Annotated in this window: 53 protein-coding genes and 1 tRNA gene (2 of these 54 cut by a window edge); 30 read left to right on the top strand and 24 right to left on the bottom strand. The window is 70.9% G+C overall.

What is annotated here, in order from left to right:
• Positions 1-590, bottom strand: partial view of a hypothetical protein gene (locus ACH5AC_RS17920; RefSeq protein ID WP_398862815.1) — the 5' portion only. The gene continues 13 nt to the left of window position 1, outside the view; only the first 590 of its 603 coding nucleotides appear in the window; it begins with the start codon at positions 588-590; its stop codon lies off the left edge, out of view.
• A gap of 253 nt (positions 591-843) precedes the next feature.
• Between ACH5AC_RS17920 and ACH5AC_RS17925 the strand changes: the two genes are divergently transcribed.
• On the top strand, positions 844-3627 hold the full coding sequence (locus ACH5AC_RS17925; protein ID WP_398862816.1) for a penicillin acylase family protein: 2784 nt from the start codon (positions 844-846) through the stop codon (positions 3625-3627).
• A gap of 49 nt (positions 3628-3676) precedes the next feature.
• Here ACH5AC_RS17925 and ACH5AC_RS17930 read toward each other — a convergent pair whose 3' ends face one another.
• Entirely contained in the window at positions 3677-4966 is a 1290-nt protein-coding gene (locus tag ACH5AC_RS17930; protein WP_398862817.1) for a serine-threonine protein kinase, read from the bottom strand.
• 155 nt (positions 4967-5121) lie between these two features.
• Here ACH5AC_RS17930 and ACH5AC_RS17935 point away from each other — a divergent pair, with 155 nt between their 5' ends.
• Together ACH5AC_RS17935 and ACH5AC_RS17940 are read left to right on the top strand one after the other, a co-directional pair.
• On the top strand, positions 5122-5886 hold the full coding sequence (locus ACH5AC_RS17935) for an SDR family oxidoreductase (protein WP_398862818.1): 765 nt from the start codon (positions 5122-5124) through the stop codon (positions 5884-5886).
• A 142-nt stretch (positions 5887-6028) separates the two neighbouring features.
• The gene (locus tag ACH5AC_RS17940) at positions 6029-6622 is read left to right on the top strand and encodes a TetR/AcrR family transcriptional regulator (protein WP_398862819.1); all 594 of its coding nucleotides are present in this window, start codon (positions 6029-6031) and stop codon (positions 6620-6622) included.
• Positions 6623-6666: 44 nt separating this feature from the next.
• Here ACH5AC_RS17940 and ACH5AC_RS17945 read toward each other — a convergent pair whose 3' ends face one another.
• From ACH5AC_RS17945 to ACH5AC_RS17975, 7 genes are all read right to left on the bottom strand, one after another.
• Positions 6667-7881, bottom strand: coding sequence for an acyl-CoA dehydrogenase family protein (locus tag ACH5AC_RS17945; RefSeq protein ID WP_398862820.1), 1215 nt, complete (start codon positions 7879-7881; stop codon positions 6667-6669).
• Positions 7882-7886: 5 nt separating this feature from the next.
• A complete protein-coding gene (locus tag ACH5AC_RS17950) occupies positions 7887-8924 on the bottom strand; it encodes a phosphotransferase family protein (RefSeq protein ID WP_398862821.1) in 1038 nt (345 codons plus the stop codon).
• A 223-nt stretch (positions 8925-9147) separates the two neighbouring features.
• Positions 9148-9459 carry a hypothetical protein gene (locus ACH5AC_RS17955; RefSeq protein ID WP_398862822.1) on the bottom strand — a complete coding sequence of 104 codons (312 nt, stop codon included), beginning with the start codon at positions 9457-9459 and terminating at the stop codon, positions 9148-9150.
• 99 nt (positions 9460-9558) lie between these two features.
• Positions 9559-9879 (bottom strand): DUF202 domain-containing protein, encoded by a 321-nt coding sequence (locus ACH5AC_RS17960; protein ID WP_398862823.1) that lies wholly within the window; start codon positions 9877-9879, stop codon positions 9559-9561.
• The gene (locus ACH5AC_RS17965; RefSeq protein ID WP_398862824.1) at positions 9867-10259 is read right to left on the bottom strand and encodes a YidH family protein; all 393 of its coding nucleotides are present in this window, start codon (positions 10257-10259) and stop codon (positions 9867-9869) included. The genes ACH5AC_RS17960 and ACH5AC_RS17965 overlap by 13 nt, the downstream gene beginning before the upstream one ends.
• 10 nt (positions 10260-10269) lie before the next feature.
• A complete protein-coding gene (locus ACH5AC_RS17970) occupies positions 10270-10785 on the bottom strand; it encodes an NUDIX hydrolase (protein ID WP_398862825.1) in 516 nt (171 codons plus the stop codon).
• Between the two features lie 33 nt (positions 10786-10818).
• The gene (locus ACH5AC_RS17975; protein ID WP_398862826.1) at positions 10819-11712 is read right to left on the bottom strand and encodes a DMT family transporter; all 894 of its coding nucleotides are present in this window, start codon (positions 11710-11712) and stop codon (positions 10819-10821) included.
• Between the two features lie 310 nt (positions 11713-12022).
• On the opposite strand from ACH5AC_RS17975, the gene ACH5AC_RS17980 reads away from it, so the two are divergent.
• The 3 genes from ACH5AC_RS17980 to ACH5AC_RS17990 all read left to right on the top strand — a co-directional run bounded on the left by ACH5AC_RS17980 (position 12023) and on the right by ACH5AC_RS17990 (position 14470).
• Entirely contained in the window at positions 12023-12973 is a 951-nt protein-coding gene (locus ACH5AC_RS17980; RefSeq protein ID WP_398862828.1) for a tetratricopeptide repeat protein, read from the top strand.
• Positions 12974-13134: 161 nt separating this feature from the next.
• Positions 13135-13860 carry a molybdopterin-dependent oxidoreductase gene (locus ACH5AC_RS17985; RefSeq protein WP_398862829.1) on the top strand — a complete coding sequence of 242 codons (726 nt, stop codon included), beginning with the start codon at positions 13135-13137 and terminating at the stop codon, positions 13858-13860.
• A complete protein-coding gene (locus tag ACH5AC_RS17990; RefSeq protein ID WP_398862830.1) occupies positions 13844-14470 on the top strand; it encodes a cytochrome b/b6 domain-containing protein in 627 nt (208 codons plus the stop codon). The genes ACH5AC_RS17985 and ACH5AC_RS17990 overlap by 17 nt, the downstream gene beginning before the upstream one ends.
• 81 nt (positions 14471-14551) lie before the next feature.
• Here the strand turns inward: ACH5AC_RS17990 and ACH5AC_RS17995 are convergent, their stop codons facing one another.
• Positions 14552-15064, bottom strand: a complete 513-nt coding sequence (locus tag ACH5AC_RS17995; RefSeq protein WP_398862831.1) for a gluconokinase — start codon at positions 15062-15064, stop codon at positions 14552-14554.
• Between the two features lie 126 nt (positions 15065-15190).
• On the opposite strand from ACH5AC_RS17995, the gene ACH5AC_RS18000 reads away from it, so the two are divergent.
• Entirely contained in the window at positions 15191-15892 is a 702-nt protein-coding gene (locus tag ACH5AC_RS18000; protein WP_398862832.1) for a FadR/GntR family transcriptional regulator, read from the top strand.
• Positions 15893-15910: 18 nt separating this feature from the next.
• Here the strand turns inward: ACH5AC_RS18000 and ACH5AC_RS18005 are convergent, their stop codons facing one another.
• Both ACH5AC_RS18005 and ACH5AC_RS18010 read right to left on the bottom strand, forming a co-directional pair.
• Positions 15911-16339, bottom strand: a complete 429-nt coding sequence (locus ACH5AC_RS18005) for a YchJ family protein (protein ID WP_398862834.1) — start codon at positions 16337-16339, stop codon at positions 15911-15913.
• Between the two features lie 222 nt (positions 16340-16561).
• Positions 16562-16646, bottom strand: a tRNA-Leu gene (locus ACH5AC_RS18010).
• Between the two features lie 161 nt (positions 16647-16807).
• Between ACH5AC_RS18010 and ACH5AC_RS18015 the strand changes: the two genes are divergently transcribed.
• The 3 genes from ACH5AC_RS18015 to ACH5AC_RS18025 all read left to right on the top strand — a co-directional run bounded on the left by ACH5AC_RS18015 (position 16808) and on the right by ACH5AC_RS18025 (position 19578).
• The gene (locus ACH5AC_RS18015) at positions 16808-18133 is read left to right on the top strand and encodes a M20/M25/M40 family metallo-hydrolase (protein WP_398862835.1); all 1326 of its coding nucleotides are present in this window, start codon (positions 16808-16810) and stop codon (positions 18131-18133) included.
• A 229-nt stretch (positions 18134-18362) separates the two neighbouring features.
• Positions 18363-18596, top strand: coding sequence for a chaplin ChpH (gene chpH, locus ACH5AC_RS18020; protein ID WP_398862836.1), 234 nt, complete (start codon positions 18363-18365; stop codon positions 18594-18596).
• 136 nt (positions 18597-18732) lie between these two features.
• On the top strand, positions 18733-19578 hold the full coding sequence (locus ACH5AC_RS18025) for a chaplin family protein (RefSeq protein WP_398862837.1): 846 nt from the start codon (positions 18733-18735) through the stop codon (positions 19576-19578).
• A 61-nt stretch (positions 19579-19639) separates the two neighbouring features.
• On the opposite strand, the gene ACH5AC_RS18030 is transcribed toward ACH5AC_RS18025, so the two are convergent.
• A complete protein-coding gene (locus ACH5AC_RS18030; protein ID WP_398862838.1) occupies positions 19640-19828 on the bottom strand; it encodes a DUF5703 family protein in 189 nt (62 codons plus the stop codon).
• Between the two features lie 47 nt (positions 19829-19875).
• On the opposite strand from ACH5AC_RS18030, the gene ACH5AC_RS18035 reads away from it, so the two are divergent.
• Positions 19876-20511, top strand: coding sequence for a hypothetical protein (locus tag ACH5AC_RS18035; RefSeq protein WP_398862839.1), 636 nt, complete (start codon positions 19876-19878; stop codon positions 20509-20511).
• 42 nt (positions 20512-20553) lie between these two features.
• On the opposite strand, the gene ACH5AC_RS18040 is transcribed toward ACH5AC_RS18035, so the two are convergent.
• A complete protein-coding gene (locus ACH5AC_RS18040) occupies positions 20554-23070 on the bottom strand; it encodes a helix-hairpin-helix domain-containing protein (protein WP_398862841.1) in 2517 nt (838 codons plus the stop codon).
• Positions 23067-24053 carry an aldo/keto reductase gene (locus ACH5AC_RS18045; RefSeq protein WP_398862842.1) on the bottom strand — a complete coding sequence of 329 codons (987 nt, stop codon included), beginning with the start codon at positions 24051-24053 and terminating at the stop codon, positions 23067-23069. Before ACH5AC_RS18045 ends, ACH5AC_RS18040 begins: the two co-directional genes overlap by 4 nt.
• Before the next feature lie 173 nt (positions 24054-24226).
• Here ACH5AC_RS18045 and ACH5AC_RS18050 point away from each other — a divergent pair, with 173 nt between their 5' ends.
• The 7 genes from ACH5AC_RS18050 (at position 24227) to ACH5AC_RS18080 (ending at position 31041) form a co-directional block, all read left to right on the top strand.
• On the top strand, positions 24227-25282 hold the full coding sequence (locus ACH5AC_RS18050) for an LLM class F420-dependent oxidoreductase (RefSeq protein ID WP_398862843.1): 1056 nt from the start codon (positions 24227-24229) through the stop codon (positions 25280-25282).
• 255 nt (positions 25283-25537) lie between these two features.
• Positions 25538-26326, top strand: coding sequence for a ferritin-like domain-containing protein (locus ACH5AC_RS18055; RefSeq protein WP_398862844.1), 789 nt, complete (start codon positions 25538-25540; stop codon positions 26324-26326).
• A gap of 53 nt (positions 26327-26379) precedes the next feature.
• Entirely contained in the window at positions 26380-27066 is a 687-nt protein-coding gene (locus tag ACH5AC_RS18060) for a histidine phosphatase family protein (protein ID WP_398862845.1), read from the top strand.
• Between the two features lie 98 nt (positions 27067-27164).
• Complete coding sequence (locus ACH5AC_RS18065; protein WP_398862846.1) at positions 27165-27755, top strand: DUF3090 domain-containing protein; 591 nt, start codon at positions 27165-27167, stop codon at positions 27753-27755.
• Positions 27752-28537, top strand: a complete 786-nt coding sequence (locus ACH5AC_RS18070) for an SCO1664 family protein (RefSeq protein ID WP_398862848.1) — start codon at positions 27752-27754, stop codon at positions 28535-28537. The genes ACH5AC_RS18065 and ACH5AC_RS18070 overlap by 4 nt, the downstream gene beginning before the upstream one ends.
• A gap of 135 nt (positions 28538-28672) precedes the next feature.
• Positions 28673-29902 carry a cysteine--1-D-myo-inosityl 2-amino-2-deoxy-alpha-D-glucopyranoside ligase gene (mshC, locus tag ACH5AC_RS18075; protein WP_398862849.1) on the top strand — a complete coding sequence of 410 codons (1230 nt, stop codon included), beginning with the start codon at positions 28673-28675 and terminating at the stop codon, positions 29900-29902.
• A 176-nt stretch (positions 29903-30078) separates the two neighbouring features.
• The gene (locus ACH5AC_RS18080) at positions 30079-31041 is read left to right on the top strand and encodes an SMP-30/gluconolactonase/LRE family protein (protein ID WP_398862850.1); all 963 of its coding nucleotides are present in this window, start codon (positions 30079-30081) and stop codon (positions 31039-31041) included.
• Between the two features lie 57 nt (positions 31042-31098).
• Here ACH5AC_RS18080 and ACH5AC_RS18085 read toward each other — a convergent pair whose 3' ends face one another.
• The 6 genes from ACH5AC_RS18085 to ACH5AC_RS18110 all read right to left on the bottom strand — a co-directional run bounded on the left by ACH5AC_RS18085 (position 31099) and on the right by ACH5AC_RS18110 (position 38255).
• Positions 31099-32076 (bottom strand): PAC2 family protein, encoded by a 978-nt coding sequence (locus tag ACH5AC_RS18085; RefSeq protein ID WP_398862851.1) that lies wholly within the window; start codon positions 32074-32076, stop codon positions 31099-31101.
• A gap of 156 nt (positions 32077-32232) precedes the next feature.
• Positions 32233-32904: a FadR/GntR family transcriptional regulator gene (locus ACH5AC_RS18090; RefSeq protein WP_398862853.1), complete on the bottom strand. Its 672-nt coding sequence runs from the start codon at positions 32902-32904 to the stop codon at positions 32233-32235.
• Between the two features lie 161 nt (positions 32905-33065).
• Positions 33066-34682, bottom strand: coding sequence for an FAD-dependent oxidoreductase (locus ACH5AC_RS18095; protein ID WP_398862854.1), 1617 nt, complete (start codon positions 34680-34682; stop codon positions 33066-33068).
• Positions 34683-34737: 55 nt separating this feature from the next.
• Entirely contained in the window at positions 34738-36273 is a 1536-nt protein-coding gene (gene glpK / locus ACH5AC_RS18100) for a glycerol kinase GlpK (protein WP_398863133.1), read from the bottom strand.
• 68 nt (positions 36274-36341) lie between these two features.
• Entirely contained in the window at positions 36342-37136 is a 795-nt protein-coding gene (locus ACH5AC_RS18105) for an MIP/aquaporin family protein (RefSeq protein WP_398862855.1), read from the bottom strand.
• 354 nt (positions 37137-37490) lie between these two features.
• Positions 37491-38255, bottom strand: coding sequence for an IclR family transcriptional regulator (locus tag ACH5AC_RS18110; protein WP_398862856.1), 765 nt, complete (start codon positions 38253-38255; stop codon positions 37491-37493).
• A gap of 310 nt (positions 38256-38565) precedes the next feature.
• Here ACH5AC_RS18110 and metH point away from each other — a divergent pair, with 310 nt between their 5' ends.
• The 4 genes from metH (at position 38566) to ACH5AC_RS18130 (ending at position 46664) form a co-directional block, all read left to right on the top strand.
• Positions 38566-42081, top strand: a complete 3516-nt coding sequence (gene metH / locus ACH5AC_RS18115) for a methionine synthase (RefSeq protein ID WP_398862857.1) — start codon at positions 38566-38568, stop codon at positions 42079-42081.
• Positions 42082-42239: 158 nt separating this feature from the next.
• Entirely contained in the window at positions 42240-42941 is a 702-nt protein-coding gene (locus ACH5AC_RS18120; RefSeq protein WP_398862859.1) for an HAD family hydrolase, read from the top strand.
• A 442-nt stretch (positions 42942-43383) separates the two neighbouring features.
• Positions 43384-44994, top strand: coding sequence for an ABC transporter substrate-binding protein (locus ACH5AC_RS18125; protein WP_398862861.1), 1611 nt, complete (start codon positions 43384-43386; stop codon positions 44992-44994).
• 89 nt (positions 44995-45083) lie between these two features.
• The gene (locus ACH5AC_RS18130) at positions 45084-46664 is read left to right on the top strand and encodes an ABC transporter substrate-binding protein (protein WP_398862862.1); all 1581 of its coding nucleotides are present in this window, start codon (positions 45084-45086) and stop codon (positions 46662-46664) included.
• A gap of 87 nt (positions 46665-46751) precedes the next feature.
• On the opposite strand, the gene ACH5AC_RS18135 is transcribed toward ACH5AC_RS18130, so the two are convergent.
• Positions 46752-47426 (bottom strand): response regulator, encoded by a 675-nt coding sequence (locus tag ACH5AC_RS18135; protein ID WP_398862863.1) that lies wholly within the window; start codon positions 47424-47426, stop codon positions 46752-46754.
• Positions 47427-47440: 14 nt separating this feature from the next.
• On the bottom strand, positions 47441-48415 hold the full coding sequence (locus tag ACH5AC_RS18140) for a RecB family exonuclease (protein WP_398862864.1): 975 nt from the start codon (positions 48413-48415) through the stop codon (positions 47441-47443).
• Between the two features lie 174 nt (positions 48416-48589).
• Here ACH5AC_RS18140 and ACH5AC_RS18145 point away from each other — a divergent pair, with 174 nt between their 5' ends.
• The 3 genes from ACH5AC_RS18145 (at position 48590) to ACH5AC_RS18155 (ending at position 51882) form a co-directional block, all read left to right on the top strand.
• Positions 48590-50134, top strand: a complete 1545-nt coding sequence (locus ACH5AC_RS18145; protein WP_398862865.1) for a site-2 protease family protein — start codon at positions 48590-48592, stop codon at positions 50132-50134.
• A gap of 56 nt (positions 50135-50190) precedes the next feature.
• On the top strand, positions 50191-51093 hold the full coding sequence (locus tag ACH5AC_RS18150; protein ID WP_398862867.1) for a tRNA (adenine-N1)-methyltransferase: 903 nt from the start codon (positions 50191-50193) through the stop codon (positions 51091-51093).
• Between the two features lie 213 nt (positions 51094-51306).
• Positions 51307-51882 carry a hypothetical protein gene (locus ACH5AC_RS18155; RefSeq protein WP_398862869.1) on the top strand — a complete coding sequence of 192 codons (576 nt, stop codon included), beginning with the start codon at positions 51307-51309 and terminating at the stop codon, positions 51880-51882.
• Between the two features lie 53 nt (positions 51883-51935).
• Here the strand turns inward: ACH5AC_RS18155 and ACH5AC_RS18160 are convergent, their stop codons facing one another.
• Positions 51936-52241, bottom strand: coding sequence for a ferredoxin (locus ACH5AC_RS18160; RefSeq protein ID WP_398862870.1), 306 nt, complete (start codon positions 52239-52241; stop codon positions 51936-51938).
• A 243-nt stretch (positions 52242-52484) separates the two neighbouring features.
• Between ACH5AC_RS18160 and arc the strand changes: the two genes are divergently transcribed.
• The 5 genes from arc to prcB all read left to right on the top strand — a co-directional run.
• Positions 52485-54251 carry a proteasome ATPase gene (gene arc, locus ACH5AC_RS18165; RefSeq protein ID WP_398862872.1) on the top strand — a complete coding sequence of 589 codons (1767 nt, stop codon included), beginning with the start codon at positions 52485-52487 and terminating at the stop codon, positions 54249-54251.
• A gap of 243 nt (positions 54252-54494) precedes the next feature.
• Entirely contained in the window at positions 54495-56006 is a 1512-nt protein-coding gene (dop, locus tag ACH5AC_RS18170; protein ID WP_398862873.1) for a depupylase/deamidase Dop, read from the top strand.
• Between the two features lie 187 nt (positions 56007-56193).
• Positions 56194-56412, top strand: a complete 219-nt coding sequence (locus ACH5AC_RS18175) for a ubiquitin-like protein Pup (protein WP_031486664.1) — start codon at positions 56194-56196, stop codon at positions 56410-56412.
• A complete protein-coding gene (locus tag ACH5AC_RS18180; protein WP_398862874.1) occupies positions 56409-57047 on the top strand; it encodes an endonuclease VII domain-containing protein in 639 nt (212 codons plus the stop codon). The genes ACH5AC_RS18175 and ACH5AC_RS18180 overlap by 4 nt, the downstream gene beginning before the upstream one ends.
• Positions 56999-57671, top strand: partial view of a proteasome subunit beta gene (gene prcB / locus ACH5AC_RS18185; RefSeq protein WP_398862876.1) — the 5' portion only. Its footprint extends 173 nt past the window's final position; only the first 673 of its 846 coding nucleotides appear in the window; the start codon lies at positions 56999-57001; the stop codon falls past the right edge of the window. The genes ACH5AC_RS18180 and prcB overlap by 49 nt, the downstream gene beginning before the upstream one ends.

Raw genomic sequence — 57671 nt, forward strand, 5'->3', positions numbered from 1 at the left:
AGCAGGTGTCCGCGCCGGGCCGACGCCAGCGCCTCGGGCGTGAGCACGGGGCGCGGGACCAGGATCCCGCAGTCCGCGCAGACGGGCCCCGCCGACGGCTCGTGGTCCAGGTCGTACGTCCACCGCAGCCGTTCCCCGCCGCACACCGGGCATGTCGAGCCCGGCTCACGCTCCAGCGCGGCGATCAGCCGGCGCAGTACCTCGGCCAGCGGCTCACGGGGGTGGAGCCGCGGGTCGTCGCACCACGCCACGCCGAAGCCGCCCCAGGTCAGCCGGTGCCAGTCGTCGACACTGCCCGGCCTGCGCAGCCCGTCGTGCTTCTCCTTCCTGCGCCGCTCGGCGAACTCCCCCTCGTACGCGAGCCACACCGCGCGTGCCTCCTCCAGCTCCTCCAACGCGGCCACGAGCCGCGCCGGGTCGGGGGAGCGGTCCTCCGGGCCGAAGCCGGCCCGGGAGCACAGATGGTCCCAGGTCGCCCTGTGCCCGTAAGGCGCGAACCGCTCAAGGCACTTGCGCAGTGAGTACCGCCGTAGTGCGAGATCGCACCGCGGGTCGCGCACCTGTCTCGCCAGACTCCGGAAACCGGCCATCGCCTTGCACCTCCGTCACATCTGCACCTGCACTTCGGTCACTTCGGCGTCACCGCACGGGACTTCGCACGGCGTCGTCGAATAGACGTATCGACAGACGATTCGGCTCCATCCGATCTCCGTCCGGTCTTCGTCCGCTCTCCGCCCGACCTCTGTGTGCCGATGCCGACTTGGAAAAGTGACGCATGTTCATCTTCAATCCCGGGGATACCGGCGGTAACCTTCCCGCCACCCCCGTCGCTAGGAGCTGCCCATGTCTCGGCGAACTCCCCGCACCACTCTCGACAGACTGAGAACTCCCGGCGCGTTCCCCGGGTTCCTGAAGACCGCGTCCGTATGCGCGCTCATGGCGGGGCTCCTGTCCCCGCTCACCCAGCCGGCGCAGGCCGCCGAGGTCACCGCCGTGAACGACTACTGCGGCAACCAGTGCTCAGACATCCTGCCGCCCGGTCAGAACGGCAACGCCACCCTGGCCCAGATCATCCTCAACCAGGCGTTCGGCACCCAGCCCGAGAACGCCCAGAACCAGCTCGGCCCCTACGCCAACCTGGCCAAGGGCTACCCCACGCTGACCAACGCCACCATCAACACGTTCTTCAACGACGCCTCGTTCGGCGTCCCCGCCGACCAGGTCGCCTCCACCCTGAAGCCGGCCGGGCGCAGCGATGTGACGATCGTCCGTGACAAGAAGACGGGCGTGCCGCACATCACCGGAACCACCCGCTACGGCACCGAGTTCGGCGCCGGCTATGCCGCCGCCCAGGACCGGCTGTGGCTGATGGACGTCTTCCGGCACGTGGGACGCGGCCAGCTCACCGGCTTCGCCGGCGGCGACCCCGCCAACCAGGGCCTGGAACAGCAGTTCTGGCGCCACGCGCCCTACACCGAGGCCGACCTGCAGGCCCAGATCGACAACGCCGTCGCCGCCAACGGCCCCCGCGGACAGCAGGCCATCGCCGACGCCCGCGCCTACCTCGACGGCATCAACGCCTACATCGACGCCTCCGACAGCGGCCGTTACTTCCCCGGCGAGTACGTCCTCACCGGCCACAAGGACTCGATCACCAACGCCGGCACCATCGAGCACTTCAAGATCACCGACCTGGTGGCGCTGGGCTCGGTCATCGGCGCGCTCTTCGGCTCCGGAGGCGGCGGCGAGGTCAACAACGCGATATCGCTGCTCGCCGCGCAGGAGAAGTACGGCGTCCAGGAGGGCACCCGGCTCTGGGAGTCCTTCCGCGAGCGCAACGACCCCGAGGCCGTCCTGACCCTCCGGGAGGGCAGCTTCCCGTACGCCACCCGGCCCGACAACCCGCAGGGCCTCGCCCTCCCCGACGCCGGTTCGGTCGTCGAGGAACCGCTGGTGTACGACCGTACCGGCAGCGCGGCCACCGCCACCGCGGCCACCACCTCCGCCACGGCCGCCGCGACCGCCCTCACCTCCGCCAAGCGCGGTATGTCCAACGCCCTCGTCGTCAGCGGCGAACACACCGCCAGCGGCCACCCCATCGCCGTCTTCGGCCCGCAGACCGGCTACTTCGCCCCGCAGTTGCTGCTGCTCCAGGAGCTCCAGGGCCCGGGCATCAGCGCCCGCGGCGCCTCCTTCGCCGGGCTGAGCATGTACGTCGAACTGGGCCGCGGCCAGGACTACGCCTGGAGCGCCACCACCTCCGGCCAGGACATCATCGACACCTACGCCGTCGAGCTGTGCCAGGACGACCACCACTACCTGTATCGCGGCACCTGCACGGCCATGGAGAAGGTCGAGCAGAAGAACGCCTGGAAGCCGACCACCGCCGACGGCACCGCGGCCGGCTCGTACACGATGCGCGTGTGGCGCACCAAGTACGGCCCCGTCACCCACCGCGCGACCGTGGGCGGCAAGAAGGTCGCCTACACCACCCTGCGCTCCTCCTACCTGCACGAGGCCGACTCCATCATCGGCTTCCAGATGCTGAACGACCCCGACTACGTCACCGGCCCGGAGAGCTTCCAGCGCGCGGTGCAGCACATCAACTACACCTTCAACTGGTTCTACGCCGACTCCGAGCACACCGCGTACTACAACAGCGGCGACAACCCGGTACGGGCGAGCGGCGTCGACGCCGAGTTCCCGGTGTGGGCGACGCCCGCCTACGAGTGGCGCGACTGGAACCCGACCACCAACACCGCCTCGTACACCCCGCCTTCGCAGCACCCCCACTCGATCGACCAGGACTACTACATCTCCTGGAACAACAAGCAGGCCAAGGACTACACGGCCGCGCCCTGGGGCAACGGCTCGGTGCACCGCGGCAATCTGCTGGACGACCGGGTGAAGAAGATGGTCCAGGCCGGCGGGGTGACCCGGGCGTCGCTCACCAAGGCGATGGCGGAGGCGGGCCTGGCCGATCTGCGGGCCACGGACGTCCTGCCGGACCTGCTGAAGGTGATCAACAGTTCGCCGGTCACCGACTCGGCCGCAGCGGCGGCGGTGAGCAGGCTCCAGACCTGGCTCACGGCCGGCGGCCTGCGCACCGAGACCTCCAACGGCTCCAAGAGGTACGCCGACGCCGACGCGATCCGCATCCTCGACGCCTGGTGGCCGCTGCTGGTGAAGGCCCAGTTCGAGCCGGGCCTGGGGAGCGACCTCTACACCGCCATCACCCGCAACCTGCCGATCGACGAGGCGCCGTCGGCCGGCCACGGCCCGACCGGGTCGCACGCCGGAAGCTCCTTCCAGTACGGCTGGTGGTCCTACGTCGACAAGGACGTCCGGGCCGTGCTCGGCGAGAACGTACAGGGACCGCTGGCGCGGACGTACTGCGGCGGCGGCAGCCTCAGCGCCTGCCGGAACATCCTGATCAGCACCCTGAAGGAGGCCGCCGGCAAGACCGCCGCCCAGGTCTACCCGGGCGACGCCCAGTGCTCGGCCGGCGACCAGTGGTGCGCCGACTCGATCGTCCAGCGCACGCTGGGCGGCATCAAGCACCACAAGATCAGCTGGCAGAACCGGCCCACCTACCAGCAGGTGGTGGAGTTCACCTCACACCGGTGAACACCACTGAACGCCGGTGACACACCGGTGAACGCAGGGGCGGGTCACGTCAGTTGACGCGGCCCGCCGCCAGGATCAGCCTCGCCAGTTCGGGGTGCACGATGTCGCTGTGCGCCCCGGACGGCGGGCCGCCGCGCCGGACCACCTGGGCCGCGTCGACGTTCACACAACCCGACGCGGGCAGGGGTCCGCGCAGTGCCTCGGCGAGCGACAGGGCAGGGGTGCCCGGCACGGCCCGCACTCCGCCGTATCCGAGCGCACCCCACTTCTCCCGCAGGGCGTCGCCGATCCCGAACCCGGCGGTCGCACCACGGGCGTCGCCCGCCATCCGCGAGGCCAGCGGGTAGAACGTCCCGAGGGCCGAGTCGTGCCGGGAGTGGCAGCACACCAGGGGGCCGTCGACGCGGTTCTGCCGTCCCCGCAACACGCCTCCCGCGCGCGGGTCGTGGGGCAGCCGGGCGGCGAACGCGTAGTGCGAGAAGGCCCCTTGGAGCAGGGTCACGGACTTCACCGTGCGAACACCCTGGGGCAGACCCGCCAGCGCGAACGACACCAGCCGTGCCCCGAAGCTGTGCCCGGCCAGGTGCACGCGCAGGTGCGGTGCCTCCCGTGCCAACCGGCCGAGCACCGGGCCGAGTCCGCGCTCGCCGACCGTGCCGGCACGGCGCTTCATCGCGTAGTACGTCGCCTGCCGCAGGAGTTCCTGGGCGCCGTTCCAGGGGTTGGGGACCGTGAAGCCCTCGGTGCCGGCCCGGTTCTCCAGGGCGGCCAGCGCCCGCGCGAACTCCTCGCAGGCCGCGGCCGTCGAGCCGCCCAGCATCTCCGGCTCGTCCTGCGGGACGCCGTCCGCCAGGGTGTCCGCCGCGAACGGCGTCTGCGGGGCCGGCGGTACGACCTCCACGAGCAGGCGGACCAGACGGCCGTACTCCTCCAGCGCCGCCTCACCCGGCGGCTGTTGCTCCAGCATGCGGGTGATCTGCTCCACCAGCGTGGCCCGGGCCGGGAACGTCTCCAGCAGGGCCTGCCTGGTGTCCTTGTCCGTCACGGATCTCGGGAAGTCCGGGATCGGCTCGTCGGAGAAGCGCATGGACGGCCAGAGCACACCGACGTAGCCGATCCTCGCGGTCGGTGCGAGTGGGGGGATCAGGGCGAAGAAGCGGTGGTAGAGGCGGGTGGCGAGGGAGCGGTCGTTGTTCCAGCCGTGCGAGAGGACGACGAGGTCCCTCAGCCTGCGTTGGGGTGCCTCGGTCAGGAGGCGGTCGCGTTGGCGGCGGTTCACGTCGCCGTCCGCGTCGAAGGTCAGCTCCCAGTAGGGGGTCGCGGTCGCTGGGTCAGCCATGTCGCGCATAGTCCTGCCAACGGCGTGGGATGGCCATAGGTCACGTCACGGTCGAGCCCTTCCCTCTCAACATACCGACTGGTTAGTCTGGCGGCCGAGCCGAGCGTGTCGCGTCGTTTCTGTCGTGTCGTGTCGAGTCGTGTCGAAGGAGGCCGGTGGTGGGAGCCGTGCAGGGTGCGGGAGTCGTTGTCACAGGGGCCGGGGGCGGGATCGGGGCCGCGCTGGCCCGCCGGTTCGCCGCCGAGGGGGCCCGGGTCGTGGTCAATGACCTCGATGCGGGCCGGGCCGAGGCCGTGGCCGGTGAGATCGGCGGTATCGCGCTGCCCGGCGACGCCTCGGCCGTCGTCGACGCCGCCCGCGACGCCCTCGGCGGCCAGGTCGACGTCTACTGCGCCAACGCCGGAGTCGCCTCGGCCGGCACGGAGGCCGCCGACCCGGCGGTGTGGGCGCTGGCCTGGGACGTCAACGTCATGGCGCACGTCCGGGCGGCGCACGCGCTGCTGCCCGACTGGCTGGAGCGCGGCAGCGGGCGGTTCGTGTCCACCGTGTCCGCCGCCGGGCTGCTGACGATGATCGGCGCCGCCCCGTACAGCGTCACCAAGCACGGCGCCTACGCCTTCGCCGAGTGGCTGTCGCTGACGTACCGCCACCGCGGGATCAAGGTGCACGCCATCTGCCCCCAGGGCGTGCGCACCGACATGCTGGACGCCACCGGCAGCGCCGGTGACCTGGTGCTCAAGCCGACCGCGATCGAGCCGCGGGACGTCGCCGACGCGCTGTTCGAGGGCATGGCGGAGGACCGCTTCCTGATCCTGCCGCACCCCGAGGTGGCCGGGTTCTACCAGGCGCGGGCCGCCGACCCCGACCGCTGGCTGACCAACATGAACCACATCCAGCAGAAGTGGGAAGCCGAGCGATGACCCACCCGGTGGTATGCATGGGCCACGGCGGGTGAAGATCCTGCCCGACGCGCCCGGCACGTCGAGTGGCAAGATCCTCCGTCGGGGACCGCGTTCCCCCGTGTACGACAGTCAGTGAAACTCGGAAGGGCAGGTGGCGGCAGTGCCAAGGACGACGGACGGCGGCGGGACCCCCGTGCCGCAGCGGCTGCTGGCCGCCGCCACCCGGCTCTTCGCCGAGCAGGGCTACGACCGCACCTCGGTGCAGGAGATCGTCGAGGCGGCCGGCGTCACCAAGGGGGCGCTGTACCACTACTTCGGCTCCAAGGACGACCTGCTGCACGAGGTGTACGCGCGCGTGCTGCGCGTCCAGCAGGAGCGCCTCGACCACTTCGCCGGCATGGACGCCCCGATCGAGCAGCGGCTGCGGGACGCGGCGGCGGACGTCGTGGTGACGACCATCGAGAACCTCGACGACGCGTCGATCTTCTTCCGCTCGATGCACCACCTGTCCCCGGAGAAGAACAAGCAGGTGCGCGCCGAGCGTCGGCGCTACCACGAACGCTTCCGCGCGCTGATCGAGGAGGGCCAGGAGGCCGGCGTCTTCTCGACGGCGACCCCGGCCGACCTGGTGGTCGACTACCACTTCGGCTCGGTCCACCACCTGTCCACCTGGTACCGCCCCGACGGACCGCTCAGCCCGCAGCAGGTCGCCGACCACCTGGCCGACCTGCTGCTGCGGGCGCTCCGGCCGTAGCGGAGGGCCGGCCGGGGTGCGTGCCCCGGCCGGCCCTCGCCTCGTCACAGGTACTTCTTCAGCTCCCGCCGCGCCAGCGACCGCTGGTGCACCTCGTCCGGGCCGTCGGCGATCATCAGCGTGCGGGCCGCCGCGTACAGCTCGGCCAGCGGGAAGTCCTGGCTGACGCCGCCCGCGCCGTGCAGCTGGATCGCCCGGTCGATGATGTCGACGACCGCGCGGGGTGTGGCGATCTTGATGGCCTGGATCTCGGTGTGGGCGCCCCGGTTGCCGACGGTGTCCATCATCCAGGCCGTTTTCAGCACGAGCAGGCGCAGCTGCTCGACGGTGACCCGGGCGTCCGCGATCCAGTTGTGGACCACACCCTGCTGGGCCAGCGCCTTGCCGAAGGCCGTACGGGACACCGCGCGCCTGCACATCAGCTCGATCGCCCGCTCGGCCATGCCGATCAGCCGCATGCAGTGGTGGATCCGCCCGGGACCGAGCCGGGCCTGGGCGATGGCGAAGCCACCGCCCTCCTCGCCGATGAGGTTCGTGACCGGCACGCGCGCGTGGTCGAAGATCACCTCGGCGTGGCCGCCGTGGTAGTGGTCCTCGTAGCCGAAGACCTGCATGGCGCGCCTGATGGTGACGCCCGGGGTGTCGCTCGGGACCAGGACCATGGACTGCTGACGGCGGATGTCCTCGCCGTCCGGGTCCGTCTTGCCCATGACGATGAGGATCCTGCAGTCCGGGTTCATCGCCCCGGAGATGTACCACTTGCGGCCGGTGATGACGTACTCGTCGCCGTCCCGCTCGATGAGGGTGGTGATGTTGGTGGCGTCGGACGAGGCCACCTCGGGCTCGGTCATCGCGAACGCCGAGCGGATCTCACCGGCGAGCAGCGGCTCCAGCCACTGCTTCTTCTGCCGCTCGTCGCCGAACTGCGCCAGCACCTCCATGTTGCCGGTGTCCGGCGCCGAGCAGTTCAGCGCGGTCGGCGCCAGCTGCGGGGAGCGGCCGGTGATCTCGGCGAGCGGCGCGTACTGGAGGTTGGTCAGCCCGGCGCCGTACTCCTCGTCGGGCAGGAAGAGGTTCCACAGGCCCTGGCGGCGGGCCTCGGCCTTCAGCTCCTCCACCACGGCCGGGGTGTCCCAGGGGGAGGCCAGCGCGGCCCGCTGCTCCTCCGCCACCGCTTCGGCGGGGTGGACGTACTCGTCCATGAAGGCGAGCAGCTTGCCGCGCAGTTCCTCGGTGCGCGCGTCGAACGCGAAATCCATGCCGTTCAGCCTTCCTGGAGTCCTTCTCGAAGAGTGGTCAGTCCGTGCTCGATGAAGACCGGGACGAGCTCGCCGATGCGGTCGAACCCGCCGCCGACCGTCTGCCCCAGCGTGTACCGGTAGTGGATGCCCTCCAGGATCACGGCGAGCTTGAACCAGGCGAACGCCGTGTACCAGGAGACGGCGGACACGTCGCGCCCCGAGCGCGCGGCGTACCGCTCGATCAGCTCGGCCGGTTCCGGGTGCCCCGGAGCCTCGGCCGTCGTGGAGACGGGGGAGTCGGCCGTGCCCAGCGGGATGCTGTACATCACCAGCAGGCCCAGGTCGGTCAGCGGGTCGCCGAGCGTGGACATCTCCCAGTCGAGGATCGCCCTGATCCGGTCGTCCTCACCGATCAGGACGTTGTCGAGCCGGTAGTCGCCGTGTACGACGGCCGGGGCGGGGGAGACGGGCAGCCGACGCCCGAGCGTCGCGTGCAGCTCGTCGATGCCGGCCAGTTCACGGTTGCGGGAGGCGTCCAGCTGCTTGCCCCAGCGGCGCAGCTGGCGGTCCAGGAAGCCCTCGGGGCGGCCGAAGTCCGCGAGACCGATCTGCGCGGGGTCCACCGCGTGCAGATCCACGAGCGTGTCCACCAGGGACAGCACCGCGCCCCGGGTGCGCTCGGGGCCGAGCGGGACGAGCTGGTCGGCGGTGCGGTACGGGGTGCCCTCGACGAACTCCATGACGTAGAAGGGCGCCCCGAGCACCTCCTCGTCCTCGCACAGCAGGACGGGCGCCGGCACCGGTACGTCCGTCGGGTGCAGGGCGCTGATCACCCGGTGTTCGCGCCGCATGTCGTGCGCGGTGGCCAGGACGTGGCCGAGCGGGGGCCGCCGTACCACCCAGCGGGAGGTGCCGTCGGTGGCCGCGTAGGTGAGGTTCGAGCGCCCGCCCTCGATCAGCCGGCCGGTCAGGGGACCGCGCACCAGGCCGGGCCGCTCGCGGTCGAGCAGTGCGCGCAGCCGGTCCAGGTCGAGTCCGGGCGGGTGGTCGGCGGGGCTCATGCGTCGCTCCTCCTACGGGCGGCTGAACGTGACGCGACTCATGATGCCGACCGGTCGGTATGTAGTCCAGTGGGGAGGGCGAACGTGATGGGGGCCACGATAGGCCGACGGCTCCCCGCGCGGAATCGCGGGGAGCCGTCGGGAGGGCTTTTCGGTCGCCGGAGGGGCTTTTCGGCCGCTGGAAGGGCTTCGCGGTCGCCGGAGGGACGTCGCGGCCGTCGCCTCAGTGGTCGTCCCAGTGTCCGTCGTGCTCGGCGTGGCGGTGTCCGTCGTGCAGGTAGTCCATGTGGTCGCCGTGCCGCACCCCCGGGTGCCCGCAGTCCTCGCCGTGCCGGTGCGCGTGCTCCGCGTGGGCCGTGTGACCGCCGGGCTCGCACTCGTCCCAGTGGCCCGCGTGCTCGCGGTGCAGATGGCCGTCGTGCGCGTAGTCGACATGGTCGCCGTGCGGCACCGCGGTGTGCCCGCAGTCCGGGCCGTGGGTATGGGTGTGCGCGGAGGGGACGATGAGAGGCAGGCTGCCACGCAGACAGAGCATGCAAACGGATCATATCGGGACATTCGACCTTGCGTGTCGTCCGAGTACCCCAGAGGGGCGACGCACGAGACGGCCGGAAAACGCAGGAAGAAGGGGGCCCTAGAAGACCAGCGCGGCCGCGCAGAGCGCCATCGCCACCGTGCACAGGACCGCCGCGGTCGCGTGCCGCGCGGGCAGGACGGCCGGGCGCGAGGTGGCGGACAGCTCCCGGATGCGCCGATGGGCCACCCCGAGGAACCCCAGCCAGAGCGCGCCGCACAACACGCACACCACGACACCGGCCGGCCTCGGCCCGCCGTGCAGCGCGCTCCGCACCGCGAGGACCGTGGCGACGGTGCCCGCGAGCGTCGTGCGCCGCCACGCCAGCCGCGTCCGCTCCGGCTGGAGCCCCGGATCCCGCTCGTCGCTCACCCCTCCCACCCGACGAGCACCACGACCACCATCGCCACGGCCACCACCGCCACCACCGCGCCGAGCAGCGCCGGGAACCGGGACACGGGCAGATCCTGGCCCCGGCGCATCGCCAGCTCGCAGCGCACCCAGTGGTTCACCGCGCGCAGCGAGCACAGCACACCGGCAGCGAGCAGCGCGAGCGCCAGCCCGACCCGCCAGCCCCAGCGCAGGTCCGGCAGGAACTGGTCCACCGCGAAACCGCCGCCGATCAGCGCCAGCGCGGTGCGCAGCCAGGCCAGGAAGGTCCGCTCGTTCGCCAGGGAGAACCGGTAGTCGGGCGTGCTGCCCTCCTGCCGCACCCGCTCCGGCGCGAACCACAGCCGGACGTTCCGTACGAACTCGATCACGCCCAGGACACTACCGGGCGGCCCGGAACTCCTTGAGCCGCTCGTACGCAGCCAGCCCGTCCGGCGTCCACGTCCACTGCGGCAGCCGTCGCTCGACCTCGTCGTCCGTCAGGAAGTCGTGCCAGGCCACCTCCTCCGCCTGGGGGCGGACCGGCAGCGCGCAGCGCACCTCGTAGACGGCCGACCACCAGCCGCGGCCGGCTCCGTCCTCGTACAGGAACTTGAAGAGGAAGGCGGGCCGGGGCAGTCCGGTGACGCCGAGTTCCTCCTCGGCCTCCCGCAGCGCCGCGTCGTCGTAGGACTCACCGGCGCCGACCACTCCGCCGACGAACATGTCGTACAGGGACGGGAAGACCAGCTTGGTCGGTGTGCGGCGGTGGACGAAGATCCGGCCGACGGCGTCCCTGGCCTCGATGAACACACAGCGGTGGCGCAGGCCCTCGGCGTACACCTGACCGCGGGGGAGCCGGTCGACGACCCGGTCGTGCTCGTCGACGACGTCGAGGATCTCGTCAGCAGCGCTCATGCGGCCCATCCAAGCAGGACCGGACGGCCGCCGTCAGGCCGCCTGGAGGACGGGCACCCGCCGGGGCGCCACCGCGCCCTGCGGCATCGCCGGGTGCAGCCCGAGCAGAACGATGCCCACGACGATGCCGGCGAGCCCCGCCGCCTCCCAGGCCAGCGCGCCCGGGTCGGTGTGCAGCCGGTCGCCGAGGAAGCCGACCCCGCAGATGATCCCGGCCAGCGGCTGGGCCGCGGTCAGCGCGGGCAGCGACTTGCGCAGCGGCGCGGTCTCGAACGCGCTCTGGACCAGGATGAGGCCGGTCAGCCCGAGCGCCAGTACGGCGTACGGCTGCCAGCTCGTCAGCAGCTCTGCCAGGCCACCGTGCGCGAAGCGCTCGCCGCTGAGCCGGGTCAGCGCGTCCTGGACGCCGTACAGCACGCCCGCCGCCAGCGCCAGCAGCACCGGCCCGTAGCCCAGCCGGGAGCGCCTGGCGTACGTCGTGAGCAGCAGCGCCGCGCCCAGCATGGCGCCGATGATCACCCACTGCCGCAGCGGATCCCCGCTGGCGCTGCCGCCGTGCGGCTCGCCCGCCACGATGAACGCGGTCACCCCGCCCGCCAGCAGCGCCAGGCCCGCCCAGCCCTGGCGGCCCAGCGACTGTCCGGTCTGGCGGCGGGAGAGCGCGAGCGCGAAGAGCAGGTTCGTCGCCAGCAGCGGCTCCACCAGGGACAGCTCGCCCTGGCCCAGCGCCATCGCGCCCAGCGCCATGCCGGCCGCCATCAGGCCCATGCCGCCCAGCCAGCGCGGCACCCGCACCAGGTCGAGCAGCAGGCGCGGCGAGAGGAAGTCCCCGAGGGGTGCCCGCTGCGCGGCGTTCTGCTGGAGGACGAAACCGAAGCCGAGGCAGCACGCGGCGCCCACGGCGAGAATCAGGACCAGAAACGACACGCTGCGTACCTCGATCGTCCGGGCCGGGCGGCGGTGCCTACGGGCCGACTGTGGCGGCCTCACACCCTCGACGCCCTGGGGTCCGGAAAGGGGGGCGGTCTTCGATGGTCGCGGCCCCGACCCGTACGCGCTATGGCGTACGTCACACCCGGGCCGCCCCTGACCAGGTCCGGCGCCCCGCATGCGGCTCAAGTGGGCTCCAGCGCAAGGTACTTGGCATGCGTCACATGCTCTTGGTACTTGACGGTAAGTATGGGCTGGGGTTGGCTGTGCGTGATCGGCTGATCGCTCGCCGACACCAAATCCCCTGATGAGGAACCTCGCGGTGCCCCCACCCCCTCTCTTACTCGACGACGCCCTGGACGACGCCGAACTGCGCGCCGCCCGGACCGCGCAGGCCCAGGGCCGCCGGCGGGCCGCCCGCTCCCTGCTCGCCCGCACCGGTGACGACTGGGACCGCAGGGGCCACCGGATCACCGTCCTCGCCGCCGACCCCTACGCGGTCCCCTGGGCCCGGGACTGGCTGCGCGCCGACCCCGGCAGCGCCGACGCCTCCGTCCTGCTCGGGCTCGCCCTGGTCCACCGGGTGCTGCGGGGCCGGGACGATCCCGAGCAGGCCCGCGCGGCCTGCCGGGAGGCGGTGGAGCGCGCGCCCGCCGATCCCACGCCCTGGCTGGGCCTGCTCATGCTGGAGGGTGACGGCGGCCCGGCGGCGATCCGGCTGTTCGAGGAGGTCCGGGCCCGCTGCCCCGACCACCACCAGGCCCACCACCTGCTGGTCGCCCGGCTCGCCGAACGGCGCGGCGACACCGGCCCGGACCCGCTGCACGAGGTGTACGAGTTCGCCGCCTGGGCCGCCGAACGGGCCCCCGCCGACTCGCCGCTCGCCATCCTGCCGGTCGTCGCGCACGCCGAGCGCTACCGCGTCCTGGCCACCCACGGCTTCGCACCCGCCGACCCGGCCACCTCCGGCCACTGGTCGGACGGCAGGGCCCGGGAGGTGCTGAAGGCCGCCTTCGACTGGTGGCTGGAGTGGGAGCACGACGGCCACCCGCGCCGACTGCTCGACCTGAACTTCCTCGCCCACGCCAAGGTCTGCGAGGGCCGGAGTGCCGAGGCCGCCGCCCTCTTCCAGCGCATCGGCGACCACGCCACCGCCGTACCGTGGGCGTACCCGGACCGGGACCCGCGCGCGGCGTTCCGGGCGGCGCGCGCGGGGGCGCTGGGCAGCGACGCCGTGACTCTGTCGCGGACGCCGTGATTCCGCCAGGAGCGCCACGGGAAGTGGTGACGGATCGCCCGTGAAGTGATGGCGGACTGCCCGTGAAGTGATGACGGATCGCCCCGTGAAGTGATGACGGAAGTCTGACGGCTGTCCCGGACCCCTGGTCCCGCCCGCCCGCCGGGTGCTCGAATGGACGGGTGAATCCCGAACCACCGGAGGAGCGCGGCACCCCGGTCGGCCGCCGCGTCTTCCTCGGCACCCTCGGCCTGGGCGCCCTCGGCCTCGTCGCCGCGCCCCCGCTGCAGCGCGGCCTGGAGACGTTCCTCGGCAACGTAGGGCAGCAGGACCCCACCGGCCTGACCGGCCTGCTGCCCAACGGCGGCGGCTTCCGCTACTACTCGGTGACCTCCTCGGTCCCGCGCCGGAACGCCACCACCTACCGCCTCACCGTCGACGGCCTGGTCGACCGCCCCCGCACCTACACCCTGGCCGACCTCAGGGCGCTGCCGCAGACCCGTCTGGTCAAGGACGTCCAGTGCGTCACCGGCTGGCGGGTCCCGCAGACGCCCTTCGAGGGCGTGCGGCTGTCGGCGCTGCTGGACGCGGCCGGTGTCCAGGGCAAGGCCGGCGCGGTCCGCTTCACCTGCTTCGACGGCGCCTACAGCGAGAGCCTCACCCTCGACCAGGCCCGCCGCGACGACGTCCTCGTCGCCCTGCGCATGCAGGACAAGGACCTCGGCCACGACCACGGCGGCCCGGTCCGCCTCTATGTGGCCCCCATGTACTTCTACAAGTCCGCCAAGTGGCTCTCCGGCATCACCGTCACCGAGGACGTAAAGCCCGGCTACTGGGAGAAACGCGGCTACGACGTCGACGCCTGGGTCGGCAGGTCGAACGGGCGGGACGATGAGCCTACGAACTGAGCCCGCCCCGGCGGTCACCGCGCGTGTCCGGCGCTTCAGCCGGGCCGAGCGCTGGATCCACCGCACCACCGCCCTGCTCATGATCGTGTGCGTGGCGACCGCCGCCTGCCTCTACGTCCCGCAGCTCGCCGAACTCGTCGGCCGGCGCGCGCTGGTGGTCCTGCTCCACGAGTGGTCCGGGCTGCTGCTGCCGGTGCCCGTCCTGGCCGGCCTCGCCTCCCGCGCCTTCCGCGCCGACCTGCGCCGGCTCAACCGCTTCGGCCCGCACGACCGGCACTGGCTGCGGGCCGTCCTGCGCCGGGACAAGCGGCGGGAGTCCCGCCCGGCGGGCAAGTTCAACGCCGGGCAGAAGATCTACGCGTCCTGGATCGCCGGGGCGACGCTGGTGATGCTCGGCACCGGGCTGCTGATGTGGTTCACCGACCTCACGCCGGTCCGCTGGCGCACCAGCGCGACCTTCGTCCACGACTGGCTGGCGCTGACCATGGGCGTCGTCCTCGCGGGGCACATCGGCATGGCCCTGGGGGACCCGGAGGCACGGCGGGGGATGCGGACGGGTTCGGTGAGCCCGGAGTGGGCCGACCGGGAGCATTCGCTCTGGCGCCGGTGAGCGGCAGGACGCGAGAGGGCCCACCCGCGCCTCGTAGCGCGGGTGGGCCCTCGTCGTCGTACCGCTGGATGATCAGCGGGTTCAGCGGGCCGAGAGTTCGTCCAGTGCCTTCAGGGCCCGCGAGGTGATCTCCTCGGGGCTGCCGGCGACGTCCACGGCGACACCCGTCTCGTCCGGCTCCAGCGGCTGGAGCGTGGCGAACTGGGAGTCCAGCAGAGCCGTCGGCATGAAGTGGCCCTCGCGGTGGGACATCCGGCCCTCGATGAGCGCGCGGTCGCCCGTGAGGTGCACGAAGACGATGCCGGGAGCGGCGGCCCGCAGCCGGTCCCGGTACGACCGCTTCAGCGCCGAGCTGCTCACCACTCCGCCGGACCCCGCCCGCCCGGACGCCCAGGCGCCGATGGCGTCCAGCCAGGGCCACCGGTCCTCGTCCGTGAGGGGGACGCCGGCCGACATCTTGGCGACACTGGCCCGGGAGTGGAAGTCGTCGCCGTCGGCGTACGGAACGCCGAGCCGGGCCGCAAGCAGGGGACCGATGGTGGTCTTGCCGGTGCCTGCGACCCCCATGACCACGACGACGTGGGGGGTGCTCATGCTGCCTCGCTGTCTTCCTCGACTGATGTCGACGGCCACTCAAGCCATTAGGTAGGACGAATTCAAGTCTCCATGATGAATAAGTCAGACTTTTTAGTCCCGTGACGCACCCCGTACGCTGAGTGCATGACCACTCCGGGCCGGGGGCTGCACGGCCGTGTACTGGACACCCTCGGCCCCGCGATCACCGCCGGTGAGTACCCGCCGGGCAGCGTGCTGCGCACCGACGAACTCGCCCAGCGCTTCGATGTGTCGCGCTCCGTGATGCGTGAGGCGGTCCGCGTGCTGGAGTCCATGCACCTCGTCGAGTCACGCCGTCGCGTGGGCGTGACCGTGCTCCCGGAGTGCGAGTGGAACGTCTACGACCCGCAGGTCATCCGCTGGCGGCTGGCCGGCGCCGACCGCCCCCGGCAGCTGCGCTCGCTCACCGTGCTGCGCTCGGCCGTCGAACCGGTCGCGGCGGGCCTGGCCGCGAAGAAGGCCACGCCGGAGCAGTGCGCCGAGCTGACCCACGCCGCGCTCGGCATGGTGGCCAACTCACGCGGCCATCGGCTGGACGGCTATCTCCTCCACGACGTGGCGTTCCACCGGACGATCCTCACCGCGTCCGGCAACGAGATGTTCGCCCGGCTGGGCGATGTCGTCGCCGAGGTCCTGACCGGCCGCACCGAGCACGAGGTGATGTTCGAGGACCCCGACCCGTCGGCCGTCACCCTGCACGTCCAGGTCGCCGAGGCCGTCCGCGAGGGCGACGCGGCCCGCGCGGAGCGGCTGACCCGGGAGATCACGATGGGGGCACTCCAGGAGCTGGACATCCTGGCGCCCTGACCGACACCCGCCCCGGAACTACCCGTTGTCCGGGAACTCCCCGTCGACGTACACCCACGCCCCGTCCATCCGCTCGAACCGGCTGCGCTCGTGCAGCGCCCCGCCCCGGTAGGACGCCCGGAACTCCACGACGCCGGTCGAGTGGAACGCCGTACCGTCCTCGGTCGCGAGGATCTCCAGGCCCGTCCAGCGCATCCCCGGATCCAGCTCCAGGCGCGGGGGCCGGGTCCGCGGGTGCCAGGTGTGCAGCAGATAGTCCGTCTCGCCCGTCACGAAGGCGCTGTAGCGCGACCTCATCAGCCGCTCCGCGGTCGGCGCGGCGGCCTCACCCCGGTGGAATCGGCCGCAGCACGCGTCGTACGTCTCCGCAAGACCGCAAGGACATGCCCGCTTGTGGGGTGGGGTGGCGGCGTGCTGCCGCCGGACATGGGCGCTGCGTCGGGACATGCGCCCCATTCTGCTGCACCATCGGCCGTGCGACGGCCGCGAAGGACCTGATGTGGCTTGTGCTCCCCAGTGCGGGCACTTGCTGCGGCCCCGACCGGCTGCACGCGCCCCGGCGGGGCATCGGCTGTCCGCGCCACTTCTACGTCCCCCATGAGACGAGATGCGCTTGAGCACGGCAACGGCGAGGGCCGCGACTCCTGTCGCGGCCCTCGCCGTTCTCTGTGTCCGAGGGGGGACTTGAACCCCCACGCCCGATAAAGGGCACTAGCACCTCAAGCTAGCGCGTCTGCCATTCCGCCACCCGGACAAGGTGTCTGTCGTGCGGGGTTTCCCCCGCGGCGACGAGGTAAACATTACCAGGCTTTCGGACATGCCCGATCGCGGCCGGCTCCCGGGGGGCGTGCCGGGCCGGTGACGGGGGAGGGAGGATGAAGGGAACCAGCAGCAGCGACAGCGGGAGGAACCAGCGTGAGCGAGACCGACTCGGTCAAGGGCGTCACCGGCGAGGACGAGGTCGTGGACCTGTGCCGCGAGCTGATCCAGTTCGACACCAGCAACTACGGCGACCACTCCGGCCCGGGTGAGCGCGGGGCGGCCGAGTACGTCGCCGAGAAGCTCGCCGAGGTGGGTCTGGAGCCCCGGATCTTCGAATCGCACCCGGGGCGCGCCTCCACCGTGGCCCGCATCGAGGGCGAGGACCCCTCCCGGCCCGCGCTGCTCATCCACGGCCACCTCGACGTCGTACCGGCGAACGCCACCGACTGGACCCACCACCCCTTCTCCGGCGAGGTCGCCGACGGCTGCGTGTGGGGGCGCGGCGCCGTCGACATGAAGGACATGGACGCCATGACCCTCGCCGTCGTGCGCGACCGGCTGCGCAGCGGCCGCCGGCCCCCGCGCGACATCGTGCTCGCCTTCCTCGCCGACGAGGAGGCGGGCGGCACCTACGGCGCCCGGCATCTGGTCGACAACCACCCGGAGCTCTTCGAGGGCGTCACCGAGGCGATCAGCGAGGTGGGCGGCTTCTCCTTCACGGTGAGCGAGCAGCGGCGGCTCTATCTGATCCAGACGGCCGAGAAGGGCATGCACTGGATGAAGCTGACCGTCGCCGGCACGGCAGGGCACGGCTCGATGATCCACCGGGACAACGCCATCACCGAGCTGTCCGAGGCCGTCGCCCGGGTCGGCCGGCACACGTTCCCGGTGCGGGTCACCAAGACCACCCGGGCCTTCCTCGACGAGCTGGGCGACGCCCTGGGCGCCGAGCTCGACCCGGAGGACATGGAGTCCACCCTGGCGCGGCTGGGCGGCATCGCCAAGCTCATCGGCGCGACCCTCAGCAACACCGCCAACCCCACCCAGCTCAGCGCCGGCTACAAGGTCAACGTCATCCCCGGCGAGGCCACGGCCCATGTCGACGGGCGCTTCCTGCCCGGGCACGAGGAGGAGTTCCTCGCCGACCTCGACCGGCTCCTCGGCCCCCACGTCCGCCGTGAGGACGTGCACTCCGACAAGGCCCTGGAGACCTCCTTCGACGGGGCGCTGGTCGAGGCGATGCAGTCCGCGCTGCTCGCCGAGGACCCCACCGCCAAGGCCATCCCCTACATGCTGTCCGGCGGCACCGACGCCAAGTCCTTCGACGACCTCGGCATCCGCGGCTTCGGCTTCGCCCCGCTGAAGCTGCCGCCGGAGCTGGACTTCGCCGGAATGTTCCACGGCGTCGACGAGCGCGTGCCGGTGGACGGGCTGAAGTTCGGCGTGCGGGTCCTCGACCGGTTCATCGACGCGTCGTGAGGTGGCGCGCCCAGGTGACGCGCTCCGAAGTGACGCACTCCGAAGTGACGCGCCGCGAAGTGGCGCGCCCTGAATTCGCCCACTGAAACGAAACTTCACTATTCGCGCGCATGTGCGGGAAAGACCTGGAAGAGTGAATGCGACGATAAGCTCGTAGCTCCATTAGTCCCTCCTCGTTACTGCTGACGTGGTCCGCTTCTTGGGATCGCATTGCCAACAAGGAGGAATAATGATCAAGAAGGTCGTCGCTGCTGCGGCTGCCACTGGTGGGCTGGTTCTCGCGGGTGCGGGCATGGCCGTCGCCGACGCCGGAGCCCAGGGTGCCGCCGTGCACTCCCCGGGTGTCGCTTCCGGCAACGTCATTCAGGTGCCTGTGCACGCCCCGGTGAACGTCTGCGGCAACACGGTCTCCGTGATCGGGCTGCTGAACCCCACCTTCGGCAACACCTGCATCAACAAGTGACGCACGCCCGCTGAGGGGGTCGTCCACACCGTCGGCCTCGGAGCGCGCGCCATGCGCTCCGGGGCCGACCGGTATTCAGAATCTGATGTCACGGGATTCCGTGAGTTTTCAAGGGCGAAAGCAGGGATTCAGCAAAATGCGACAGGTCACCCGCAAGGGCCTCATGACAATGGCGGCGGCGACGGGGGTGATCGCCGCCGCAGGGGGGTACGCGCAGGCGGATTCCGGCGCGATCGGATCCGCCTCGGATTCACCCGGTGTGCTGTCCGGAAACACCGTGCAGGCGCCGGTGAACGCTCCGGTGAACGTCTGCGGGAACACCGTCGACGTCGTCGGTGTCCTCAACCCCGCGGTCGGCAACTCCTGCGCCAACACGGGCAGCGGGAGCGGCTCCGGCGGCTCGAACGATTCCGGCGGTTCGGGCGGCTCCGGGGGCGCACAGGCGGGCGGAAACACCGAAGGCTCGCCCGGCGTCGGCTCCGGCAACCATGTCGAGGCCCCGATCAACGTGCCGGTGAACGTCTGCGGCAACAGCGTCAATGTGATCGGCGTCGGCAACTCGACGTACGGCAACGACTGCTCCAACGACGCCGGCTCCGGGGGCCAGCACGGCACCCCTCCGGGCGGCGGGAACGGGCACACCCCGGGTGACCCGGGACAGCAGCCCGGGAACCCCGGCGGCGACCAGCCCGGGAACCCTGGCGGCGACCAGACCGACCCGGGTGGGCTCGGCAACCAGGGCGACCCCGTCCAGGCCGGCGGAACCGCCGCGCAGGGCGGTCCCGCCGCCGTGGGCGCCCTGACCCCCACCGGCTCCCGGTCCGCCGTCCAGGCGGGGGCCCGGACGGAGGCGCAGCACAGCGCCCTGGAGCAGCTTGCGCACACCGGCGGCGACCTCCCGCTGGGGATCGTCCTGCCGGCCGGCGCGGGCGCGCTGCTCGCGGGCGCGGTCCTCTACCGCAGGGCCCGGCAGTCGGCGTAGCACGCCACCCAGGACGGAGTGGGGCCCCGCCTCTTCGGCGGGGCCCCACTCCCGTCTCAGCTCACCACGTGGCGCGCACCTGGCGGATGATCCGCCGGCGCAACCGCACCTTGCGGCTGCCGTCGCGCATCAGGCTCAGACGGTGCAACTCCCAGTGTCCGTACTCGGCATGGTCCGTCAGCAGACGTGTCGCCTCCTTGCGGGAGACCCCGCGCGGTACGTACACGTCGACAAATTCGTATTCCGGCATCGCATCTATTGTGCGGGCTGGGCCCTGGTACGGATAGCGTCTGCACTATGTCTGATGCTGCGCAGCCCACCGCTGCCGAGGTACGCGCCGCCGCCGAGGCGGTCAAGACCGCGCTCGACCGCCACCTGGCCGCGGTCGAACGCCGGTCGGGGGAGGACGACCCGGCCGTCTACGAGGCGTTCAACCAGCTGGCCGCGGCCGCGGAGGCGTACGACGAGCTGCTCTACGACCGTTACGACGAAGTCACGCCCTTCGAGATCCCCGGTACGGAGGACTCCCTTCCGCCGTACGTCGGCCCCGAGGAACCGAGCGCGTTGAGCGTCCTGATCCGCCGCGACTACTCCGTGGCGGAACCGCAGCGGCTGCTGGCCCAGGCGCAGCGGATCGAGGCGGCGGAGGACGAGGAGGGCACGGAGACGGTGCACGGCGCGCTGGGGGTGCTGTTCGGCGAGTTCGAGCCGGACGAGATCGCCTCCCGGCACAAGGAGTTCGGGCTGGAGGAGGGCGACTCCACGCTGTGGGTCCTTGCCGCAGATGAGCCCGCCGAGCCCGGCGAGTGGCTGGAGTCGCCGTTCGAGCAGCTCGATCCGCAGCGGGTGGTGTGCCGGTTCGACGTGAGCGCGGTGTTCGACGAGGAAGAGGAACTCGACGAGGACGAGGATCTGGAGCCGCTGGAACGCTGAGCGCTGCGCGGGGGCGCCCCGAAAGGGGGCGCCCCCGCCGCCTCAGCCGGCTGTTGGTACCTGTGTGCGCAGGAGCGTGGGCAGGCGGGTCGTGCGGGGCTTGGCCGGGATTTCCGTGACGGCTCTCGGGAGGGACTGTTCGGCTCCGTGGACCACGGAGAGGTGGCGTTCGGCTCGGGCGAAGGCCGTGTAGACCCAGGGGCGGGAGAGCATCTGGGCGGCGTCGCCGGGGAGGACCACGACCGCCGCCGGCCAGCGGCTGCCGACGGCCTGGTGGGCGGTCAGCGCCCAGCCGTGCCGCACCGACTGCTCCACCCGCTCCTTCGCCACGACGACGGAGGCACCGGCGCAGGAGAGACGCAGGCCCTCCGCGTCGGCCCCCATGACCTGCCCGGCGAGGGTGCGGCCCGGGGCGGGGGAGTAGGCGACCCGGTCGCCGGGGTCGAAGCCGGCGAACCGGCCGGGGCCGGGATTCAGCCTTTCTTTGAGCGCGGCGTTGAGTGCGCGGGTGCCGGCCGCGCCGCCGTGACCCGGGGCGATCACCACCGTCTGCTCGGCCGGCACCCCGAGGGCCCGCGGCACCGAGTCCGCGACGAGCTGCACGGTCCGGTGCACGGCCTCGCCCGCGTCCCGCACCGGCACGATCACGATCTCCTTCCCGGGCGCGTCGACCTGGTTCAGCTCGCCGACGCCGATCCCGGAGAGCAGCTCACCGAGCGGGCCGGGGTCGGGCGTGCGCGACGCGATCTGCGGGCACGCGCGTGTGGCGAGCAGATCGGCGAAGACCCGGCCCGGACCGGCCGACCACAGCAGCGCCGGGTCCCCGCTGAGCACCAGCCGCGCCCCGTCCGGCAGCGATTCCACGATCATCGCCGCGCTCTCCACGTCGAGCTGCGGCGCGTCCAGCAGGACGAGCAGGTCCAGCGTCAGGGCCCCGTCGGCGTCCCGGCCCGGCCCCTCCGCGCCGGAGAGCAGACCGGGGACGGTGACGACGCCGCCCTCGTCACCCAGGAGCGCCGCGAACCTGTGCCGGCCGTCGGGAGTGTGGCAGGCCGCGACCACCCGCAGGCCCAGGGAGCCGGCCGCGGCGACCAGCGCCGCCGGTTCGGCGCGGGCCGCCTCGCCGCCGGTGTGCAGCACCAGGCCGTGCCCCGCGACGGCGCGGATCAGCTCGGCCGCGCTGCCGGAGGCCGAGGCCGCCGCCGACTCCCACTGAGCCGGGGCCTCCTTGGACAGGGAGTTGACGATCCGGGCCAGACCGTCGGCGAGGCTCTCCTCCGCGAGCGCGTACCGCTCCAGACCGACCAGGACCCGGACCGGGCGGGCCTCATTCTCGCCGTCCTCCTCGTCGCCCTCCGCCCGCTGCGGGGCGTGCGCCCCGGGCTCCTCCAGGGCGTCCTGGAAGGCGAGGGCCTCACCCTCCGCGAGCGTGCTCTGAACGGCGACGTCCGCGTCCGGCACGCCCCGCTGGGCCAGCGCGGCCGTCAGCGCCGGCAGCTCCAGCGCGGTGTGCCCGGCGAGGGCCGCCTGCTCCAGCAGCCACACCGTGACGGCGCGGCCCCGGCGCTCGTCGTCCGGACCGCACTGCGCGCCGAGCAGCGCCCGCGCGAACCCGTCGGCCTGCTCGGGCCGCACTCCGGGGACCCGCAGCAACTGCCAGGGGTCCTCACGCAGCAGCTCCCCGGCCCCCTCGCCGAGGACCGCGGCGACCTGAGGCGCCAGCGCCTCGGGCGCACCGCCGGACGCGAGCACCTCACGCACGGCCGCGACGGTCTCCGGGGCGGGCACGGCGGCGGCCTCGGCGACCACTGACTGCGGACGCCGCACCGGCTCCGGGCCCGGGGTCGGTGCCGCGCGGCGCGGTGCGGGCTCCGGTTCGGCGAACACGGTGGCCACCGGCTTCTGACCGCTCTCCACGGCCCGCACGGCCGCGAGCAGATCGGCGGCCTTCCCGCTCAGCCCGGCCCCGCTGTCGATGGGCCCCTTCCTCTCGGCCTTCCGCCGCTCGATCCGCTCCCGCTCCAACCGCTGAGCGGCAAGCTCAGCCTCAGCCTCGGACAACTGCCCCGCGCTTTCCCCACCCGACGCCTCACCTCCGCCCGAGCCACCACCGCCGCCCACACCCTCAGCGTCGGCCGGTCCACCGCCGTCGACCAGGCCCTCTGCGTCGGCTGTTGCGCGGCCGTCGGCCGGGTTCTCGGTGTCGGTTGGCTCAGGGCCTGCGGCTGGTTCACCGCCGTCCGAAGGTCCGTTGCCACTGGCCCTGTTCTCGGCGTCGGCCGGCTTGCCGCCGTCGGCCGGTCCGTTGCCGCCGGCTGGGTGCCCGGCATTGGCTGCTCCCTTGCCGTCGGCCGGGCCGCCGCCCCCGGTCGCCTCCGTACCGCCGGCCGTCTCGCTCACCGCCGCGCCCGTGCCGCCCGCCGCGCCCGTGCCGCCCGCCGCGCCCGTGGTGTCCGCCGCGCCCGTGCCGCCCGCCGCGACCGCGTCCCCTGCCCCGGCCCCCGGCCACCCCGGTGTCCCCGGCTCCGTGTTCTCCGTGGTCTCCGGTTCCGTGCTCACAGCGTGCTCCAGTCGTGATCGGGATAGCGGTGCACGGGCGCCGACACATCGTCGAGCGCCCGGCAGATCTCGTCAGGAAGACTAAGCGCCTCCACTGACAACGCCGCCCTGAGCTGCTGCGCGTTGCGCGCGCCGACGATCGGGGCGGCGACCCCGGGCCGGTCGCGGACCCAGGCGAGGGCGACCTGGAGCGGGGTGACCGCGAGCCCGTCCGCCGCGGTCGTCACGGCGTCCACGATCCGGCTCGCGGTGTCGTCGAGGTAGGGCTCGACGAACGGCGCGAAGTGCTCCAAGGCGCCGCGCGAGTCGGTGGGCAGGGCGTCGCCCCGGTACTTGCCGGTGAGCACACCCCGGCCCAGCGGCGAGGACGGCAGCAGCCCGATCCCCAGGTCCAGCGCGGCCGGCAGCACCTCCCGCTCCACGCCGCGCTGCAACAGCGAGTACTCCATCTGCGTACTGGCCAGCCGGGTGCGCGTACCCGGCGCCGCCAGCTGCCAGGTCCCCGCCTTGGCGAGCTGCCAGCCGCAGAAGTTGGACACCCCGGCATAGCGCGCGCGGCCGCCGGCCACCGCGATGTCGAGGGCCTGGAGGGTCTCCTCCAGCGGGGTGTGCGGGTCGAAGGCGTGCACGTGCCACACGTCGACGTAGTCCGTGCCCAGCCGGTCCAGGGAGGCGTCCAGGGCGGCGAGGAGATGGCCGCGGGAGCCGTCGAAGCGGCGGTCCGGGTCGGGCACGCTGCCCGCCTTGGTGGAGATGACCAGTTCCCGGCGCGGAACCAGCCCTTCCATGAGGCGCCCGAGCAGATACTCGGCCTCCCCGTCGCCGTACACGTCCGCCGTGTCGACGAGGGTGCCGCCGGCCTCCCAGAACGTCTTCAAGAGGTCCGCGGCGTCGTGCTCGTCCGTGTCGCGGCCCCAGGTGAGGGTGCCGAGCCCGATGCGGGACACGCGCAGGCCGGTCCGGCCGAGATGCCTCTGCTCCATGGACGCCGAGATTACTGGCCAGGGTTGCGCCGTGGGTTGCCTGTGGATAACCGAATTCCCGCACCCCAGCTGCGGAACGTCGCGGCCGCGGCGGCCCGGGCGGGCGCGGCGGCACCCCGCCAGGCTATGGTCTCCGGAACAGCGCTGTTACTCGTCAGTAAGGGGATTCGGCCATGCAGCTCGGGATCAACCTCGGCTACTGGGGCGCCGGAATGGACGCGGACAACCTCGCCGTCGCCCAGGAGGCCGACCGCCTCGGCTACTCCGTCTGCTGGGCCGCCGAGGCATACGGCTCGGACGCGGCCACCGTGCTCACCTGGGTCGCCGCACAGACCGAGCGGATCGACGTCGGCTCGGCCATCTTCCAGATCCCGGCCCGCCAGCCCGCGATGACCGCGATGACCGCCGCCACCCTCGACTCCCTCTCCGGCGGCCGCTTCCGCCTCGGCCTCGGCGTCTCCGGCCCACAGGTCTCCGAGGGCTGGTACGGCGTCAAGTTCGACAAGCCCCTGGCACGCACGCGTGAGTACGTCGAGATCGTACGGAAGGCGATGTCCCGTGAGCGGCTGTCCTACGAGGGTGAGCACTGGACGCTGCCGCTGCCGGACGGCCCGGGCAAGCCGATCAAGCTGACCGTGCACCCGCAGCGCGAGCACATCCCGCTGTACATCGCCGCGATCGGCCCGAAGAACCTGGAGCAGACCGGCGAGATCGCCGACGGCGCCCTGCTGATCTTCCCCTCCGCCGCCCACCTGGAGGACACCGCCCTCACGTACCTGCGCGCGGGCCGCGAGAAGGCCGGCAAGACCATGGACGGCTTCGACGTCTGCCCGACGCTGCCGCTGGCCGTCGGCGCCGACCAGGACATCACCCGCCTCGCCGACACCTTCCGCCCCTACACCGCGCTCTACGTCGGCGGCATGGGCAGCGCCAAGCAGAACTTCTACAACCAGCTCGCCCGGCGCATGGGCTACGAGAAGGCCGCCGCCGAGATCCAGGACAAGTACCTGTCCGGCGACAAGGAGGGCGCCGCGGCCGCCGTACCGCACGATCTGATCGACGCCACCACGCTGCTGGGATCGGTGGAGCGGATCGCCGACCGGATGACCGCCTACGCCGCCGCCGGCGTCACCACCCTCACCCTCGCCCCCGCCGGCTTCACCCTCGACGAGCGGCTCGCCTCGCTGCGCGCGGGCGTCGAGGCGCTGGAGCGGGCCGGCCTGGGGTAAGGGGAGTCCCACAGCGGAGGACCACCGCGGGATTCACTGTGGGGGTTCACTGCGGCCGTGGTGGGGGCTCGGGGGTCTTCCCCGCCACGGCCGTCACCGGTAACAACGCGCCCGCGGGCGCCCGGTTACGCTCCCGGCGCGACCCCGTCCGTCCTTCTTTCGGCGGAGTTGTCGGACACAGGTGTTGCCGTGCCCGGCTCGCCGCATTTGACTCGTTCTTCGCGGAGTCCTGCGCAATGCGGAGAGGGGCCCACCATGCTTTCGGCCAAGAGTCTGTTCCAGGAGATCCTCGACAACGACGAGTCCTACGCGCTGTTCTGCTCCATCGCCGCCAGCGGGGAGACCCAGGGCGGCTGGGAGAACGCGCGGATCGCCGCGCTCGTCCCGCGGAGCGAACGTGGTCTCGCACCCAAGATCACCCGCCACGGAGCCGACGAGGACAAGCATGGGCGAATCTTCAACGCGCTGATGAAGAAGCGCGGCGTCGAACCCGTCCCCGTCCCGCCCGAGACCGACTACACCATGCTCCTGGAACGGGCCGGCATCGGCCTCTCCCACGACAAGCTCAAGGCCGAGCAGCCGCTCACCGTCGAGGACATCGTCACGTACCTCGCCCACAGCAGGGTCACCGAGCAGCGCGCCTCGGAGCAGATGGAGATGCTGCGCACGTACTTCGCCGACCACCCCGACATCGGCCGCGCGGTCAGGATGATCTCCCACGACGAGGACAACCACCTCGCCTACTGCCACGAGGAACTCCTGCGCCTCGCCCACGCCGGACACGGCCGTACCATCCAGCGCACCCTGCGTGAGTGCGCGCTCGCCGAGATCCGCGTCTACCGGGACGTCAGCCTCGCCGTCATGGCCCACATGGGCCGGATCCTGGGCTGGCCGAGGCCCAAGTCGGCCGTGCTGGCGGCCGGCATCCACGCCGTGTACGCCTGGGAGCGGTTCGCGGGCTGGCGGCGCATGGTGTCCCTGAAGACACCCGAACGCCGCGACGCGCTCGGCGGACCGACCACCACGTCCCCCGAGTTCGCCTGACCCGGTCGGCGAAGAGGTCCTCGGGCCACCGGTGTACGCCTACCCTGGGCGGCATGCCCACGCTGATCCTCGTCCGGCACGGCCGGTCCACCGCCAACACCTCGGGCGTGCTCGCCGGCCGGACGCCCGGCGTCGCCCTCGACGAGCGCGGCGCCGCCCAGGCCGCCGCCCTGCCGGGACGGCTGGCGGCCCTGCCGATCGCCGAGGCCGTCACGAGCCCCCTGCAGCGCTGCCGGGAGACCCTCCGGCCCCTCCTGGAAGCCCGCCCTGGTCTGCGCCTGCACACCGAGGAGGGGATCACCGAGTGCGACTACGGCGACTGGAGCGGCCGCAAACTCGCCGAGCTGAGCGACGACCCCCTCATGCAGGTCGTGCAGGCCCACCCCTCCGCCGCGGCCTTCCCCGGCGGTGAGTCCATGCGCGCCATGCAGACCCGCGCCGCCGAGGCGGTACGCGAGTGGAACGCGCGCGTGGAGCGCGAACACGGCGCCGACGCCGTCTACCTGATGTGCTCGCACGGCGACGTCATCAAGTCGCTCGTGGCGGACGCGCTCGGCCTTCACCTCGACCTCTTCCAGCGGATCTCCGTCGAACCGTGCTCCGTCACCGCGATCCGCTACACCCGTACGCGCCCCTTTCTCGTGCGCCTGGGAGACACCGGTGACTTCGCCTCCCTCGTGCCGCGTGAGGAGCCGCCGGCCGAGGACGCCACGGTCGGGGGCGGCGCGGGCGCACCGTGATCGTCCCGCAGTAGGGTGAAGCGGTCCGCACACGCGCGTGCACGCATGGACGGTCGCGCCACCCGCGCACGCACCCACGAATCCCATGGAGACAGGACGTGTCCCGTCAGGTGTTCCTCTACGACCCACCGGACCGCTTCGTGGCCGGTACGGTCGGACTGCCCGGGCGCCGTACCTTCTTCCTCCAGGCAACCGCCGGCACCCGCGTGACCAGCGTGGCCCTGGAGAAGACCCAGGTGGCAGCGCTCGCCGAGCGCATGGACGAGCTGCTGGACGAGGTCGTACGCCGCAGCGGCGGCAGCGCCTCCGTGCCCGCCGTGGCGCCCGCGGAGAACGCCGACACGGCCCCCCTCGAAACCCCCGTCGAGGAGGAGTTCCGGGTCGGCACCATGGCCCTCGCCTGGGACGGCGAGGAGCAGCGCATGATCGTCGAGGCGCAGGCCCTGGTGGAGCTCGACGTCGAGACCGAGGAGGACCTCGCCGAGGCCGAGGAGCGGCTGCTGCAGGACGAGGAGAACGGGCCCCCGATGCTGCGGGTCCGCCTCACCGGCGCCCAGGCCAGAGCCTTCGCCAAGCGCGCCCTCGACGTCGTCAACGCCGGCCGGCCGCCGTGCCCGCTGTGCAGCCTGCCGCTCGACCCGGAAGGACACGTATGTCCGCGCCAGAACGGATACCGCCGCGGAGCATGACCGCCGCGCGGCTGCTCGCCGACGGCGAGCTCACCGTGCGCGGACAGATCCGGGACGCCTCCAACGCCGCCCTGTACTGCACGGTGTCGTACGACGGCCAGGAGGCCGCCTGCGTCTACAAACCGGTCGCTGGGGAGAGACCCCTGTGGGACTTCCCCGACGGGACGCTGGCCCAGCGCGAGGTGGCCGCCCACGCGGTCTCCGAGGCGACCGGCTGGGGTCTCGTCCCGCCCACCGTGCTGCGCGACGGCCCGTACGGCGAGGGCATGTGCCAGCTGTGGGTCGAGGCGGCCCCGGACGAGGAACTGCTCGCCCTCGTCGACGGGGAGGAACCCGGGCCGGGCTGGAAGGCGATCGGCTTCGCCGAGGTCGGGGAGGGCCGCACGGCGCTGCTGGTGCACGCCGACGACGAGCGGCTGCGGCGGCTCGCCGTCCTCGACGCGGTGATCAACAACGCCGACCGCAAGGGCGGCCATCTGCTGCCCACCGGCGACGGACGGCTCTACGGCATCGACCACGGCGTCACCTTCAACGTCGAGAACAAACTGCGCACGCTCCTGTGGGGCTGGGCGGGGGAGCCGCTGACCGCGGAGGCGGTGGAGGTCCTCAAGGGCCTCAGGAGCGCCCTGGAGGCCGACGGGGAACTGACCGCGACCCTGGCCGCCCTCGTCACCCCCGCTGAGATCGACGCCACACGCGCGCGTGTCGACGCCCTGCTCGCCTCCGGGAGGCATCCGGAGCCCAGCGGCGAGTGGCCCGCGATCCCCTGGCCGCCCGTCTGACAGCGCCCGGGGTGCCGTACGGCACCCCGGCCCCGTTTGACAGCACATCGACCGGAAACCCGCAAGAACGCCTTCCCGGCCATCCGGGCCCACTCCGGTTCGTATACCGAACTACGGTCCGGTTAGGCTCATGACATGCATGCCTGGCCCGCTTCCGAGGTCCCCGCCCTGCCTGGTCAGGGCCGCGACCTGAGGATCCACGACACCGCGACCGGCGGCCTGGTCACTCTCGACCCCGGTCCGGTCGCCCGCATCTACGTGTGCGGCATCACCCCGTACGACGCCACCCACATCGGACATGCGGCGACGTACAACGCGTTCGACCTGGTGCAACGCGTGTGGCTCGACAACAAGCGGCAGGTTGAGTACGTCCAGAACGTCACCGACGTCGACGACCCGCTGCTGGAGCGCGCCCAGCGCGACGACATCGACTGGGTCGCCCTCGCCGAGAAGGAGACCGCCCTCTTCCGCGAGGACATGACCGCCCTGCGGATGCTCCCGCCCCAGCACTACATCGGCGCCGTCGAGGCGATACCCGGCATCGTGCCGCTCGTCGAACGCCTGCGCGACCTCGGTGCCGCCTACGAGCTCGAGGGCGACATCTACTTCTCGGTCGAGTCCGACCCGAACTTCGGCAAGGTCTCCGGCCTCGACGCCGCCGCCATGCGGCTGCTGTCCGCCGAGCGCGGGGGCGACCCCGACCGGCCCGGCAAGAAGAACCCGCTCGACCCGATGCTGTGGATGGCCGCCCGGCCCGGCGAGCCCAGCTGGGACGGCGGCTCCCTCGGCCCCGGCCGCCCCGGCTGGCACATCGAGTGCGTCGCCATCGCCCTGGACCACCTCGGCATGGGCTTCGACGTCCAGGGCGGCGGCTCCGACCTCGCCTTCCCGCACCACGAGATGGGCGCCTCGCACGCCCAGGTGCTCACCGGCGAGTTCCCCATGGCCAAGGCGTACGTCCACGCCGGCATGGTCGCCCTGCACGGCGAGAAGATGTCGAAGTCCAAGGGCAACCTGGTCTTCGTCTCCCGGCTGCGCCGCGACGGTGTCGACCCCGCGGCCATCCGGCTCGCCCTGCTCGCCCACCACTACCGGGCCGACTGGGAGTGGACCGACCAGGTGCCGGCCGACGCGGCCGCCCGGCTCGACCGCTGGCGCGCCGCCGTGTCACGGCCCGACGGCCCACCCGCCGACGCCCTCGTCGAGGAGATCCGGGACGCCTTGGCGGGCGACCTCGACGCCCCCGCCGCGCTCGCCGCCGTCGACCGCTGGGTCGCCCTCCAGGACGAGCGGGGCGGCACGGACACCGGAGCCCCCGGCGTCGTCTCACGCGCCGTGGACGCCCTGCTCGGCGTGGCGCTGTAGCCGAGGACAGCGGACCGTGAGGGGCGCGCCTCCGCACCGGGGAGCGCGCCCCTTGCTGTCGGGGTGCTGTCGAACACCTGACAGTAGCCGTGGCCACGGCGTTCGTGTGGTGGGGTGGAACGGTCTGTTGACCTTCGAGCCGGCCACCCGCCGGTCCCTACGCGGAAGGACGACCTGTGACGCCCCCACCCCGTTCCCGCGCCCACGCCCTCACGCGCCGCGGGCTCCTCACCCTCGGCGCGGCCGCCGCCGGCGCCGTCGCACTCGGCTCCGCCCCCGCCCGCGCGACCTCCTGGCCCGACGTCATCCCGCTGCCGAACGGCTTCCGCCCCGAGGGCATCACCATCGGCCACGGCCCCTACGCCTACCTCGGCTCCCTCGGCGACGGCTCCCTCTACCGCGCGGATCTGCGCACCGGCACCGGCCGCGTCATCTCGGCCGGTCCCGGCACCCCCTCCGTCGGCCTCGAACTCGACGACCGGGGACGGCTGTTCGTCGCCGCGCGCGCCGAGGGCGCCCGGGTCGTGGACGCGCGCAGCGGCGAGATCATCGCCTCCTACCCCCTCACCACCGCCACCCCCACCTTCACCAACGACGTCTTCCTCACCCCGCGCGCCGCCTGGTTCACGGACTCCTTCCAGCCCGCGCTGTACGTTCTGCCGCTCGGCCGGCGCGGTGAACTGCCGGACGCCGCCGACGTCGTACGGCTCACCCTGAGCGGCGACTGGAGCCAGTCGCCCGGCGAGAGCGTGAACGCCAACGGCATCACCCGCACCCCCGACGGCTCGGCGCTGCTCGTCGTGCAGTCCGGGGTCGGCGCCCTGCACCGGGTCGACCCGCACACCGGCGTCACCACGCTCGTCGACCTCGGCGGCGCCGCCCCGCTGACCAACGGCGACGGCCTGCTGCGCCTAGGACGCACCCTGTACGTCGTACAGAACCGGCAGAACGCGATCGACGTGTTCACCCTCGCGTACGACGGCCGCAGCGCGGTCTTCCGGCGGCGCGTCACCGACCCGGACTTCGACGTGCCGACCACGGTCGCCGCGTACCGGGACCGGCTCTACCTGCCCAACGCCCGGTTCAGCACGACGCCGACGCCCGAGACGACGTACTCGATCGTCGCCGTACCCGCGTAGCCGGAAGAGGGCGGTGTGCCCCACGGCTTCACCGCCCTCACTCGGGCCCCTACGGCCTCATTCCTCCGAGGACTCCTCGTCGTCACCGGTCGGCTTCGGCGGCTTGGGTGGCCGGGTCCGCTCGCCGGAGCTGTCCCGCAGGTACGAGCCGCCCTCCCCGTCGGCGGCGGTGGCGTGCCCGCCGGGCTGGCCGCCGCCGTCCCTGCGCCGCAGATACCGCTCGAACTCACGGGCGATCGCCTCGCCCGACGCCTCCGGCAGCTCCGCGGTGTCCCGGGCCTCCTCCAGCGTCTGTACGTACTCCGCGACCTCGCTGTCCTCCGCGGCCAGCTGGTCCACGCCGACCTGCCACGCGCGCGCGTCCTCGGGCAGTTCGCCCAGCGGGATGCGCACGTCGATCAGGTCCTCCAGCCGGTTGAGGAGGGCAAGGGTGGCCTTGGGGTTGGGCGGCTGCGAGACATAGTGCGGTACGGCCGCCCAGAGGCTGACCGCTGGCACACCCGCGTGCGTGCACGCCTCCTGAAGGACCCCGACGATCCCCGTGGGGCCTTCGTACTTGGTCTCCTCCAGGTCCATCCGGCGGGCCAGGTCCGGGTCGGACGTGGTGCCGCTGATCGGAACCGGACGCGTGTGCGGGGTGTCGCCGAGCAGGGCGCCCAGGATGACCACCAGCTCCACACCGAGCTCGTGCGCGAAGCCCAGCAGCTCGTTGCAGAACGAGCGCCAGCGCATGGACGGCTCGATACCGCGCACCAGCACCAGGTCGCGCGGCTTCTCACCGCCGACCCGCACCACCGACAACCTTGTCGTCGGCCAGGTGATCTTGCGTACACCCGCATCCATCCACACCGTGGGCCGGTTCACCTGGAAGTCGTAGTAGTCCTCGGCGTCGAGCGCCGCGAAGACCTCGCCCTTCCACTCACGTTCCAGATGCGCGACCGCGGTGGAGGCGGCGTCGCCGGCATCGTTCCAGCCCTCGAACGCGGCCACCATGACCGGGTCGATCAGCTCGGGAACCCCCTCGAGCTCGATCACCCAGCGCCTCCTTCCGACGTGCCCTCGCTTGCCACCCAACCTTACGGCGTGCCGCGGGGGCGCCCGCAGCCCCCTTGCACGGGGGAGTGAACGGATCACTGCCCCGTTCGCCACCCGGGAACACCCCGGAACACCCCTGGATGATCAACGGGTTCCTCACAGGGAACTGCGCAGCCACTGCTCCACGCTGGCGATGTGCACCGTCGCCCAGGAGCGCGCCGCCTCCGCGTCCCGGTCGCGCAGGGCGGCGAGGATCGCCCGGTGCTCGTGCAGGGTGCGGGCGACCGCGTCCTCCTGGGTCAGGCCCCGCCAGATCCGGGCCCGGGTGGTCGGCCCGGACAGGCCGTCGAGCAGCGAGCACAGCACCGAGTTGCCGGCGCTGCTCACGATGCCCCGGTGGAACTCCAGATCGCTCGCGACCAGCTCCTCCACCGACGGCTCGTCACCGAGCTTCGCCAACTGCGCCTCCAAGGCGTCCAGTTGCTGCTCGCTGATCCGCAGGGCCGCCATCCCGGTCGCGGCCGGCTCCAGGATGCGTCGCACCGCGAGGAACTCCAGGACGGTGTCGTCGCGGTGGAAGTCGACGACGAAGCTCAGCGCCTCCAGCAGCAGCTGCGGGTCCAGGCTGGTGACATACGTCCCGTCGCCCTGCCGCACGTCCAGGATGCGGATCAGGGACAGGGCACGCACCGCCTCCCGCAGCGAGTTGCGGGACAGACCGAGATCGGCGGCGAGCTCGCTCTCCTTGGGCAGCCGGTCGCCGGGGCGCAGCGCGCCGGAGACGATCATGCCCTTGATCTTCTCGATCGCCTCGTCGGTTACCGCCATGACCGGCCTCCCACAGCTCGTTCAGACATCGGATGTCTCGGGACATTATGGCCCACTGCGTACGGGACGAGGACCATGCGAAAGGGGCGGCTCCGTCGGCGTGGAGCCGCCCCCCTTTCGCGATGCCGGCCCCGGTCAGGGGAGTGGGCCGGCAGGCGGGCCTACTTCTTGTCGAGCAGGTCCTGGACCTTCGCCCGGACCTCGTCCGTGGCCAGGCCGCGGATCGTCAGGGTCGTGCGGCGGCGCAGGACGTCGTCCGCCGTCTCGGCCCACTCGTTGTCCCGGGCGTAGACGACCTGCGCCCAGATCTCGGGCGCGTCGGGGTGGACGCGCTCGCCCAGCTCCGGGTTCTCGTTGGCCAGGCGGGCTATGTCGAAGGCCAGCGAGCCGTAGTGGGTGGCCAGGTGCTTGGCCGTGTCGGCGGCCATGCGCGGGCCGGGCGCCGGGTTGTCGACGAGCAGACGGTGGGCGACCGCGCGCGGGTTGGCGACACCGGGCAGCGGGAGCTTCTTCGGCAGGGAGGAGATCGGCTCGAAGTCGTCGCCGAGCGGGTGGCCCGGCAGCGCCTCCAGCTTCTTCATCACCGTACGGCCGATGTGGCGGAAGGTCGTCCACTTGCCGCCGGCGACGGACAGCATCCCGCCACGGCCCTCGGTGACCACCGTCTCCCGCTTGGCCTTCGCCGTGTCACCGGGCCCGCCCGGCAGCACGCGCAGACCCGCGAAGGCGTAGGTGATGAGGTCGCGGCCGAGCTGCTGGTCGCGGATGGAGAAGGCCGCCTCGTCCAGGATCTGGGCGATGTCCTTGTCGTTGACCGCGACGTCCGCCGGGTCGCCCTCGAACTCCTCGTCGGTGGTGCCCAGCAGGAGCATGTCCTCCCAGGGCAGGGCGAAGGTGATGCGGTACTTGTCGATCGGGGTGGCCAGGGCGGCCTTCCAGGGCGAGGTCCGCTTCAGGACCAGATGCGCGCCCTTCGACAAGCGGATGGACGGCGCGGCATTCGGGTCCTCCATACGGCGCAGGTGGTCGACCCACGGGCCGGTCGCGTTCAGCACGAGTCGGGCGCTCACCCCGAACTCGTCACCGGAGAGCCGGTCGCGCAGCTCGGCGCCCGTCACCCGGCCCTTGGTGAAGCGCAGGCCGGTCACCTCGGCGTGGTTGAGGACGGCCGCGCCCGCCTCGACGGCCGCGCGGACCGTCATCAGCGCCATACGGGAGTCGTTCATCTGGTCGTCGCCGTACACGGCCACGGCCTTGAGATTCTCGGTGCGCAGCTCGGGCACGTCCTGCGCCGCCTTCGCGGGGGAGAGCAGGTGGCCCACGCCGTCACCGAACGCGGAGAGCGCGGAGTAGGCGAAGACGCCCGCCCCGAGCTTCGCCGCGCCGTGCGGCCCGCCCTTGTACACGGGGAGGTAGAACGTGAGCGGGTTCGCCAGATGGGGGGCCACCTGGCGGGAGACCGCACGGCGCTCGAAGTGGTTCTCCGCCACCAGCTTCACCGCGCCGGTCTGCAGATAGCGCAGACCGCCGTGGAGCAGCTTGGAGGAGGCGGAGGAGGTGGCGCCGGCGAAGTCGCCGGCGTCGACCAGTGCCACCCTGAGGCCGGACTGCGCGGCGTGCCAGGCGGTGGAGATGCCAAGGATGCCGCCGCCGATGACGAGAAGGTCGTACGACGCCTTGGAGAGCTGCTCCCGGGTCTCGGCGCGGCTCGGGTTGGAACCGGAGGCCGGGCGCGTTCCCAGGGCAGGCACGGACTGCAGGGTGGACTGACTGGTCATGTCGGGTTGTTACTCCTCATCAGAGCTCGCGTCGGAGAGCAGTCGCCGGCTCTCGTCAGCTCTCGTCCTCGATCCAGCCCATGGTCCGCTCGACGGCCTTGAGCCAGCTCTTGTACTCACGGTCGCGGGTCTCCGCGTCCATGCGGGGGGTCCACTCGGCGGCCCGCCGCCAGTTGGCGCGCAGGTCGTCGGTGCTGGTCCAGAAGCCGACGGCGAGACCGGCGGCGTAGGCGGCGCCGAGGCAGGTGGTCTCGGCGACCATCGGGCGCACCACGGGGGCGTCCAGGAAGTCCGAGAGGGTCTGCATCAGCAGGTTGTTGGAGGTCATGCCGCCGTCGACCTTCAGCGCGGTGAGCTCGACGCCGGAGTCCTTCGTCATGGCGTCGGTGATCTCACGGGTCTGCCAGGCGGTGGCCTCCAGCACGGCGCGCGCCAGGTGGGCCTTGGTGACGTACCGGGTCAGGCCGGCGATTACACCGCGCGCGTCGGAGCGCCAGTACGGGGCGAACAGGCCGGAGAAGGCCGGCACGAAGTAGGCGCCGCCGTTGTCCTCGACGGAGAGTGCGAGCGTCTCGATCTCGGCGGCGGTGGAGATCAGGCCCATCTGGTCGCGCATCCACTGCACCAGCGAACCGGTGACGGCGATCGAGCCCTCCAGGGCGTAGACCGGCGCCTGGTCGCCGATGCGGTAGCCGACCGTGGTGAGCAGACCGCTGTACGAGTTGATGATCTTCTCGCCGGTGTTCATCAGCATGAACGTGCCGGTGCCGTACGTCGACTTCGCCTCGCCCTCGGCGAAGCAGGTCTGGCCGAACAGGGCCGCCTGCTGGTCGCCCAGCGCGGAGGCGACCGGGATGCCGCCGAGCAGCTCGCCCAGCTTGCCGCCGGTGATCTCGCCGTAGACCTCGGCGGAGGAGCGGATCTCCGGCAGCATCGCCATCGGCACGCCGATGGACTCGCAGATCTTGTCGTCCCACTCCAGGGTGTGGAGGTTCATCAGCAGGGTGCGGGAGGCGTTGGTGACGTCGGTGTAGTGCTTGCCGCCGTTGACACCGCCGGTCAGGTTCCAGATGACCCAGGTGTCCATGGTGCCGAAGAGGATGTCGCCGGCCTCGGCGCGCTCACGCAGGCCCTCGACGTTGTCCAGCAGCCAGCGGGCCTTGGGGCCGGCGAAGTAGGAGGCCAGCGGCAGGCCGGTCTCGCGGCGGAAGCGGTCCTGGCCGACGTTGCGGCCGAGCTCCTTGCACAGGGCGTCGGTGCGGGTGTCCTGCCAGACGATGGCGTTGTGGACGGGCTCACCGGTGTTCTTGTCCCACAGCAGCGTGGTCTCACGCTGGTTGGTGATGCCGATGGCCTTGATGTCGTCGCGGGTGATGCCGGCCTTGGCGACGGCTCCGGCGACGACCTCCTGGACGTTGGTCCAGATCTCGTTGGCGTCGTGCTCGACCCAGCCCGGCTTCGGGAAGATCTGCTCGTGCTCCTTCTGGTCGACGGAGACGATCCGGCCGTCCCGGTCGAAGACGATGCAGCGGCTGGAGGTGGTGCCCTGGTCGATGGCGGCGATGAACGGGCCATGCCCGTGGGAAGCGATGCCGGCGTGGGCGTCGGTCACTGTGTGCTCCTGAGGTTCCGTGGTCGGGGGACTGTTCTACCGGTGCTCTAAGCGAAAGCGACGTTGTAGATGCCTGCCGCGATGGCGCCGCCGACGAGCGGGCCGACCACCGGGACCCAGGCGTAGCTCCAGTCGGAGCCGCCCTTGTTGGGCAGGGGCAGAAGGGCGTGCACGATGCGCGGGCCGAGGTCACGGGCCGGGTTGATCGCGTAGCCGGTCGGGCCGCCGAGGGAGAGGCCGATACCGACGACCACGAAGGCGGTGATCAGGGCGCCCAGGGTGCCGAGGCCGTTGCCCTGGTCGTTGAGGCCCTGGGTGAGGACGGCGAGCACCAGCACGATCGTGCCGATGATCTCGGTGGCGAGGTTCTGCACCGCGTTGCGGATCTCCGGGCCGGTGGAGAAGACGCCCAGCACCGGGCCCGCGCCCTCTTCCTGGGCCTCGACGGCCTTGGCCTTGGTGGCCTGCGCGCCCGGACCGCCGACGATCTCCTTGTCGGTGAGGTGCGCGTGGAACTGGCCGTAGTAGGCGATCCAGACCAGGGTGGCGCCGATCATGGCGCCCAGGAGCTGCCCGCCCCAGTAGGTCGGCACGTTGCTCCAGTCGTCGTTCTTGATCGCGAGTGCGAGCGTGACGGCCGGGTTCAGGTGGGCGCCGGACAGGGGCGCCGAGGTGTAGACGGCCGTCATGACGGCAAAACCCCACCCGAGGGTGATGGCGAGCCAACCGGCGTTGCGGGCCTTGGAGCCCTTGAGTACGACAGCGGCGACGACTCCGCCGCCTAGGAGGATGAGTATGGCGGTACCGATGGTCTCGCCGATGAAGATGTCGGAGCTGGACACCCGCGACTCCTTTGTCCTTCGTCCAGGGCTAACCGAACCCCGGGTCCCTCCGGGGGTCTGGCGCCCTCGGGGGTGAGAGCGATGCCGGCCCTTGGCGTTGTCACACTCTAGCGTGTATTGCCGGTAGGTGTTCGACAATGCCGACCGATGGACGGGAGTCTTGCTGCGGCGTCAGGCGTGCGTCAAGAGTTCTGTTATCGAAAACCTGATCGTTACTGATCGGCAGGAGCTATCGATCTACGGGCGGGTCGGCCGGGATGTGTACAGATTCGCCCGGAACGCCCAGGCGGGCAACGCAAAAACCGGGACGCCGTACGACGTCCCGGTGCGTGCCTGTGGAGGTGCGGAACCGGTTCAGAACCGCCCGGCGCCCAGATCCCGCGAGACCGCGCGGGCGCAGTCCCGCACCGCCGCGACCAGCTCGGACCGCAGCTCCCCGTCCCGGCACAGCCGCTCCACCGCTCCGGTGATGCCGACCGCCCCCACCGGCATGCGCCGCCGGTCGTGGATGGGCGCGGCGATGGACGCGACGCCCTCCCAGGTCTCCTCCACGTCGGCCGCGTAGCCACGCGCGCGCGTGACGTCGAGGATCTGCTCGAAGCCCTCCAGATCGCACACCGTGCGGTCCGTGAAGCCCTTGCGGTCGGCCTCCAGGGCCTCGCTGTGCGCCACCGGGTCGTAGGCCGACAGCACCTTGCCCAGGGCTGTGGAGTGCAGCGGCTGCATGGCCCCGATCTCCAGTACCTGCCGGCTGTCGTCGGGCCGGAAGACGTGGTGCACCACCAGCACGCCCTGCTGGTGCAGGACCCCCAGGTGGACGCTCTCCCCGCTGGCCCGGGCCAGGTCGTCCGTCCAGACCAGGGCCCGCGCGCGCAGCTCGTGCACATCGAGATAGGTGGTGCCCAGGCGCAGCAGCTCCGCGCCCAGCTGGTAGCGCCCGGAGGTCTCGTCCTGCTCGACGAAGCCCTCCTGCTGGAGCGTGCGCAGGATCCCGTGCGCGGTGCCCTTGGCCAGACCCAGCGACGAGGCGATGTCCGACAGGCCGAGCCGTCGCTCGCCGCCCGCGAGCAGTCGCAGCATCGCGGCCGCCCGTTCGAGCGACTGGATGTTCCGTGCCATCGCCCTCCTGCCTCCGTCCCCTCGACCGTCCGAACATTCGACCGTCCACGCGTAGTCGTCGCGCTGTCACCGTTCGGCAATGTCGAACACTACCGGTCCATGCCGACCTCTCGCTAATGGTCGGGCAGGCAGTGTTTCGCCACACGACCCCCGAAGTGGCCGGAAGTCACCCCCGTCCGCCCCGTGGACGCCCCGACCATAAGCCCTCGGTCCCGGCTACTCTGACGGCGTGCCCTCTCCCGGACCGCCGTCCGCGCGTGTTCCGGGGGACCGCAAAGCCGACAGCCGTCGCACCCGAGGGAGCCCATCCATGGCCTCTGTGCCGCCGACCCCTTCCGCCGACAGCCGGGCCCGTGTGTCCGCGCTCCGAGAGGCCCTGGCCACCCGCGTGGTCGTGGCCGACGGAGCCATGGGCACGATGCTCCAGGCCCAGGAGCCCACACTCGAGGACTTCGAGAACCTCGAGGGCTGCAACGAGATCCTCAACCTCACCCGGCCCGACATCGTCCGCTCCGTCCACGAGGCGTACTTCGACGCCGGTGTGGACTGCGTCGAGACCAACACCTTCGGCGCCAACCACGCGGCCATGGCCGAGTACGACATCGCCGACCGCGTCCACGAACTGTCCGAGTCCGGCGCCCGCATCGCCCGCGAGACCGCCGACGCCTACACCGCCCGCGACGGCCGCCCGCGCTGGGTCCTGGGCTCCATCGGCCCCGGCACCAAGCTGCCCACGCTCGGCCACGTCCCGTACAGCACCATTCGCGACGGCTTCCAGCAGAACGCCGAGGGCCTGCTCGCCGGCGGCGCCGACGCCCTGATCGTGGAGACCACCCAGGACCTGCTCCAGACCAAGGCGTCCGTCCTCGGCGCCCGCCGCGCCATGGCCGCCACCGGCACCGAGGTCCCCCTGCTGGTGTCCATGGCCTTCGAGACCACCGGCACCATGCTCCTCGGCTCCGAGATCGGCGCCGCGCTCACCGCCCTGGAACCGCTCGGCGTCGACATGATCGGCCTGAACTGCTCCACCGGCCCCGCCGAGATGAGCGAGCACCTGCGCTACCTCACCCGGCACTCCCGCATTCCCCTGCTGTGCATGCCGAACGCGGGCCTGCCCATCCTCACCAAGAACGGCGCCCACTTCCCGCTGGGCCCCGAGGGCCTGGCGGACGCCCAGGAGAACTTCGTCAAGGACTACGGCCTGTCCCTGATCGGCGGCTGCTGCGGCACCACCCCCGAACACCTGCGCCAGGTCGTCGAGCGCGTCCGCGACCTGACCCCGGCCGAACGCAGCCCGCAGCCCGAGCCGGGCGCCGCCTCCCTCTACCAGACCGTCCCGTTCCGCCAGGACACCTCCTACCTGGCCATCGGCGAGCGCACCAACGCCAACGGCTCCAAGAAGTTCCGCGAGGCCATGCTGGACGGCCGCTGGGACGACTGCGTGGAGATGGCCCGCGAGCAGATCCGCGAGGGCGCGCACATGCTCGACCTGTGCGTGGACTACGTCGGCCGCGACGGCGTCGCCGACATGGACGAGCTCGCCGGACGCCTCGCCACCGCCTCCACCCTGCCGATCGTGCTGGACTCCACCGAGGTCGACGTCATCCGGGCCGGCCTGGAACGGCTCGGCGGCCGCGCGGTGATCAACTCCGTGAACTACGAGGACGGCGACGGCCCCGACTCCCGCTTCGCCCAGGTCACCCGGCTCGCCCAGGAGCACGGCGCCGCGCTCATCGCGCTCACCATCGACGAGGAGGGCCAGGCCCGCACCGCCGAGAAGAAGGTCGAGATCGCCGAACGGCTCATCGCCGACCTCACCGGCAACTGGGGCATCCATGAGTCGGACATCCTCATCGACTGCCTGACCTTCACCATCTGCACCGGCCAGGAGGAGTCCCGCCGCGACGGCATCGCCACCATCGAGGCGATCCGCGAGCTCAAGCGCCGCCACCCGGACGTCCAGACCACCCTCGGCCTGTCCAACATCTCCTTCGGCCTGAACCCCGCCGCGCGCATCCTGCTGAACTCCGTCTTCCTCGACGAGTGCGTCAAGGCGGGCCTGGACTCGGCGATCGTGCACGCCAGCAAGATCCTGCCGATCGCCCGCTTCAGCGAGGAAGAGGTGCAGACCGCCCTCGACCTCATCCACGACCGCCGCTCCGAGGGCTACGACCCCCTCCAGAAGCTCATGCAGCTCTTTGAGGGCGCCACCGCCAAGTCCCTCAAGGCCGGCAAGGCCGAGGAACTGGCCGCCCTGCCGCTGGAGGAGCGTCTCAAGCGCCGCATCATCGACGGCGAGCGCAACGGCCTGGAGGCCGACCTGGACGAGGCCCTCCAGGAGCGCCCCGCCCTGGACATCGTCAACGAGACCCTCCTGGACGGCATGAAGGTCGTCGGTGAGCTGTTCGGCTCCGGCCAGATGCAGCTGCCGTTCGTCCTCCAGTCCGCCGAGGTCATGAAGGCCGCCGTCGCCTACCTCGAACCGCACATGGAGAAGTCGGACGCCGACGGCAAGGGCACCATCGTGCTGGCGACCGTGCGCGGCGACGTCCACGACATCGGCAAGAACCTCGTCGACATCATCCTGTCCAACAACGGCTACAACGTGGTCAACCTCGGCATCAAGCAGCCGGTCTCCGCGATCCTCGACGCCGCCGAGGAGCACCGGGCCGACGTCATCGGCATGTCCGGGCTCCTGGTCAAGTCCACGGTGATCATGAAGGAGAACCTGGAGGAGCTCAACGCCCGCGGACTCGCCGCGAACTACCCGGTCATCCTCGGCGGCGCCGCCCTCACACGCGCGTACGTCGAACAGGACCTGCACGAGCTGTACGAGGGCGAGGTCCGCTACGCCCGCGACGCCTTCGAGGGCCTGCGCCTGATGGACGCCCTCATCGGCGTCAAGCGGGGCGTGCCCGGCGCCGCGCTGCCCGAGCTGCGGCAGCGCCGCGTCCGCCCGGCCGCCGCCGTCCAGGTCGAGGAACGCCCCGAGGAGGGCCACGTCCGCTCCGACGTCGCCACCGACAACCGCGTCCCGAAGCCGCCGTTCTGGGGCACCCGCATCATCAAGGGCATCCCGCTCAAGGAGTACGCCGGCTGGCTCGACGAGGGCGCCCTGTTCAAGGGCCAGTGGGGCCTGAAGCAGGCCCGCACCGGCGAGGGCCCGACGTACGAGGAACTCGTCGAGACCGAGGGCCGTCCCCGCCTGCGCGGCCTGCTGGACCGGCTCCAGACCGACAACCTCCTCGAAGCGGCCGTGGTCTACGGCTACTTCCCCTGCGTGTCCAAGGACGACGACCTGATCATCCTGGACGAACAGGGCAACGAACGCACCCGGTTCACCTTCCCGCGCCAGCGCCGCGGCCGCCGGCTGTGCCTGGCCGACTTCTTCCGCCCCGAGGAGTCGGGGGAGACGGACGTCGTCGGCCTCCAGGTCGTCACCGTCGGCTCCCGCATCGGCGAGGAGACCGCCCGCCTGTTCGCAGCGAACTCCTACCGGGACTACCTGGAACTGCACGGCCTGTCCGTGCAGTTGGCGGAGGCCCTCGCCGAGTACTGGCACGCGCGCGTGCGTTCGGAGCTCGGCTTCGCCGGCGAGGACCCCGCCGAGATCGAGGGCATGTTCGAACTGAAGTACCGCGGCGCCCGCTTCTCCCTCGGCTACGGCGCCTGCCCCGACCTGGAGGACCGCGCCAAGATCGCCGATCTCCTCCAGCCCGAACGGATCGGCGTCCATCTCTCGGAGGAGTTCCAGCTCCACCCCGAGCAGTCCACCGACGCCATCGTCATCCACCACCCGGAGGCGAAGTACTTCAACGCACGCTGAACCGCCCCCCGGCGGGGGCCACCGGGTGCCCCGGACCACGCCGGATAAACGAGGCGATTCGCCTGCGACAGTCGTACACTGGTCGGTCCACTGCAGGCCGGTTGCTCATGTGTGGAAATGGGGCAACCGGCCTGCTCGTCCCTCAAGGAGGTACGTGGATGACCAGCACGGTCCCCGCGCTCGCAACCCGCACGGCCGAAGGCTCGGCCCTGCAGGCCGTGTTCCTCGACATGGACGGCACCCTGGTGGACACCGAGGGCTTCTGGTGGGACGTCGAAGTCGAGGTCTTCGCCGGACTCGGCCACACCCTCGACGACTCCTGGCGCCATGTCGTGGTCGGCGGCCCGATGAGCCGCAGCGCGGGCTTCCTGATCGAGGCGACCGGCGCCGACATCACCCTCGCCGAACTCACCGTCCTGCTCAACGACGGCTTCGAGAACCGCATCGGACGCACCCTGCCACTGATGCCCGGAGCCGCCCGGCTGCTCGCCGAACTCGCCCAGCACCGGATGCCCACGGCCCTGGTCTCCGCCTCGCACCGGCGCATCATCGACCGCGTCCTGGCCTCGATCGGCTCCCAGCACTTCACCCTGACCGTCGCCGGCGACGAGGTCACACGCACCAAGCCGCACCCCGACCCCTACCTGCTGGCCGCCGCCGGACTGGGAGTGGATCCGGCCAGATGCGCCGTCATCGAGGACACCGCGACCGGTGTCGCCTCCGCCGAGGCCGCGGGCTGCCATGTCGTGGCCGTGCCCTCCGTGGCCCCCATCGCCCCAGCCCTCCGACGGACCGTGGTGACCTCACTGGAAGAGGTCGACGTGACATTTCTGCACGGCCTGATGACGGAAATGCGATAGACGTTCACCCAGCGTGCACCGCCGATAGCAGACGGCCGTACCACCGCCGGAAGAGAGGAATTCGACGCCGCCCCGCCAGGAAATTCCAAACGTCAAGGCGGCCGAATTCCGCTCTCGGGACCCCTCCGCCGCCCCTGTGACGTTCACCACTCCACGGGTCGTCGAGAGGTGGGTTCCAGCGTGTGCTCCACCCCCGTCCGGGGGGAGCTGACGCACCCTTGTGTCCCGATTGATGGACCGCTGCACGAATCCTTCCCCGGCCGGGTTTCCGTTTCCGTCCGCAGCCGGTTCCGCTGCGTGATGGCCTTTCAACTCCAGGCGACGCGAACCGCCGTGCTGGTGCGGACTAATCTCGTCGCGAGAACATCGCACCTCCCCGTGATCCACTGCGCCACCCCTGCATGTCGGATACACGGACATGACGCTCTGGAGAAACTCGAGCATGAACCGCAAACCCCTGGTGCTGCCGGCCGTAGTCGGCCTGCTGGCGCCCGTACTCGCCGCCTGCGGCGGGTCCGACGGCGGCAACGGTGGCGGCGCCATCGTGGTGGGCACCACCGACCGGTTCACGGCTACGAAGGACGTCCCCGCACCGCTCGACCCGGCCTACGCCTACGACGTCAACACCTGGAACGTCCTGCGCCAGACCGTGCAGACCCTGATGATCCAGCCCAGGGGCGAGGGCCAGCCCGTCCCGGAGGCCGCCGAGAGCTGCGCCTTCACCGACACCGGCAACGAGCGCTACGCGTGCACCCTGCGGGACGGCCTGAAGTTCTCCGACGGCGACACCATCACCGCCGAGGACGTCAAGTTCTCCATCGACCGCGCCATCGCCATCGACGCCGACTCCGAGGTCGCCGGCAGCCTGCTGTCCACCATCGACACCGTCGAGACCAAGGGCGACCGCGAGGTCATCTTCCACCTCAACACCGCCGACGCCACCTTCCCGTACAAGCTGTCCACCCCGGTCGCCGGCATCGTCAACCCCGACGACTACGCCAAGGACAAGCTGCGCGACGGCTTCGCGGTCGACGGCTCCGGCCCCTACACCCTCAAGGCCGAGATCGACGGCAACGAGATGGCCAAGGCCGTGTTCACCAAGAACCCCCACTACAAGGGGTCGCTGGAAGTGAACAACAGCAAGGTCGAACTGGTCTCCTTCGCGGACGCCGACACCATGGGAGACGCCCTCCTCAACGGCGACATCGATCTGATGGCCCGCACCATGGAGCCCGACCAGATCAAGAAGATGGACGCCGCCTCGTCCACCGACACCGGCATCGACCTCGTCGACGTGCCCGGCCTGAGCATCCGCTACCTGGCCTTCAACACCGAGGCACCGAGCGTCCGCACCAAAGCCGTCCGCCAGGCCATGGCCCAGGTCATCGACCGCACCAAGCTGGTCTCCGAGGTCTACGGCACCCAGGCCGAGCCGCTGTACTCGCTCGTCCCGGCCTCCGTCACCGGCCACTCCAACTCGTTCTTCAACAAGTACGGCGACCCCAGCGTCGGCAAGGCCAAGGCCCTGCTGGAGAACGCCGACGTCAGCACCCCGGTCAAGCTGACCCTGAACTACACCACCGACCACTACGGCACGGCCACCAAGCAGGAGTTCGAAGTCCTGCAGAAGCAGCTGAACGCCAGCGGCCTGTTCGCCGTCACCATCAAGGGCACCCCCTGGTCGGAGTTCATCCCGGCCGAGCGCAAGGGTGAGTACGCCGTCTACGGCATGGGCTGGTTCCCCGACTTCCCCGACGCCGACAACTTCCTCGCGCCGTTCCTCGACAGGAACAACTTCCTCAAGTCGCCGTACGCCAACAGCGAGATCATCAACAGCCTGATCCCGGAGTCCCGCCGCGAGGCCGACCGCCTGAACGCCGAGAAGAGCCTGACGGAGATTCAGGACATCGTCGCCGAGGACGTGCCCGTACTGCCGCTGTGGCAGGGCAAGGACTACGTCGCCGCCCGCGACACCATCACAGGCACCGCGTACGCACTGAACTCCTCCTCGACGCTCCAGCTCTGGGAGCTCGGCCGCGGCGTGAGCGGCTGACACACCCTCAGGGCCCCAGCGGGCCCGATACCCCCGGGCCGGGGACGGCCGCCCCGGGACGACGAGAACCGACGACAAGGCACACACACGTGAACATGCGCAACCAGTGGCCGGTCCTGCCCATCGCGGCCGGCCTGGCCTCCGGCCTGCTGACCGGCTGCGGCACGGAGACCGGGGGAATCGGCGGCAAGGACTCCACCCTGGTCATGGGAATGTCCGACGACGTCCTCGCCACGGACCCCGCCTCCGGCTACGACCCGGGCTCCTGGCTGTTGTTCAACAACGTCTTCCAGTCACTGCTCAGCTTCCCCAAGGGCGGCACGGAACCCGAGCCCGACGCCGCGCGGGAGTGCACCTTCACGGACACCCAGACCAGGGTCTACCGGTGCACCCTCAAGGACGGCCTGAAATTCAGCAACGGTGACGCCCTCACCTCCGAGGACGTCAAGTTCTCCTTCGACCGCATGCTGAAGATCAACGACGAAGACGGCCCGGCCATCATGTTCCCCATGCTCGACAAGGTCGAGACGCCGGACGAGAAGACCGTCGTGTTCCAGCTGAAGGTCCCCGACGCCACCTTCCCCAGCAAGATCGCCTCCGGCGCCGGCTCCATCGTCGACCACCGGCAGTACGACGCCGACGGACTGCGGACCGACGGCAAGGCCATCGGCTCCGGCCCCTACAAGCTCGAGTCCTTCGGCGACAACGAAGCCGTCTTCTCCGTCAACGACCACTACAAGGGCAACGCCCAGACCAACAACTCCGGCGTCACCCTGAAGTTCTTCCACGGAGACCAGACCGCCCTGAAGAAGGCCATCGAGAACGGCGACATCGACATCGCCTACCGCGGCCTGACCGCCGACGACATCGCCACCATCGAGAAGAGCGACGACAGCGAGGGCATCGAGGTCATCGAGGGCAGCAGCGCCGAGGTCCAGCACCTCGTCTTCAACATGGACGACCCCGTCGCCGGACAACTCGGCGTCCGCAAGGCCATCGCCCACCTGATCGACCGCGACGCCCTCATCAGAGACGTCTACCAGGACACCGCCGAACCCCTGTACTCGATCATCCCGGCCGGCATCGCGGGCCACAACACCGCCTTCTTCGACCGCTACGGCGACACCCCCTCCAAGGCCAAGGCCGCCGCCGCACTGCAGGAGGACGGCATCACCGACAAGGTGAACCTCACCCTGTGGTCCACCCCCTCCCGCTACGGCCCCGCCACCGACCAGGCCCTCAAGGCCATCGCCGACCAGCTCAACGCCAGCGGCCTGTTCACCGCCGACGTCAAGTCCGTGCCCTACGACCAGTACGAGAAGGACATCGCAGGCGGCAAGTACGGCGTGTACGTCAAGGGCTGGGTGCCCGACTACCCGGACGCCGACAACTTCACCGCACCCTTCTTCGGCGAAGGCAACGTGCTGGCCAACAACTACAGCAACCGCACCATCACCGACACGCTCATCCCGCGCACCGCCGCCCAGAGCAACCGCGCCACCACCGACAAGGACTTCGCCGAACTGCAGAACATCGTCGCCGAACAACTGCCCGTCCTGCCCATCTGGCAGGCCAAGCAGTACGCCGTCGTCGGCGACGGCGTCTACGGCCTGGAGTACTGCCTCGACGCCTCCACCGTGTTCCGGTTCTGGGAGCTCAAGAAGGGCTGAGCTCACCGCACCGACACACTGGGCGCCCCCTTGGTGAAGGGGGCGCCCAGTGTGTCGTAGCCCTGAACGTCGCGACGGCCGACGGCCCTACTGCTGTGCACCCGGGCGCACCAGCCCGCTCTCATACGCGTACACCGCGGCCTGCACCCGGTCACGCAGACCCAGCTTCGTCAGGACATGACCCACATGCGTCTTGACGGTGGTCTCACTGACGAACAGATCCGCGGCGATCTCCGCGTTCGACAACCCCCGCGCCACCAGCTTCAACACCTCCACCTCACGCTCGGTCAGCGTGTGCAGCGTGTCCGGCACCGGCTCGTCACCCGACGGCAGATGCGTGGCGTACTTGTCGAGCAGCCGACGCGTGATGCTCGGCGCCAGCATGGCCTCACCGGCCGCCACCACCCGGATCGCCTGCACCAGCTCATGAGCGGGCGCGTCCTTCAGCAGAAAACCACTGGCACCCGCCCGCAGCGCCTCCACCACATACTCGTCGAGATCGAAGGTGGTCAGCACCAGCACCTTCGCCGGGCCGTCCCGCCCCGGACCGGTGATCTGCCGGGTCGCCTCCACACCGTCCATCCGCGGCATGCGGATGTCCATCAGCACCACATCGGGCTGCAGCGCCCGCACCTGGTCCAGGGCCTGGAGGCCGTCCCCGGCCTCGCCGACGACCGCGATGTCCTGCTCCGCCTCCAGAATCATCCGGAAGCCCGTACGCAGCAGCGGCTGGTCGTCGACCAGTAGGACACGGATGGCCACGTAAGTCTCCTTCGCTAGTCCGGCCCCATTCTGCCCTGCGCACCGCCACCCGACTCGCCCGCCCTCACCGCCAGCGGATAGGGCGGGGGAGTGCCCCCGAACTCCGGACAGTGCGCCTGGTGGTCGCACCAGCCGCACAGCTTCGTCGGCCTCGGCCGCCAGTCCCCCGTCTCCGTCGCCAGCCGGATCGCGTCCCACAACGCCAGCAGCTTGCGCTCCACCCGCTCCAGATCCGCCATCACCGGGTCGTACGTCAGCACATCACCACTGCCGAGATAGACCAGTTGCAGCCGCCGCGGAAGCACCCTCTTCAGCCGCCAGACGACCAGCGCGTAGAACTTCATCTGGAACAGCGCACCCTCGGCGTACTCCGCACGCGGCGCCTTGCCCGTCTTGTAGTCCACGATGCGGACCTCACCCGTCGGCGCCACATCGACCCGGTCGATGATGCCGCGCAGCGTCAGCCCCGACTCCAGCTCGGCCTCCACGAACAGCTCACGCTCCGCCGGCTCCAGCCGCGTCGGATCCTCCAGCGTGAACCAGCGCTCCACCAGCTGCTCCGCCTCACCCAGCCACCCCGCCAGCCGCTCGCCCTCCGGGTCGTCGGCGAACAGCTCCATGATCTCCGGCCGGCTCTCCCGCAGCCGGTCCCACTGCGCCGGGACCAGCGACCTGGCACGCGGCGCGGTCCGCTCGGCCGCCGGGGCGTCGAAGAGCCGCTCCAGAACCGCATGCACCAGCGTCCCCCTCGTCGCCGCCGCGCTCGGCTTCTCCGGCAGCCTGTCGATCACCCGGAACCGGTACAGCAGCGGACACTGCATGAAGTCACTGGCACGGGACGGAGACAGCGAGGCGGGCGGTATGGCGACGGCGGAAGGGGACGAGACGGTGGGGGCCGCGGTGGCCGGGGCGGGCTCCGCCGTGGTCACGCCGGCCGCCGGCACCGCCTCCGGGGCCCGTGCGGTCACATCCTCGCTGCTGCTCTCCATGCCCCAGACCATACGGCCCGCCACTGACAGTCACCCAGCCGCAGCCCCCGACCACGGCGACCGCCGCGAAAACACAGGGGTGCCGGGGCGGAACGTGCGCCGACGGCCGCATACCATCGGTCGGAGACCCTTCCGCCCGGCAGGAGCGGGAGTTGCTTCGAACGAGGGGACACCGTGGTGGAAAGCGGCGGGAGCGGGCGGCCGCGCCAGGCCAACGAACAGCCGGCGACCGAACACCCCACAGAGCCGACGGCTCCCCCCACCGGGACGCCCACCCCGACCCCGGCGGGCCACACACCCACGCCACCCGACCCCGACACCCCGACGGAACCCGACACGCCCGCACAGGGCACCGACACAGCCCCCGACGGCAGCGCCGAGCCCCGTACGACCGCCAACGCCGCGGCAGCGGACGGCGACACCGAGACCTCCGGCCCGGCCGCCGGGAAGGCCGAGGAGCCGGACACCGGACGGGCCGTCTCACCGACCCCGGGCCCCACGGCACACCACACCCCCGGCACCCCTGACGCTGTCGCCGCCAACCCCCGCCCCCCACAGCGCGCCCCCGAACCCCGCGGCGGACTGCTCATGGGACGGCCCTTCGGCGTGCCCGTCTACGTCGCCCCCAGCTGGTTCCTCGTCGCCGCCCTGATCACCTGGGTGTTCGGCGGACAGCTCGACCGGGTGCTGCCCGAGCTGGGCGCCGCCCGCTACCTGGTCTCCCTCTTCTTCGCGGTCGCCTTCTACGCCTCCGTCCTCGTCCACGAACTCGCCCACACCGTGGCCGCCCTCCGCTTCAAACTCCCCGTCCGCCGCATCCAGCTCCAGTTCTTCGGCGGCGTCTCCGAGATCGAGAAAGAGGCCGAAACCCCCGGACGAGAGTTCTGGCTGGCCTTCGTCGGCCCACTCCTCTCCCTCGCCCTCTCCGGCGTCTTCTACCTCGCCATGCGCCCCGTCGAGCCCGGCACCGTCCCCGGCGTGCTCCTGGCCGGCCTGATGATCTCCAACCTCATCGTGGCGATCTTCAACCTCCTCCCCGGCCTCCCCCTCGACGGCGGCCGCATGCTCCGCGCCGTCGTCTGGAAGATCACCGGCAAACCCATGAGCGGCACCATCGCCGCCGCCTGGGTCGGCCGCGCCCTCGCCGTCTCCGTCCTGATCGGCCTGCCCCTGCTCACCCAGTCCGGCGCCCTGGGCTCCGGCGCCGTGGACAACGTCGGCATGGACACCGTCATGGACGCCCTGCTCGCCGCCATCCTCGCCGCGATCATCTGGACCGGCGCCGGCAACAGCCTGCGCATGGCCCGCCTGCGCGAACACCTCCCCGAACTGCGCGCCCGCAACCTCACCCGCCGCGCCGTCCCCGTCGACACCGACACCCCCCTCTCCGAAGCCCTGCGCCGCGCCAACGACGCCGGCGCCCGCGCCCTCGTCGTCGTCGACGCCGAGGGCGAACCCGTCTCCCTCGTCCGCGAGGCCGCCATCGTCGGCGTACCCGAACACCGCCGCCCCTGGGTCGCGGTCAGCGGACTCGCCCAGGAACTCACCGACGGCATGCGCGTCTCCGCCGAACTCGCCGGCGAGGACCTCCTCGACGCCCTGCGCGCCACCCCCGCCACCGAATACCTCGTCGTCGAGGAAACCGGCGCGATCTACGGCGTCCTGTCCGCCGCCGACGTCGAGCGCGCCTTCGTCAAGGCGATGGCCCGCCCCAGCTGAACGCACGGCACACACGCGTGGTCGGCGACCCCCCGAAACGCCGGTACTCTGTTCACATGTCCGAACCGACCGGTGCCGCCCGCAGGCGCGGGCCCTTCAAGGTCGGGGACCAGGTACAGCTGACCGACCCCAAGGGCCGCCACTACACGTTCACGCTCGAGGCCGGGAAGAACTTCCACACCCACAAGGGTTCCTTCCCGCACGACGAACTGATCGGCGCTCCCGAGGGCAGCGTTGTCCGCACCACCGGGAACGTCGCCTACCTCGCGCTGCGCCCCCTGCTCCCCGACTACGTCCTGTCCATGCCCCGCGGGGCAGCCGTCGTCTACCCCAAGGACGCGGGGCAGATCCTCGCCTTCGCCGACATCTTCCCCGGCGCCCGCGTCGTCGAGGCCGGCGTCGGCTCCGGCTCGCTCAGCAGCTTCCTGCTGCGCGCCATCGGCGACCAGGGCATGCTGCACTCCTACGAGCGCCGCGCGGACTTCGCCGAGATCGCCCAGGCCAACGTGGAGCGCTACTTCGGCGGCCCGCACCCCGCCTGGCAGCTCACCGTCGGCGACCTCCAGGACAACCTCTCCGACACGGACGTCGACCGCGTCATCCTCGACATGCTCGCCCCCTGGGAATGCCTGGAAGCCGTCTCCAAGGCACTCGTCCCCGGCGGCATCCTGTGCTGCTACGTCGCCACCACCACCCAGCTCGCCCGGACCGTCGAGTCCATCCGCGAGATCGGCTGCTTCAACGAGCCGACCGCCTGGGAGACGATGATCCGCAACTGGCACATCGAGGGCCTCGCCGTCCGCCCCGACCACCGGATGATCGGCCACACCGGCTTTCTCCTCACCGCCCGCCGCCTCGCCGACGGCGTCGAGCCACCCATGCGCCGCCGCCGCCCCGCCAAGGGCGCCTACGGCGAGGACTACGCCGGCCCCAACGCCGACGGAGGCATGGGCCGCTGACGCGACCCGCACCGCACCCGAACCAACGACGCGACGCCGTGGCCGAGTTCCCGCGACACCACCGGAACTCGGCCACGGCCTCGCCGTATTGACCCCACGGCACCCGGCCCGCACACCCCGCACCACCCGGCACCCCGCCGTTCCCCCACCCTGTGACGTGTGGCACGATGCTGGCCACCCCCGCCGGCACAGCCCTCACAGGAGACACGCCTAGTGCAGCACTCCGCCGTCCCGGACCTGGCACACACCCACACCCGGCCGATCCACTGGGTCGCGACCGCCACCGCCGTCGCCGGCGTCGTCGCCCTCTCCTCCGTCCTGCAGCCCGACCCCGCCCGGGCCGCACAGACCACCGGCCCACAGGGCACATCCGCCCCCACCACCGTGGCCCCCACCACCGCCGGCGTCGACTTCCCCATCGAGTGCGGCCCCGTCCAGGCCCTCGTGATGCGCAAGGCCACCGGAGACCTAGACGGCGACGGCCGCCCCGAGACGGTCGCCGTCGTCCACTGCGACGCCCCCATGGGCACCCCGCCCGACGGCGTCTACGTGCTCACCCAGGCCGCCGACGCGCCCCACGCGCGCGTGGTGGCCACCCTCATCGACCCCAAGGACCGCGTCACCGTCACCGACCTCACCGTCACCGACGGAGCGGTCCGCGCCTCGTTCCTCGGCTACTCCTCGGCCGACGTGCCCAGTTGCTGCCCCGACGTGCAGGACACCACCCAGTGGCGCTGGAAGGACAACACCTTCGTCCGCTCCACCCCCACAGCCGCCCACAGCGCATGAAGCCCGACACCATGTGAGAAATCAGACAACAGTGACGGACCGCACCCGACGCATCACGCCGCGTCCGGGCCGTACACCTCGACACTGTCCGAAACCCGCCGCACATGGATGCACTCGCCCGGACACTCCCGCGCCGAATCCACCACATCCGCCAGCAACGGCAGCGGAACCGGCGCCGTAGCCCCCCTGGCCTGCACAAGCTCCTCGTCCGGGCCCTTCACATAGGCCAACCCGTCGATGTCCAGCTCGAACACCTCCGGCGCGTACTGGACACAGATGCCGTCACCGGTACAGAGATCCTGATCGATCCAGACCTCCAGCGCCTCACCGCCGGCCCCGACCTCCTGCTGCACGCTCATGTCTCCTGCCGTTTACGGTCGAGCCGCACGGGAACGATGCAGGCTCTGACGGGTGTTGAACAGTTCGACCCTACCCTCGGCAGCTTTCCGACCGCGTTCGGTGGGTATTCCCCTGGCGTGAGGGAGAGCGCAAGGGTGAAGATCGGACACACCCCGACCGTCTTTGTGATCTAGGGGTTTCAATCGACACCCACCCAGGTAGGGTCTGGAAGCGTCCAGCTCCCCTTGGAGGAGGTGAGGACCGTGGCAGCCCACGACGACGACATGAACCGCGGCATCCGCCCGGGACGCGGGTCCGACGACCCGGCCGGGCAGATCGCCTACCTTGAGCAGGAGATCGCCGTCCTGCGACGCAAGCTCGCCGACTCTCCGCGACACACGAGGATTCTCGAAGAGCGGATCGTCGAGCTGCAGACCAATCTGGCCGGCGTGTCCGCCCAGAACGAGCGACTCGCCAATACGCTCCGCGAGGCCCGCGACCAGATCGTGGCCCTCAAGGAAGAAGTCGACCGGCTCGCCCAGCCACCGGCCGGCTTCGGTGTCTTCCTGACGGCGAACGAGGACGGCACCGCCGACATCTTCACCGGCGGCCGCAAGCTCCGGGTGAACGTCAGCCCCAGCGTCGACCTCGACGACCTGCGCCGCGGCCAGGAAGTCATGCTCAACGAAGCGCTCAACGTGGTCGAAGCCATGGAGTTCGAACGCGTCGGGGACATCGTCACCCTCAAGGAGATCCTCGAGGACGGCGAACGAGCCCTGGTGCTCGGGCACACCGACGAGGAACGGGTGGTACGGCTCGCCGAGCCGCTGCTGGACGTCACCATCCGCCCCGGCGACGCCCTCCTGCTCGAACCCCGCTCCGGCTACGTCTACGAGATCGTCCCCAAGAGCGAGGTCGAGGAACTCGTCCTCGAAGAGGTACCCGACATCGGCTACGAGCAGATCGGCGGCCTGGGCAACCAGATCGAGATGATCCGCGACGCCGTAGAGCTCCCCTACCTCTACCCCGACCTGTTCAAGGAGCACGAACTGCGCCCACCCAAGGGCGTCCTGCTCTACGGACCCCCCGGATGCGGCAAGACACTCATCGCCAAGGCCGTCGCCAACTCCCTGGCCAAGAAGGTCGCCGAAGTCACCGGCCAGGCCGCAGGCAAGAGCTTCTTCCTCAACATCAAGGGCCCCGAGCTCCTCAACAAGTACGTCGGCGAAACCGAACGCCAGATCCGCCTCGTCTTCCAGCGAGCCCGCGAGAAGGCCAGCGAGGGCACCCCCGTCATCGTCTTCTTCGACGAGATGGAATCCCTCTTCCGCACCCGCGGCTCCGGCGTCAGCTCGGACGTGGAGAACACCATCGTCCCCCAGCTCCTCGCCGAGATCGACGGCGTGGAGGGCCTGCAGAACGTGGTCGTCATCGGCGCCTCCAACCGCGAGGACATGATCGACCCCGCCATCCTGCGCCCCGGCCGCCTCGACGTGAAGATCAAGATCGAGCGCCCCGACGCCGAAGCCGCCAAGGACATCTTCGGCAAGTACCTCACCGAGCGCCTCCCGCTGCACTCCGAGGACCTCGGCGAACACGGCGGCGACAAGTCCATGACAGTCCAGAGCATGATCCAGACCGCCGTGGAACAGATGTACGCCGAATCCGAGGAAAACCGCTTCCTGGAAGTCACCTACGCCAACGGCGACAAGGAAGTCCTCTACTTCAAGGACTTCAACTCCGGCGCCATGATCGAGAACATCGTCGGCCGCGCCAAGAAGATGGCGATCAAGGACTTCCTCGAAAAGAACCAGAAGGGCCTGCGCGTCTCCCACCTCCTCCAGGCATGCGTGGACGAGTTCAAGGAGAACGAGGACCTGCCCAACACCACCAACCCGGACGACTGGGCCCGCATCTCCGGAAAGAAGGGCGAACGGATCGTCTACATCCGCACCCTCATCACCGGAAAGCAAGGCGCAGACACCGGACGCTCCATCGACACGGTGGCCAACACCGGACAGTACCTGTAAAAGACAGGGCGGCTGCGGGTGTCCCCACCGGGTACCCGCAGCCGACTGCTTTCCGGGCCACGACCGGACCAAGGGCGACCGAGCAATGACGCAAATGATCTCCCCACCAGCGCAAAGGCGTTCTAGGCTCTTCCGTACCGCCGGGTCGCGCAGTGCGGGGACGGGCACCGCACAGCCGCCCGAGCACGAGCGGTACTTGAGCGGCGCCCACGACCGAGGGTGCCGCCGGGCAAGGAGGGCCGCATGACCGTACGGCGAGTAATGGGCATCGAGACGGAGTACGGGATCTCCGTCCCCGGCCACCCCAACGCCAATGCCATGCTCACCTCATCCCAGATCGTCAACGCCTACGCCGCGGCGATGCACCGGGCCCGCCGGGCCCGCTGGGACTTCGAGGAGGAAAACCCCCTGCGGGACGCCCGGGGCTTCGACCTCACCCGCGAGGCCGCCGACGCCAGCCAGCTCACCGACGAGGACATCGGCCTCGCCAACGTCATCCTCACCAACGGCGCCCGCCTCTACGTCGACCACGCACACCCCGAATACAGCGCCCCCGAGGTCACCAACCCCCGCGACGCCGTCCTCTGGGACAAAGCCGGCGAACGCATCATGGCCGAGGCCGCCGAACGCGCCGCCGCACTCCCCGGCGCCCAGCCCATCCACCTCTACAAGAACAACACCGACAACAAGGGCGCCTCCTACGGCACGCACGAGAACTACCTCATGAAGCGGGACACCCCCTTCTCCGACATCGTGCGCCACCTCACGCCCTTCTTCGTCTCCCGCCAGGTCTTCGCCGGCGCCGGCCGCGTCGGCATCGGCCAGGACGGCCACGAACACGGCTTCCAGCTCAGCCAGCGCGCCGACTACTTCGAGGTCGAGGTCGGCCTGGAGACCACGCTGAAACGGCCCATCATCAACACCCGCGACGAGCCCCATGCCGACGCCGAGAAGTACCGCCGCCTGCATGTGATCATCGGCGACGCCAACCTCTCCGAGATCTCCACCTACCTCAAACTCGGCACGACCTCCCTGGTCCTCGCCATGATCGAAGACGGCTTCATCGCCGTCGACCTCGCCGTCGACCAACCCGTACGCACCCTCCACCAGGTCTCCCACGACCCCACACTCAAGCGCCTCGTCACCCTCCGCAGCGGCCGCACACTCACCGCCGTCCAACTGCAGATGGAGTACTACGAGCTGTCCCGCAAGTACGTGGAGGAACGCTACGGCGCCGACGCCGACGAACAGACCAAGGACATCCTGACCCGCTGGGAGGACACCCTCACCCGCCTTGAGCACGACCCCATGAGCCTCGCAGGCGAACTCGACTGGGTCGCCAAACGAGAACTCATGGAAGGCTACCGGCGCCGCGACAACCTCGACTGGGACGCCGCACGCCTCCACCTCGTCGACCTCCAGTACGCCGACGTACGCGCCGAGAAAGGTCTCTACAACCGCCTCGTCGCCCGCGGCCGCATGAAGCGCCTCCTCGACGAGACAGACGTCGAGCGCGCCAAGACCAAGCCCCCGGAGGACACCCGCGCCTACTTCCGCGGCCGCTGCCTCGACCAGTACGCCGACGACGTCGCCGCCGCCTCCTGGGACTCCGTGATCTTCGACCTCCCCGGCCGGGACTCGCTCCAACGCGTTCCAACCCTCGAACCGCTTCGCGGAACGCGAAATCACGTCAAGGAGCTGCTCGACCGCTGCCGCACCGCAGAAGACCTGGTCAGGGTCCTCTCCGGCGGCTGAACGGGTACCCGGACGGTCCGGGCGCGCAGGGTGGAAACCCGCGCGCCCGGGAATCATCGAGTTGGCCCCCGTACGTTGGAGAAACTACGGGGCCGATGTCAGACCCGGCTTGTAGGGTCTGATCACCACCGATCGGCAGGAAAGCCGACCTGTCGACCATGTCGGGCGAACTGAGCGGGGTGAGGTTATGGCGACCAAGGACACCGGCGGCGGCCAGCAGAAGGCCACGCGCTCCACGGAGGAAGTCGAGGAGCAGGCGGCAGAGGCCCAGGCTTCCGAGGACCTCAAGGAACGGCACGAGAAGCTGAGCGATGACGTGGACTCGGTTCTCGACGAAATCGATGACGTACTCGAGGAGAACGCAGAGGATTTCGTGAGGTCCTTCGTTCAGAAGGGTGGAGAGTGACTTTTGCCTTCGATTCGAAGGTTGAGTCGCGGAAGCTCGGAGTGAACGAAGAGTCGGGATCGAAACGCTGTTCGCGGTGCAAGCAGCACTTGCCGCGTGCGGGGTTCGCAAGCAACAAGTCCATGCCCGATGGCCTCCAGGCGTACTGCCGGGAGTGTGCCGCCGAGTACTACCGGCAGCGCCAGGAGGCCAAGGGGAAGAAGGTCCGGCAGAAGGTTCTGGTCCCGTCGGGGCACAAGCGGTGTCCGCAGTGCGAAGAGGTTAAGCCGCACTCCGAATGGGAGCGCAACAAGTCCTCGTCCGACGGCTGGGCCAGCTATTGCCGTGCGTGCCGGGCGGAGCGGAACCGGGTCAGCTACTTCAAGCGCAAGTACGGTCTCACGCCAGCGGAGTTGGGTGCGCTGGTAGCTGAGCAGCGAGGCATCTGCTGCATATGTCTCGCCGCCCCCGCCGAGCATGTGGATCACTGCCATGAGACGGGTAGGGTCCGTGGCGTACTGTGCTTCAGCTGCAACGCTGCGCTGGGGCAGTTCAAGGATCGGCCCGACGTCATAAGGCGGGCTGCTGCTTACGTGGAAGGAATCGCGTGGAAGCCAACACTCGTAGCACCGGGCGTCTACCAGCTGCCTTCCTGACGCCTGGGTCCTCGTCCTTCATGGACTTCCTGTCGGAGCACCAGCCGGAGCTGCTGCCCGGCAACCGGCAGCTGCCGCCCACGCAGGGGGTGATCGAGGCGCCGCACGGGACGACCATCGTGGCGGTCACCTTCCCGGGTGGGGTCGTGCTCGCCGGTGACCGACGGGCCACCATGGGCAACGTGATCGCGCAGCGGGACATCGAGAAGGTGTTCCCGGCGGACGAGTACTCCGCCGTCGGTATCGCCGGTACGGCCGGTCTCGCGGTCGAGATGGTGAAGCTGTTCCAGCTGGAGCTGGAGCACTTCGAGAAGGTCGAGGGCGCCCAGCTGTCGCTGGAGGGCAAGGCGAACCGGCTGTCGACGATGATCAGGTCGAATCTGGGGATGGCGATGCAGGGCCTGGCGGTCGTGCCGCTGTTCGCGGGGTACGACGTGGACCGGGGCAAGGGGCGGATCTTCTCGTACGACGTGACGGGCGGGCGTTCCGAGGAGCAGGGCTATGCGGCCACCGGCTCCGGTTCGATCTTCGCGCGCGGTGCGATGAAGAAGCTGTTCCATGCCGACCTGAGTGAGGCCGAGGCCACGACGCTGGTGGTGCAGGCCCTGTATGACGCGGCTGACG

Origin of the sequence: Streptomyces sp. NPDC018693 (genome assembly GCF_044391385.1) — a bacterium.
In the GTDB taxonomy this organism is placed as follows: domain Bacteria; phylum Actinomycetota; class Actinomycetes; order Streptomycetales; family Streptomycetaceae; genus Streptomyces.

Coding starts and splice junctions, on each gene's coding strand:
- metH (WP_398862857.1), top strand. CDS start 38,566: ATGGCCTCTGTGCCGCCGACCCCTTCCGCCGACAGCCGGGCCCGTGTG.
- ACH5AC_RS18000 (WP_398862832.1), top strand. CDS start 15,191: ATGACCACTCCGGGCCGGGGGCTGCACGGCCGTGTACTGGACACCCTC.
- ACH5AC_RS18110 (WP_398862856.1), bottom strand. CDS start 38,255: ATGGCACGGAACATCCAGTCGCTCGAACGGGCGGCCGCGATGCTGCGA.
- ACH5AC_RS17950 (WP_398862821.1), bottom strand. CDS start 8,924: ATGAGCCCCGCCGACCACCCGCCCGGACTCGACCTGGACCGGCTGCGC.
- ACH5AC_RS18070 (WP_398862848.1), top strand. CDS start 27,752: ATGACCGCCGCGCGGCTGCTCGCCGACGGCGAGCTCACCGTGCGCGGA.
- ACH5AC_RS18055 (WP_398862844.1), top strand. CDS start 25,538: ATGCTTTCGGCCAAGAGTCTGTTCCAGGAGATCCTCGACAACGACGAG.
- ACH5AC_RS18095 (WP_398862854.1), bottom strand. CDS start 34,682: ATGACCAGTCAGTCCACCCTGCAGTCCGTGCCTGCCCTGGGAACGCGC.
- ACH5AC_RS17980 (WP_398862828.1), top strand. CDS start 12,023: ATGAGGAACCTCGCGGTGCCCCCACCCCCTCTCTTACTCGACGACGCC.
- ACH5AC_RS18175 (WP_031486664.1), top strand. CDS start 56,194: ATGGCGACCAAGGACACCGGCGGCGGCCAGCAGAAGGCCACGCGCTCC.
- dop (WP_398862873.1), top strand. CDS start 54,495: ATGACCGTACGGCGAGTAATGGGCATCGAGACGGAGTACGGGATCTCC.
- ACH5AC_RS18050 (WP_398862843.1), top strand. CDS start 24,227: ATGCAGCTCGGGATCAACCTCGGCTACTGGGGCGCCGGAATGGACGCG.
- ACH5AC_RS17955 (WP_398862822.1), bottom strand. CDS start 9,459: ATGCTCTGTCTGCGTGGCAGCCTGCCTCTCATCGTCCCCTCCGCGCAC.
- ACH5AC_RS17930 (WP_398862817.1), bottom strand. CDS start 4,966: ATGGCTGACCCAGCGACCGCGACCCCCTACTGGGAGCTGACCTTCGAC.
- ACH5AC_RS18025 (WP_398862837.1), top strand. CDS start 18,733: ATGCGACAGGTCACCCGCAAGGGCCTCATGACAATGGCGGCGGCGACG.
- ACH5AC_RS17925 (WP_398862816.1), top strand. CDS start 844: ATGTCTCGGCGAACTCCCCGCACCACTCTCGACAGACTGAGAACTCCC.
- ACH5AC_RS18120 (WP_398862859.1), top strand. CDS start 42,240: ATGACCAGCACGGTCCCCGCGCTCGCAACCCGCACGGCCGAAGGCTCG.
- ACH5AC_RS18160 (WP_398862870.1), bottom strand. CDS start 52,241: ATGAGCGTGCAGCAGGAGGTCGGGGCCGGCGGTGAGGCGCTGGAGGTC.
- ACH5AC_RS17945 (WP_398862820.1), bottom strand. CDS start 7,881: ATGGATTTCGCGTTCGACGCGCGCACCGAGGAACTGCGCGGCAAGCTG.
- ACH5AC_RS18030 (WP_398862838.1), bottom strand. CDS start 19,828: ATGCCGGAATACGAATTTGTCGACGTGTACGTACCGCGCGGGGTCTCC.
- ACH5AC_RS18045 (WP_398862842.1), bottom strand. CDS start 24,053: ATGGAGCAGAGGCATCTCGGCCGGACCGGCCTGCGCGTGTCCCGCATC.
- ACH5AC_RS18150 (WP_398862867.1), top strand. CDS start 50,191: ATGTCCGAACCGACCGGTGCCGCCCGCAGGCGCGGGCCCTTCAAGGTC.
- ACH5AC_RS17995 (WP_398862831.1), bottom strand. CDS start 15,064: ATGAGCACCCCCCACGTCGTCGTGGTCATGGGGGTCGCAGGCACCGGC.
- ACH5AC_RS18090 (WP_398862853.1), bottom strand. CDS start 32,904: ATGGCGGTAACCGACGAGGCGATCGAGAAGATCAAGGGCATGATCGTC.
- chpH (WP_398862836.1), top strand. CDS start 18,363: ATGATCAAGAAGGTCGTCGCTGCTGCGGCTGCCACTGGTGGGCTGGTT.
- ACH5AC_RS17990 (WP_398862830.1), top strand. CDS start 13,844: ATGAGCCTACGAACTGAGCCCGCCCCGGCGGTCACCGCGCGTGTCCGG.
- ACH5AC_RS18035 (WP_398862839.1), top strand. CDS start 19,876: ATGTCTGATGCTGCGCAGCCCACCGCTGCCGAGGTACGCGCCGCCGCC.
- mshC (WP_398862849.1), top strand. CDS start 28,673: ATGCATGCCTGGCCCGCTTCCGAGGTCCCCGCCCTGCCTGGTCAGGGC.
- ACH5AC_RS18060 (WP_398862845.1), top strand. CDS start 26,380: ATGCCCACGCTGATCCTCGTCCGGCACGGCCGGTCCACCGCCAACACC.
- ACH5AC_RS18125 (WP_398862861.1), top strand. CDS start 43,384: ATGAACCGCAAACCCCTGGTGCTGCCGGCCGTAGTCGGCCTGCTGGCG.
- ACH5AC_RS17970 (WP_398862825.1), bottom strand. CDS start 10,785: ATGAGCGCTGCTGACGAGATCCTCGACGTCGTCGACGAGCACGACCGG.
- ACH5AC_RS18005 (WP_398862834.1), bottom strand. CDS start 16,339: ATGTCCCGACGCAGCGCCCATGTCCGGCGGCAGCACGCCGCCACCCCA.
- ACH5AC_RS18140 (WP_398862864.1), bottom strand. CDS start 48,415: ATGGAGAGCAGCAGCGAGGATGTGACCGCACGGGCCCCGGAGGCGGTG.